The organism is Pseudoalteromonas sp. PS5, assembly GCF_004103255.1.
Lineage (GTDB): Bacteria > Pseudomonadota > Gammaproteobacteria > Enterobacterales > Alteromonadaceae > Pseudoalteromonas > Pseudoalteromonas peptidolytica.
Map to the genome: position 1 here is coordinate 1 of NZ_RCSQ01000036.1, position 51,557 is coordinate 51,557.

Sequence of the window (51,557 nt, forward strand, 5' to 3'; positions counted from 1 at the left end):
GGTTAGATGGATTTGCCTTAGGGGAGCCACACCTGTGTGATGCGTATCCACGTACTCGGCCACAAGAGGTTGGTGTGAGCGCATCACATCTGGCGTATGTGATTTATACCTCAGGCTCGACAGGACAGCCAAAAGGCGTGATGATTGAGCATAAAGCTATTGTGAACTATCAAAATCATATCACACATAGTTATAATATTTCGTACACAGATTGTGTGTTACAGTTTTCAAACACCTCGTTCGATATCTTTATTGAAGAATTTTTCGGGGCGCTTTGTCATGGTGCAAGGTTAGAGATTAGAAATGAAGACTGCATGTTGGGGCTGGCGCAATTTACTCAATTTTGCGATGAAAAAGGCGTAACAATAGCTAGTTTGCCAACGGCATTTTGGGCGCAACAACTTACTGAAGAAGTAGTAATTGAAGAAACAACGCTACGAATGGTTATTGTTGGTGGCGAGGAGCTTACCCATTCGACGGTTAAGCGGCATTACATGCAAATGCCACAAAGTACGATCTTGGTAAATACTTATGGCCCTACGGAAGCGACAATTACTGCTACGACTTATGTTACTTCAGCAGCTGATCTGGTGAATGAGGTTATACCGATAGGTAAGCCTAATAAAAACAATCAATTATACATACTGAATGCGCAGCTGGAGTTGTGCTCTGAGCACCATATTGGCGAGTTGTATATCGGCGGGGATGGTTTAGCACGCGGGTATCTAAATAAACCCGAGTTGACACAAAAAGTATTTATTAATAATCCATACTATGACCCGCATAAACAAATCGGCTCCCGTGTGATCTATCGTACTGGTGATCTAGTGAAGTACTCCGAGTCTGGGTGTATTGAGTTCTTAGGGAGAAAGGACTCGCAAGTTAAGATTAGGGGATATAGATTAGAGCTAGCTGAAGTTGAAAGCCATCTAATTGGACTTGAAGAGGTTGAGTCAGCTTTGGTATTAACTGAAAATCAACCTCATGGGCCACAACTCATCGCCTTTATCAAACTAGCTGATGCTAAGATTAGCGTGGATGGGATCAGAGAGAAGCTGAAAGCTGTGATGCCAAACTATATGCTGCCTCAATACCTTGAGGTTGTTACCGAATGGCCGCTAAATGCTAATGGGAAAATAGATAAAGCTGAGTTGTTAGCTGGCTATCACACACCTAGCGTGAGCAATTTTCAGCTTCCCAGTTCTAAAGCGGAGCAAGATCTAATCAACGTGTTTGCAAAAGTGCTAGACAAAGCGCCAAACCAATTAGATATGACGACTAACTTCTTCCACCTTGGAGGGCACTCATTATTGGTGCCCATGTTGACAAGAGAAATCAACAATAAGTTTGGTAGTAATCTGAAACTAAAAGATATATTTGAAAACCCAACAGCAAAAGAGTTGGTCGATGTGTTGGCATCAGAAAATATAAAAGGACATGATGAGAGTAACGTACACTTAATTACTTTGTCTGAGGGGTCTAAAGAGGCACCAGCGCTGGTGTTAATCCACCCTGTTGGTGGGTCAGTGGCATGTTATGCACCGTTATTATCTAAGTTAAACGTAAAAGGTTCAGTGTATGGGATTAGCACCTCGGAAATAGATGAAGCAAGTTTATCTTTGGTAGCTGAAAAATATAATAAACTTCTTAATAATCATGGTATTAATTGCTTCTCCTTGGCTGGTTGGTCAATTGGTGGCATGATAGCACTTGAAATGGCTTCCCAATTAGAACAGAATGTGTCAGTGGTGTTAATCGACAGTTATACACCAGAGACAATAAAAAGCCATACAGACTTTGAGCTATCACCCCAGCATAGAGCCTTACATTCTTTAGTATTGGAGCTAAATGTTGACTTGGGGATACTGCCTACAAATGTATTCGAAACAGAGGTTGAAGTCTTATGTGAAATGGTTGTGGCTCGAGGAATAGAACAAAATATATTCTCATCGGCAGTATCTGCCACAGATTTGCATGAGCGTATAAAGGTAATATCGGCACTTGAGTCACTTACTATGGCATATCAGCTGTCTAATTATCGAGGCCACACTCTATGGGTGAAGGCTTTATCTAGCGACGTGGATCAAGTGAGTGAAGAAGCTAAGTGGTTAGCGCATTGTGAGAGTTTACAAGTTGTCCCTGTTGTAGCCGATCACTTTAGTATATTGCGAGATCCGTCTGTTGACTCGTTAAGCCAAGCTATAGAGTCTTTTTTACTGGAATCAAAGGAAGGTAGTTAATTCAATATCATAGCCACCGTATGAAGGATGGCTTTTTAATAACAGAGCCATGTATTACAGGTCAGCTGATAATACTGTTTTTAATGCATACACAAAATAAATCGCCAGTAGCATTTAGGGCCTACTAACTAGGGCTTTAAATTGGTCAAGTTTGACATGTATGCACCTTATTGGGAGTCAATATTTTGAGTAATGCAAAGATAACACTAAAAAAAGTTACTAAAGTCTTTGAAATGGAAGATGTAGATACACATGCGCTAAGAGGTGTAGATCTCGTTATTGAACCAGGTGAATTTGTTTCAATATCAGGGCCTTCAGGGTGTGGTAAATCAACATTATTATCAATTTTAGGACTGCTTGACACCGCAACAGATGGTGAATACCTAATTGAAGGCGAAAATATAATAGGGTTATCTGATGATGCGTTAGCGGAAATTAGAAACGAAAAAATTGGGTTTATTTTTCAATCTTTTAATCTTATTGATGAATTGACAGTCTTTGATAATGTTGCACTTCCTTTGCGCTATGGCAACGCCCAGCTAGATAGTAAAGCTGTGGAACAGCGAGTAAACGAAGTGCTTGCGCTGGTAGATATGAGCCACAGGGTAAATCATAAGCCGAATTATTTGTCAGGTGGTCAACAGCAGCGTGTGGCAATCGCTCGCGCGTTGGTAAAAAAACCTGCCATATTATTGGTGGATGAGCCTACTGGTAACCTAGATTCGAAAAGTGGTGATCTTGTGATGGGACTGTTGGCTAACCTAAATAACAAAGGGACTACAATCTGTATGGTAACTCACGATCCTCGCTATGCTGATATGGCGAAAAGAAGATTGTATCTACTTGATGGTGTGATCCAACCAGCCCCTGCAGTAGCGGAGAAAGTCGCGTGAAAAATGGTTTACTCTTGATCAAAGATGCCGTGACGAGTCTAAGACATCGACTTGGCTTTGTGTTTACGGTTATCACGACAATGGGGATCACGCTCGGTGCGTTCCTCTGTATCGCTACGCTAAATTATCTACTTCTGGTTAAGCCTCTCAGTTACCCTGAGCAACAAAATATGTTTGTTGCTGAGCACAAGCTGCTAGATCCAGATAAACGCCCAAGAGCAAACGCGTTTACGTACCCAGGCCTAGTCTACTTATACGAAAACCAAAGTTACTTTGATAATGCGACTATCATTGCTTACAAACAAAATGTTATTTCATCAATTCCATCTCAACCTACGGTAAATACGGGGGCCGTTACCCCAGAATTTACAGGTATGTTTGATATGAATATGTATATGGGGCGGAGTTTTAGCGAAACAGAGGCACTGAATAATTATAATCCAGTAACGGTGATAAGCTATCAAACTTGGCAAGGGCTATTTGGTAGTGATCCAGAGATTCTGTCTAAAACCTTAATGTTAGCAGGCATTAAATATCGAATCATTGGTGTGGCTGCAAAGGACTTTAAAGAGCCACAATTGCTAAAAACAGGCCACGAAACGCAAGTATGGCTACCTTGGGATTTCAACTCTTTTGAGGACGCGCAAAGACAGTACTGGGGCAATGTAAGTGATGCGCTATTCTTTGTGGGTGCAATAAAGCCAAATACTGATATGAAGTTGGCAGAACAACAACTTTCAGCGCTTGTTGACTCGCGTTGGCAGCAGGAGGGGATAGCCACCGGGTGGAGTATCGAAATTGCTTTAGTTGCGCTTAAAGATGTCATTATGGGTGATAGTAGTGTTATGGCGATACTGTTGCTAGGCGGTGTAACTGGTTTGGTATTAATCTCATGTGTAAACCTACTTAATTTATTTATGTCTCGTACAGTTGAACGTCAAACTGTGTTGTCTATTCATGCAGCCATCGGAGCTAAAAAGTCTGATCTATTCAAGCTAATGTTCGCAGAGTCTGGTGTTCTCTTAGGGATATCTACGGTGATAGCCTTAGTTATAGCAAGTTTTGGCTTTATGTTGTTGGGACACTATTTGAATGAAGTATTGCCAAGAGCAAATGAACTTAGCTTATCGCTATTTACTTTCGTTATTGCAGTTGTCTCTGCGTTGAGCCTTGCATTATTTTTTGCCAAAGTTGGGATTAGTATCGTTAACTATAAAAAGTTAAAAGAAGGGTTACAGTCAAGTGGTAAAGGAACTGGGGTTCAGGTATCTAAAAGAAAAAGAAAGTTGTTGATCATTAGCCAAGTTGGGTTGGTGACTAGTTTAGTTCTGGCCAATATCACTTTATTTCAGCTTGCTATCGAAACAATCTATAAAGATAAGGGATTTAATGTAGAGAACAAAGCTCAGCTATCAGTAAAGACCATGACGTCAGAGCCGCTCAGTAAAGATGCCTCAGTCGCAGTCATGAGAGCATTAAGGGATAGACTTGAAGCACAACCGCAGATTGCATCTGTGAGCCAAGCAAAGTCACCTGTTAACCCGTTTAGTACTTGGGCAATGAAAGATGTTGAAAATAATGCAAGACTAACTCCGCTAGGTAAAAAAGTTGACCAAAACTATTTTGCAATGATAGAGCAAACACTTGTTGCGGGTCGCCTATTTGATAGTTCAGATATTCAGTCGGGTGCTCAGGTGATGATAGTGAATGAAGCTTTTGCTGAAATGTATGGCGGCAGCCAAGATGTGATCGGCAAGCGTTTCACTCGTGGAAGTACACCAATAGAGGTTGTTGGCGTTGTAGAGCCTATCTTTCTTCCTTCTGGTGATACGAATACCGCCAGAGTATATATGCCTGAATCTCAGTCTAGCTATTACCTGATGCTTCAGTTTAAAGCGGAACAACTGATGAGTCGTGCGCAAATTGCAAGTATTGTAAGTGCGGTAGATTCTCGGTTCACTGTATTCAACTTTGATATGTTATCAGAGTTGCATACAAAAATGCTCTTCGGAGATATTACAGCAGCGTTGACTTCAGGGCTCTTAACGATATTGATATTATTTCTAGCCGCAATAGGCTTGTATGGAACACTGAGTTATAACCTCCAACTTCGAAAGTTAGAGATTGGCACTCGCCGTGCGATTGGTGCAAAAAAGAAAGATTTGTACACCTTAATGATCGGTGACACTAGTCAACCTGTGTTTGTAGGTTTAGCTTTGGGTAGCCTGGGTCTTTTCATTCTCTGGCTTACCACTGAGGTTAACAGTATGATTTCGTTTGACTCAATGACGATAGGGATGCTTCTGATATCAGTCTTAATGATAATACTAATTTCATTATTTGCATGCTGTTACCCACTGAAACGACTCTTAGACAGCTCAATTATATATAAGCTGAAGGGAGAATAATCACAGATATAAGCTGAAATAAGAATGTCTCACACATGAGATGTTCTTTCAATTTCCTCGATAGAGCAAAGTGTGAGAGAAGAAGAGTATGATGAACATACCAAGCACAGAAGTGGTACAAAAAGCTTATGAAATGTGGCTGGGGGTAGGTGATAGTGTTTGTATCAGTCAGTCTGAGAACTTCATTTACTCCTTTACTCAGCATGATAAGGATTATGTACTTCGTCTGACGCCAAGCGAAAAGAAGCAGACATCACTATACGATGCAGAAATGAAAGTGCTAAATTATTTAGCTTCACATAATGTCAAAACTTGTCAGCCTGCAGAGTCAAAGTTTAACCGTTTACTTGAGCAAGTTTGCGTCAAAGCGGATGAGTCATGCTATATCGCAAGTGCATTTGTAAAGTTAGTTGGAGAACAGGTTGAGATAGCAGACGTTGATAGTGAGCTTCTGTTTCAGTGGGGGGAACTGTTAGGCAGCATTCATAAGGTTGGTTGTTCAATGAGTCCTGAGCAATTCAAAAGGCCAACGGAAGCGAGCGTAGTAACCGATGTGAAAAACTTGCTCAATGATTGTGCAGTGGATATTGATGATGAACTAAGGTTATTTATTCAAAGTGAAATAGAGTGGCTGAGTAATTTGCCAATGAATAGTCAGAATTATGGACTTAATCATGGTGATTTAGCTGTAAATAACTTAATAAAAACAAATAACCAACTATATGCAATCGACTTTGATAGCTGTCACTTCTGTCACTTTATCATTGATGTCGCGTTGGCTATACGGGCGAGTGTGGGAAGCATGAGTGACTTAAATAAAGTGCAAAGGGAGCGGTGCCATCAAGCAAATGCTAAGCATTTTCTGAGCGGGTACCATACTCAGCACCCCCTAGACAATATTGAAGTTGAGTCCATTGCAAGAGTAATAAATCTGATTGACTGTTTTGAGTATCTTATTTTGAGGTATAGATACTTTAAGCGGCAATCACAACAAGAAGCTCACTTTACTATGGGGTCTATCAGCAGCGAAAAGTTTGAACAGATAGCCAGTGACATTATTTCAAGTGAGCAATTACTTTGGCTTTAGTACCACTACGGTGGCTAAGCGATATAGGCAGTAATTTATCAGTATCAGGATCAGAGAAACTTAAGTATGCACCCTTTTAAAAGAAATATATATTTTCTAATTGTTTTACCTACAGCATTGGTGCTGTTTTTAACCGGTAGTTACATCTTTAAGAATATTGATGTTAAAGAAGCCTACTGGTTATCTGAAGGAATAACAGAACCTGTAAAAATAATAAAAGATAAGCAAGGTTACATTACAATAAATGCTAAATCTGACTATGACGCACTTTTTGCACTCGGCTTTAGTCATGCAAGAGACCGCCTCTGGCAATTAGAGTTGCAAAGACGTCTGGCACAAGGACGGTTAAGTGAAGTTTTGGGAGCCGAAGCATTACAGCGAGATATATGGATGCGGACCGTTGGGCTTAATAAAGCAGCAGAATTAGCTTTGCATAATTTAAGTAGTGAGGCACGCGCTGTGCTAGAGGCTTATGCCAATGGTATCAATGCCTACATTAAGACAGATATAGCACTCCCGCCAGAATTTCAATTGCTTGATATCACAATGTCCGAATGGCAGCCTCAAGATTCGTTGGTGATCATGAAGCTGTTGTCCCTTAATTTATCAGGCACGATGTGGAGTGAGGTTGTGAATATGACTGCCACTGAAACTTTGGAACCAAAATTAGCACAAGCAATTATTGAAAATTATCCAAACGATGCACCTGTGGTTGTGTCTAATCAGGAAATACTGAATCAAGCTGATGGGCTAATACAGACCAAAGCGGCACTTGAAGAAATAGGTGTTGGGGGAAAATATTTAGGTAGCAATGCATGGGTTGTCGCCGATCGTTTTACCGAAGGAACTGGGCCGATTTTAGCAAATGATCCTCACTTAAACTTACAAATTCCTGCCCCCTTCTACTTCACACATTTGAAAGGAAGTAAGCTGGATGTGCAGGGAATGACTTTAGTTGGTTTACCTGTCGTTGTATTTGGCCACAATGATGATATCACCTGGGGGGTGACAAATATGATGGCAGATACTCAGGATCTATTTTTGGAGCAGATTAATGGCGCAGATGCCAAAATGTACAAAGAGAATGGTGAGTGGAAAGCATTTGACGTAAGACGGGAAAAAATTTATGTGAAGCAGGCTTTTCCAGCGAGTCTAAATCCAGAATTTAAGCCAGTTGAGATTGATGTGCGCTCAACAGTAAGAGGGCCAATCATTTCAGATGCGACTAACTTCGTAGACAATGTAATTTCACTTCGGTGGACGGCGCTTGATGCAAATGATACTAGCTTCGACGGTTTTCTTAAGTTGAATTATGCCAAAAATTGGGAGCAGTTTAGAAGCTCATTAGCTATGGTTGGTAGTCCGAGTCTAAACTTTTTGTATGCCGATAAAAATAATAATATTGGTTATCAAGCGGTTGGGAAAATTCCACAACGTCAAAATGGAGAGGGACAATTTCCTTTATCAGGATGGAACTCAACCAATCAATGGCAAGGCTATATTCCTTTCCGTGAGTTACCCATGAGTTTTAACCCTGAAAAAGGGTATATTGTCTCTGCGAATAATAAAATAGTGGGTTCCGAATACCCGTACTTTATCTCCCATGATTGGGCTCCACCCTACAGGGCACAGCGGATCGAAGCACTTATTGCATCAAAGTCATCACCACTCACAATAGAAGATATGATTGATTTTCAAGGAGACACTCTAGATTTAAGTGCACAGAAGTTAGTGCAATTGCTCACTCAATATGAAGGCGATAGCGTTGTTCACAAGCAAGCTGTAAGTATACTTCGTTCTTGGGACTTAGACATGGGAGCTGATAGTGTCGGGGCAGCTATTTACTTTAGTTGGTTTCGTCATTTGAAACAAAAAGTGTTGGCTCCTCAATTAGAAGCTTCATGGCATCGCACGTCACAAGCCAATGTATTTGACCACTTTATTAACAACACCTCCGCAGATCAGCTAGCAAGCATGATAAGTTCAAAAACAGATAATTGGTGTGCTGCATCGCAGTCCTCTCGATGCCAGCAAGAGCTATCTAGTTCCTTATCTGATGCAATCGATGAATTGTCTCTGCTATTAGGTAGCGATATGGAACAGTGGCAATGGGGGAAAGTACACAAAGTAGTTTATCAACACGTCCCATTTAGTAACATGAATATGCTGGATTCTATTTTTGAGCGCCGCGTTGGTAATGGCGGATCTCCGAATACAGTAAACGTGGCAAGTGCTGATTTTGTTGAAACGGAAGGTTACATTCAGTCTTCAGGCGCATCATTTAGACAGATCACCCAAATAAATGAAAGTGAGATTAAGCACCTGCATATGAACTCTACAGGGCAGTCGGGCATTGTATTTAGTCCTGCGTATGATGATGTTGTTGAGCCTTTTTTGAATCTTGAATTCCATCGTTCTAGTCGAGACTCAACAGAAGTGTCTGAAACCATAATTAATCTAAAAAAGTGATTGAAGTATGAGTTTATTTAAAAAGTTTACCGATTTTGCACCTAACAAGTTGTTCATATCCATTGTTTTTGGAGCGCTGGCAGGCGTGGTGTATGCCATGTTGCTACCCATTTTTACTTACAGTCTTCCAGTAGAGGGTATTGGGCTTTCAATAGTTTCTGACGATGTAAAGAGAGTATGGTTTTTTGATGTTAGTAGGTATAGTTTTGCATTTCTTTTCTTCATGTCTTGCTTGTCAATTTTGGTGCTAAAGACCGTATCACAAATAATTCTGGTGCAGGTTGGTATGGACATGACAACACAGCAAAGAGTTGATATTTACAACCGAATTATCAAAGCACCAATTTCTTCACTGGATAATGTTGGCTCGGCAAAGTTAATGGCCACTATTACCACCGATGTTAGCCGTGTAGTGCAAGGTGCGAAGACCTTTCCCGACCTAGTCATCTCTAGTGTGAGTCTGATTTTCATATTGGGCTATCTATTTTATTTAAACACGACGGTTTTTGTTTATGCCACATTGGCTATCATCTTTGGCTCTATTTCGTATGTACTTCCTATGTATATTGGTAGTCTTTACTTTAAGAAAGGTCGAAACAACATTGATAGGTTGCACGTGGCAATTCGCAGCCTGTTATATGGAACGAAAGAGCTTAAGATGAATCATGATAAGCAGAAGTACTTTTTTGATAAGTTTCTACTAAAACATGAATATGAGGTGCTCAATAACGATAAAAAAGGAAGTGTTATTATTACGAGTGCAATTAATTACGGTGATTTAATCAGTTTTCTTGTTATCGGCTTCGTTGCTTTCGTTTTTATTAGTTATAACCCTATCACAAATGAAAGGCTAAGTGCTGTTATTATGGCGCTGTTGTTCATTGCATCTCCAGTTAGTAAACTCCTTAATGCATTACCGCAAATATCAATGGCAAATATATCTTTAAAAGCAATCAACGATATATTTGACAACTTACCAGAGGAGCAAGCGAGTCAAGAAATCATCTCACTGAAAAGTTGGGACACCTTGAAGTTACGAAACCTAGAATACAGTTATGGCTCAAGTGTTGATAGGTTTGCGTTAGGCCCGATTGATCTTGATATACATAAAAATGAAATTACCTTCATTGTGGGTGGTAATGGCTCAGGTAAGTCCACACTGAGCAAAGTTATTTCCCTTCATTATCCTTATGAAAAAGGGTCAATATCTTTTGGGAGCAATCAAGTCAATGATGAAAATTTAAATAGTTGCCGTCAATTCATTAGTGCCATTTTTACTGACTTTTATCTTTTTGATACCTTGTTGGGGAATTATTCTGATGATCAACTTAAAAAGTTTGAGGGCTACTTAAACCAGTTGGGACTGGGCGATAAAGTATCAATTAAGGATAAAGTCTTCTCAACAATATCGTTATCTGATGGTCAAAAAAAGCGTTTGGCATTAGCGGTGACGTTTCTTGAAAATAGAGAGTTGTATATTTTTGATGAATGGGCCGCAGACCAAGACCCTCACTTTAAAGAGCTGTTTTATACTCAAATCTTACCAGCTATCAAAAATGAAGGAAAAGCGATTATTGTGATCAGCCATGATGATCGATATTTCGATATTGCGGATCGAGTGGTGACGATGGAAGAGGGGAAGATAAAATCAATCAGTACAAAGACAAAGTCGGCGATGCAAACAGATGAAAGCTTATGTACATTAACTGTGGAGGCTTAACGTGGATATAAAAAAAGAGAAAAAGAAGTCATTCAATATCAATAATAAACTGGCTTTTGCTACGATTTTATTGATAGCAGTGGTGTGCTTTTTATATTCAACTGTGAATTCCGAGAGGGCTATAGAGAATCCAATTTTAAGTCAGGTTAAGCGTGGTGAGTTAATACAGGAGGTGAAAGGTTATGGAGTGTTACAATCTCGAACCTTTCAGCAAGTTAGTGCTCCTGTAGACTCAACCATTGAGCGAGTCATACTCAAGCCGGGCGCAAAAGTTGACGCTGACAGTATCATTATGGAGTTGTCGAGTCCGGAACTCTCGCGGCAAGTGGAGAAAGCCAAGTTAGATGTTTTTAAGCTAGCCTCTGAAAAGCAGAAGATGGCTAATAACCATAGAAGAGAAATGCTTGATGAAAAAGAGCGCAATCTTGAACTTGAAATGCAGTATCAACAAATAAAGCTCAAGAAGGTAGCAGAATCCAACCTCTATAAAGACGGAATTATTTCCTCTGTGGATTATAAGCAAACAGAACTCCAAGCTGAGCAACTCAAACAGCGACTGGTGTTTTCTGCTGAGAAAATAGAACAGTTGGCCTTGGTGCAAAAGGAAGAATTGAGCTTCATGGAAAAGAATATCTCCTTCATGGAAGCTGAATTGAAAGCACTAGAACAGAAGCAGAGACAATTGTTAGTTCGAGCAGGTCAAGATGGTGTGCTACAAGCTTTAAATGCTGAAGTTGGGCAGCGCCTTTCCATTGGACAAAATATTGCGTTAGTGGGGAGTACTTCAGATCTAGTTGCGATGATCAAGGTGCCGCAAGGGCAAGCTGATAAAGTTGCTATTGGTCAAGGCGTCAATGTAGGAATACGAAGTAATACTGTAATAGGGAAAGTGATCAGAATTGACCCAGTTGTTACTGATAATACAGTTTTGATCGAGGTCGCGCTGGAGCTTGATGAAAAGAGTGGTGCAAGGCCGCAGCTCAGCGTTGATGCTGCGATTATTATCAATAAGAAAGAGCAGGCTTACTTTATCGATAAGCCAAACTATTTAAAACATGCAAAAGCTTCACGTATGCTATATAAGCTAGATGAAGGCGGAAAGAGGGTGAGCAAAGAGCATGTTAATTTTGGCATTGAGAGCGATAATTATATTGAGCTTCTACCTCCAGTCAGTTTGGACGATCGATTCTTAATATCTGAAATTAGCTCTTTTGACTTTGAATCATTCGGGGTTAAATAACCTAAGGTTTATCTATGGCTTGTATTTTTTTAAATGGTGTTTCTAGCTCGGGTAAAAGTTCAATTGCAAGAGAGTTTCAAGCGCTTGCAAGTGAGCCTTACTTTCACTTTAGCATGGATGACTTCTTATTTAATTTTCCAGCAAAATACAGACAGGATGCGCTTTTGCTCGCGAAGATAGATGAAAATAGCTCAAATGATATATTACAGGGCTTTCATCGCAGTATTTTTGCTCTGACCGAAAGTAACATTGATATTATCGTTGATGCAGTGTTTAGTGAGGAGATTTTTTATCATGCTGCATGCCAAGACAACTTGTCTAAGTTCGATGCTTATATTGTTGGTGTGCATTGTGACCCAGCCGTATTAGCTAGCAGAGAGCAGCAAAGAGCAGATAGGCCGATAGGATTATCAATTCAGCAAATTCCAACTACACATAACTTTTTGGATTATGATTTAGAAGTTGATACGACTCGTAATAGCGCCTCGTTGTGTGCTCAGGAAATATTTGAATATGTACAACAGCACAAACCTAAGAGAAGGTGTAATACGATAGAAATCTAATGAATAGCGATTAAAAGTTAATATCAGCAAGCCCCGGCAGGCTCATTTATTATAATTTTTGTAGCTTGCCAGGCTTGTTGTGGTGATATGCTTTGGCTGAGTTTTATGTACCATTATAAGGATTAATCAAGGTCTGATACAAAATCTTGAGTATCAAACTTTTCCTGCAAATCTACACCTAGTAAGTCTTGGATTGCGCTGGAACTAATAAAAATACCATCTAAGCCATTTGTATGTCCCGAAGCATAACCGTGGCTATACGCCCACTTGATTAGCGCATACTCTTTGTTTGAAAGTGTATGGTTAAGTGTCTCTTCTATTTTTATCATTGTATTTTGTTTCATGAATAACCTACTTTTCTGTTGAGCTTTAACATGTTGTACAGGTCAATATTGAAGTGATGTGTCTGCACATTACCTTGTTTTTAAGGTTACAGAGGAAAAGCGCAGCTTGGTACTTATGAATTCTTATTTACCCTCGCAAACGTTCGAATTCAAATTATTGAATTTATTGCTTTTATTTTGTTTTTTGGGATTTTGGGAAGAATAAACCTTGCTCCAAAAGTGATGGCTAATGCTAATTTTCAACCTAGTAATTATTTTATTAAAAGGTACTAAACCATTTTGAGTTGCAATATAATAATGCCTCTTAATCTTATCTTTAGATAACATGAGAGCATTAACTTTATAGGATGTATGCTTCGTCAGCATATGACCTTTTTGTTGTAGCTAAATATCTTTACGGAGTCCTCAGAAACCATGGCCGAAAACCTAGAACAGCTTTTACTTGCGACAGTGAATAACAAAGAGTTTCTGCATAGCGAACCATTTGAGTATAAATCTCTTTTTCTCAGTTCGGTTACTCCGGATATTTCCAACGCTAGATTTATGCCATGTATTTTTATTGAAGATGAGCATGCGAAACAATTTATATCTAGAGCGATATCCAAGCGTAAATTATGTGATCTATACAACGGGGAGAACTATGTTCTTGTTGGTAAGTCTTGCATTGTAAATTGTCTTAAATATGGTTCAAGCGAATGGAAAAAGGCGAATACGACAATAGAGTCAATCGTTGAACTTGGAGAAAATATTGCTGTATCTGAAATGATACAAGTGCCTACGGTATACCCTACTGATGATGGTAAGTATCAGATACTCACTGGACACAGGCGCTTTTTTGCACTGGTTTTCGCTTATGGGTTTGGTCATGTTGCTCAGTTTAAAGTCTATGCACGCAAGCCAATACTCTCAAAAGTCAAACAGTTCCAAGAAAATGCCAGTAGAGAGGATCTCCCTCAATACGGTAAGCTACAAGCATTTTTAGCAGCGATGATGGAAGTTGACTACTTAGATCAAGCTCGCCTTAAAATTGGTGAAAAGCGAATTACTGTTAGAGAAAAGGCAAAGTATCTTGGTATTTCTTTAGGGGCTTTTGACAACTACAATGTTTTAACAAGGTACCCTGAGGTCATTCGAGCATACGAAAATGGATTAAGCTTTTCTTTTGTAAAAGTAAAAAAAGTTGTTTTGAAAATTGAAAATGATTACAAAATCCAACACGATAAAAAAGTATTGAATATTGGTGATCGAAAAGCAATTGGAGCAAAAATATCAGATGCACTAGAGGGAAAAAGTGCAACTAGTATTAAAAAGCAGAACTATAGTATTAAGAACATTGCTTCTAGTTCATTGTTGAAAAAGCTCTTGTTTACTGATATTTCAGAATTAGACCTTGGTATTGATTGGGAAGCTGTGGATTGGGAAGACCGAGCGCAAGTGACCAGCTTAATTGCGGAAGTAATTGCGCGTTTAGAGAAAGACTAAGTGCTGGTATATATTTGGTGCGCCTTTATCGAGCAGCTTTGGACGCTATCAAGGTGCTACCAAATATAGTCGTGAGGTTGCATAATTGCTCTAAGCCAGCCGTTTCTTGGTTAGGTTATCCATAAACATTCACACGTCAAGCGCTAGCCAATAGCGAGAATTTGGCTAGCTAATTATCCGAAGCTCAGGTTAATTAACTAAAGCTTAGAGTTACAATTTGCTTTGCAGTGTGTTGGCAGTAGTTGCCGCTATCTAGCGTGCTTTTGTTGGTCTTAGTGTGAGAGACTCCAAGGGTGAATACGATTGCTGCAACGGCATTGCGCGACCGACTCTTCCTGTTATTGGCTCTCTTGCCCTCAGTGCCCGCACAGTGCGCAATGAAGGAGAAAAGGGCAGCCACTGTCCATCGGCTTTTTGCGCTTCAATAACAAAGCCTGGAATGGTGGTAAACGCATCCAGCTTGCCAGAATGCAACGTGGTTGCGGCCACTGTTGGGATCCGAAAAGCGATATTAGCCTGCGCTAATTTGGGTATTTCTTGAAAGCCTAATATTGCTACAAACCGTTGCCAGTCAGCCTCTCGCTGTGCTTTTAACTTCGCAGTAAAATAACCGCTAGATTGGTTGTATATACGACCAGCTTGATAGGGTAATTCCCACTCTGCGTGGTGCCATGCCCGCTCTGCAAGCGCCAAGAGCCGTGGATAAAGCATGTATTGTGCTTGTGCATCACTGCGCAGCATTTCACTCCACAGATGCCCTTGAACTCCGAAAAATTTCACCCCTTGGTTTAGCGATGAGTCGCCGTCGTTGGCTACGTAGGCGTGGTTATTGGTATTTGTCCAGATCTCTGCATGGGCAGGAAGATTGTCTGGCATAAACTCAAATATCTTTTTGCTTTCGATAGCGCGACCCGCCCAGTGGTTGCCGCGCTCCTGTGGGTGTGACTGGTATGGAAAGTCAAAGTAGGTTACATCAGGGCTAGACAAGACAACCTGCCAGCCCTGATTGGCGAAGCGATGGGCGACCGCGTGCCCGTTTTCGCTTAATGTCGCCCAAGCATTACTCTGTACTTTAGCTGGCATATTCGCAGCCCGTACATCGCTTAAGCCATCGCTCCAACCCGCAACCTGTATTCCTTTTTTATCAAGTAACTTTGCGATCCGTTCAATGAAGTAACCGTTAAAGCTGGTAAAATCTTTCACACTTGAGCGCAATTTTTCACATGCGGGAGATTTTAGCCAAGCCCCTGCGGTTTCATCGGCACCGATATGATAGGTGTGAAGTGGTACTCCAGCGCGGTCATGTAGTGCTTTTACTTCACTCAATACTTTGTCAATAAAGGTGTAAGTATTTGCAATACAGACATTTAGCGTATTGTCGTAGTAATGTTGGATAGAGTGGTAACGCGTCTGATCAGCAGGCTCTATTAAACGGTATTGCTCAGCGTCAGCTTGCTTGCCTTGTGCCATCAGCTTTTTGTAGCGTGCTTCCATGGCGATGATTGCAGCGCGAGAGTGTCCCGGCATATCTAACGAGGGCAGTACCTCAATATGGTGGGCGTTGGCATAGCGTAGGATCTCGATATAGTCCGCTGCGGAGTAAAAGCCATTGATGTGCGAATTTTTATCATTGCCTGCGCCTAGTTGTGGCAACAAGCAACGCGTTTCGGTTAAATCAAAACAGCGGTAAGCGCCTACTGAGGTCAGTTCATCAAGACCGTCAATGGCTAAGCGCCAGCCTTCATCATCGGCTAAATGCAGGTGCAGCTTATTTAACTTATATGCTGCCATCTGTTCAATGGTTTGCATAATAAAGGCTTTGGAGCGAAAGTTGCGGGCAACGTCCACGTGTAAACCACGAAAGTCATATCTTGGTGCATCAACAACCTCCACCATAGGAATACTCAAGTCGCTAATATCTAGTAGTCCCGCAAGGCTTTGTAGCGCATAAAATGCGGCGGCGCTGTTATTGGCTTGGATTGAGATATTATTTTCGGCGACCGTCAGGTGATAATGTGGACTTGATTGCTTATTTGGCTTTACAGCGACATTCACTTTAAGCCCGTCTTTGGTGCTTTTTACCCCGAGAGTATTGAGTCGCTGTTGTGCCATGGCAATCGCATCAGCCGAAACGCCTGAAAGTTGCAAATTAATACCAGCTGCAAGGTTCAGTCGTTTGTCAGACAGTACCGTTATTTGCTTGGGCTTTGGGATCAGCCCTGTTGCGGCATCAAGCGTTGGCCTAACTTGATGCTGATGTAAGTATTCACTCCCCATCCATGGCGTCTTGTCTTTGCTGCTGGTTTGCAGTTGATTGAGCGTATCAAATGGCATTAGATAAGGTTGTAATTCAAGGCCGGTGTCGTTATCAAGTTGAGGTTGTGTGCTGAGGATGATTTGTGGGGTGAGCTGAAGCTGTGCGTCCGTTACAACATAGTTTGGCATAAACTCCGAGCGTGTAACTTGAGAGTCCTTAGTGTAGAAACGCACTGTAGTAGAAGCGCTGGAAAATCCAGTAAATTTTGAGGTCGGTGTGATTTTATGGATGTCACCATTGATATGGGTGATGGTAAAGGTATCGCCCTCAACATGGTAAATCGGCATTAGTTGGCTAAAAAAGATAGCAAAGTCTTGGTTTGCCTTTGTATTTTCTGTGGCTACGCTAAAGCTCAACTCTGAGTAATAACACTTTTGTTGTGCTTTTGGGCAGGTACTGGGCTTACTATCTAATAAGGTATAGTTAACATCCAGATTCTGGCTCAGCCAGTTTAATGTGGTTTGGTCGAGCGCATAAAGGGGTGACGACACCCCAAAAAGTAGCGCAATAAGCCGGTTAAACTTCATTGGCTAGTTCCTTGTTATTATGGTGAGTTTTATAGTGATGAAACAGTCCATATGCCCCTAGAAGTGGAGCATGGTTAAGGCCGCTTGGAATGACGCGAACGGATTGCGCCAGCGTATCGCCAAGTAACTGCTGCATGTTGGCATCGAGAGCCGCTTTAAAATAGTGGTATGAGTGCGTGACAGAGCCGCCAAGCACAATCACATCAGGGTTGAGCATCATGACGACTTGCGCGAGTGCATGACCAACATGACTGCCAAAAGTCTCAAATTGCTGTAGTGCAAATGGGTCGCCACGGTGTGCTTGTTCGGCCAACCATTTTCCTTCAATACCTTGTCGCTGAAAAAACTGTCCTGAAGCATAGTCTTCAATAATTCCATCGAGATAGCTTAAGTTGCCCAGCTCTCCAGCGGCACTATGGTTACCCGTATATAAATTACCGTTAAACACAAAACCGGCACCAATGCCTGTACCAAGGCAGAGGCCAATTAGATTGCTGGCATGGTGGCGACCATATAAGTATTCACCAAATGCAAAACAGTTAGCATCATTATGCACAACCACAGGTAACGAAAATCGGCGTTCTAACAACGACTTTAGCGGCACATGTTGCCAATTAGGGATATTTTGCGTTGTCAGCACGGTGCCGCTGTGTATATCTAGGGTACTTGGTACCCCAATGGCAATACCGGTTGTGTTGACCGTGAGGTTATCGGCGATTAAGCGCATAATAAAGGCGTTAACTTGGTCGACACCGGCTTGATTGGGTACCGTATATTGGCGTATCTGCTGGGCTTCATGGCGGGCAACCGAAGCCACAAGGGCTTTGGTGCCGCCTAAGTCGATACATAATAAAGAGTGATCCATCGTCATTTAACTATTTTCGCTTAGAGGGTGAGACAGCATCTTTTGACTATTGCCAAAAGTCTTATTTTTAATCAATGGATTAGCCCATACACCAACACTTAAAATATAGCTAAGCGGCAGTAATAGCAGTAGGGCTGCGAGCTGTAAGTTGTCACTCAGCTCCGCGGCTAAACCAATAATGGGAGACATAAAGGCGCCGCCAATGATCCCAGTGCATAAAATTCCCGTGATTGCACCGTGGCCAGTTTTGAATGAGTTTAATGCCAAGGCAAAGATAACCGACCACATGATAGAGAGAAAGAAACCAACCAGTGGAAAGGCAACGAGGGCAACAGCGGTGCTACCGAATAATGCACATAGTAGTGCGGTAGCAGCGCCAAGGCTGAATAAAACTAGTAGCTTTTGAGCATCAATAAATTTAAGCAGTGCTAGCCCAAATAGGCAGCCTAAGGTTAAACATAGCCAAAACTCGCTAACCACTTTTGCGCCCTGAGTGGTTGGCTCTAGGCCATGATATTGCTGCAAAAAGGCCGAAATAAGATTGGCCACGCCTTGCTCAAGGGCGACGTAAGCAGCGATGGCAGCAAAGAATTTTAATGCGGTTTTATTGTTAAAAAAAGCGACACTTTGTGACCAGCTTAGCTTTTGCTTCTTTTGCTCAGGCACCGCGCTAAATGGAGTAAGTTGTGAGAGTACTAACATGGCCACACTCAGTAGTGCAAATACCACATAGATGCTCAACCAGCTTTTATCGGCAGGAATAAAGTGAGTTAAAGCTGCACCAACCTGCTCTGCATTGGTGACTTGAGATTGTAGTTTGCTATACACCAGCGGGGCGAGAGTTGCCGCAGCGCCAAACATCAACTGTGCAAGCACCGAGAGCACGGCAAAATGCTCTGCGCCGCCGCTGGCTCTCAGCAAGGGGTTGATAGCGACTTGTAGTAATGCCATGGCACACCCGAGCATAAACAGCGCAACCATAGCGATAGCAAAAGAGGGAAGCAGCACAAAGGTTGTTGCGCCCATTGCCGCTAGCGTGAATGCCAGCTGCATCACGCTTTTTTCTCCCACGCGCTGCACCAGCAAACCTGCAGGAATAGACATCACACCATAAGCAATAAAAAAAGCGAATGGAAAAAAGCCTGCAAGCGTGAGGCCTATGTCATAGCTTTCTATTAATGCAGGAAAAATCGCGCCTAAAATATTGGTAATAAAAGACACCGTAAAAAAGGTTGCCAATACTAAGGCAATTACGAGGTAGCTTTTTTTCATATTGTATTTCCACCTTAAATAAACAGGGGTGATGGCGTGAAAATTTCGCTTGTGGGCAGACAAACAAAAAGATCAAGGGGAACCTCACCACCACCCACAATTGGGTTATGCACTGCGTTGATCGCTTAGCAGCAATTGCTGCAATGCCTTGGTATGAGCAATAAAATGCTTGTCGCTCAAGTGTGTTAGGTATGCTTTTGCGGCAAGCTCAATATGTGTTGGTGCTTGCTCAAAGGGCATTTGGCAGCAGCTGTCGCGATGATCCATTCCGCCAAGTAAGCAGTACCAGCTTGGACGAATATAAGGTGACTGAGATCTGTGTTGGTGCAGCCAAGCGTCAAAATCGCCGCCGTCACACCAGTGCGTGAGCAGCGCATCAAGCTCGCGTACATTCAACGCTGCGGCTTTGGCGTCTTGCCAATACTGAGTATCTGTACGCTTGCTGGTAGCGTAATGTGCCAGTACATATTCTTTAATACCGAGCACCAGATCAGATAGTTGTTGATTGATGGCTTGTGCCTCAAGCTGTTGCGAAAGCAGGCGATGTAATAATTCAATGCTATAGCCTGTGACCATCAGCGCGGTGGCTTCGAGTGGCTCGATAAAACTCTGTGCAAGGCCAATGGCAAACACATTGCCTTCAACACAACGTGCCATCATGCCCACTTTCATGGTGAGGTGCTTGGCGGGTCCGGTATCAAGTTGCGCGGCTTGACGCAGTTGAGCCTCAGCCTGTTGGGCGCTGATATGTGCGCTGCTATACACGTAACCATGCCCTGTTCTGCCTTGCAGTGGGATTTGCCAGCGCCAGCCACACGGCATAGCGATAGCCGCTGTGCTTGAGGGCAGTGGGGTTATTTTATCCCCAGCAATAGCGATGGCTGAATCATTGAGTAGTTGGTCAGAAAAGGAAATAAAAGGCACTTCGAGCGTTTTTTCTATCAATAGTCCGTTAAATCCTGAGGCATCGACGTAAAAATCACTCTTTATTTGCTCACCTGACTCCAGCGTCAGCGCGATAACTGTTTGGGAGTCATGCTGTACGCTAGTTACTGTGCTTTGTCTGTGCTTGACGCCTCGCGCTAGGCTAAATGCACTTAACCATTGTGCAAGCTTTTGCGCATCAAAGTGATAACCGAACTCAAGCGCTCTTGGTAGTGGTTGTTGTGGTATCGGTGCTTGCTGCTTGTCGGCAAGTACCGCCGCCAAAAAATAATGCTCAGGCTTATCAATATACTCACTACCACGGCGTCTTGCATTGGCGTTGACAAAGTAGACTTCTGCGGTTTTTGCATCCATTTCTGAAAAAAAGGGATGGAAATAGCCGCTATTGTCGCCATTCCAGTTATCAAAGTAGATCCCCGTTTTATAGCTTGCCTGACATGCAGGCATCCAATCGCATTCTTTTACTCCAAGGCTCTGCATAAAATGCTGTAAATGCGGCGTTGAGCCTTCACCGACACCGATGCTGGCAATGTGTGGCGACTCAATCACTGTGACGGATAAAGTAGGTTGATGCTTAGCAAGATAGGCTGCACACATCCAACCCGCAGTACCGCCACCAAGAATTGTTAGTGACTGTATTGTTTTTGTAGGCAAATGAGTTTTCATAGACAAATGACCCCAGCCGTCAACGACTGAGGCTCCAAGGTTAGAACTTATAGCTAACGCCAAGATAATAACGAGTACCAAATTCAATGGTATTTTGGGTTAAGTTATACTTAGTATCGTAAGACTGGATAACTTCATTGGTCAGGTTTACCCCCTCCAAGCTCACATCTAAGTTATCCAGTGCGTGCCATACCAAAGACGCATCCCATTGCTGGTAGCTGTCGTTGCGCACAGCTTGCGCCGCACCTAAACCAATCCATTCACTGCGCCAGTTATAAGCGATACGTGCACTAAATTGCTCGTTTTCGAAAAAGAGTGAGCCATTGAATGAGTTTTCAGATACACCCGGCACCATTTCTTTTGTATTATCTGGTGTAGTGGTTTCACTATCCACGTAGGTGTAGTTAGTAATAAAGCCAAAGCCATTATCAAAGCTATGTTGAAGTTGCAGTTCTATTCCAGTTACATCACCGTCTCCGTTACTACGCGGGCGCGTGACTCGGCATTGATCATATTTAGAAGGGTCGGTTCCGCATCCGTCTACATATTCAACGGCTTCTGTAGAAAAGACAACGTTGTCAATCTTTTTCACAAAAACGGCTGCTGAAAATAACGAAGCTGAGGTAAAGTAATATTCAACACCAATATCCGCTTGATCGGCTTCGTATGGTTTAAGGTTGGGGTTACCACCTTTGGCTGAACCAAAATTCGCATCAATCGCCAGACCTGGTTTTAAGTCGTTATAATTGACTCGAGACATCACGCTAGAGGCAGCCGCACGGATAATAATGTCGTCACTGAAGTCATAGGCGAAGTTGATGCTGGGCAGCCAGTTATCATAGTCTACCGTTTCATCAAAGGTTGTATTATCGACATAACCGGTGGACTGCTGTTCGGTGTCTATATAGCGTAAGCCGATATTACCGCGGAAGTTTTCACCGCTGAAGTCACTTTGCACATAGATGGCGAGCACATCTTCTTCAACATGATAGGTCTTACCAAGATCTTGCTGCTCGATCAGTTCACCCGCTTCATATTTTCCAGTAATGAAATCCCACCACTTGTCTTCATCAAGCTTGGCATATGAATTCAGAATGTGGCCACCCGTTTGTGAGTGCAGATCGGTAAAAACACCATCACTCCAATTGGCTAAACTATTTCCATCAGGCACAAAGCCGATAACATCAGCAGGGTTTCGTTGCAGCGCGATACGTGAAAATTCATTTTTGTTTACTTTGACGCCTGCTTTGATGTTCTTGAAGTAATCATGTTCTAGCATCCATTTAATATCTGCTTGTGCATAACTTACTTCATGCTCTTGAACCGTCGTTTGGAAGTTTGATTCATGAGCAAATTTGAGCTGGGAGGCATCGGTCGGATCTAGCGAATCAAACCAAATTTGATAAGGGCCTGTGGCATCATAAGTAAAGCCACCATCGGTACTATTTTGACCATTAGGGAAAGCAGGATCGCCAATTTTGTCTCCTTCATCGGTTGCTGGGATCCACCAACTTGAGGAGCCAAACTGCGTACCACCATCCGAAGTAGAGCGACCAATCACGCCACTAACCTCAAAGGTATCACCGACATATTTACCACTGAGGTTTAAGACATCAACTTCCATGTTGACAGCGTTACGTATCGTGGGGTTATAGATGATTGATGCGTAAGCAGGTAATACCCTTGCGCGTTCAGCGCCGCCTGCATCATTGGTAGTGACATCCGTCGTTCCTGCCCCACGACCGGTAACAGTAAGGAAGTTATGGTTAACATGTGGGTTGTCGAATTCAAAGTTAAAATAGTCTACTGTGAACTCGGTGTTTTCACTTGGTGCAAATTGTGCGGTGAGCTGTGCGCTGGTACGCTCCCGTTCGGCTCTAAATGCTTGGGAGCCAATTGCCCATGCCGAGATATGTGATACTTGATTGGTATCTGGATTGGCTTTAAATTGTTCGCCATAAGAGCCGATGGATTCTATGACATGGCGTCCAGAGGTTAACCGCTCTAATGAATATGCGGCTAAGACACCAAATTTTTCATCGTCGCTTTTCCAGCTACCCAAAAACGAGCCACTTAAATCATTTTCATCATACAAAGTGGAGCGACCAGCCTCGGCTGATACCATATAGGTGTGGGCCGCTAAGTCTAAAGGTTTGCGCGTGACAAGGTTTACTGTACCGCCTAAAGCACCTTCTTCAATGTTTGCTTCCGGTGTTTTGTAGACATTCACTGCGGCTACTTGCTCTGCTGATAACAGTTCCATGTTAAATGTTCGGGTAGATGGCCCCAAGTCATACCAATCGGTACTAGCAACGGACTGACCATTTAATAAAATACGTGATTGTTCGGGGGCAGTACCACGGATAGTAACGCCACTGACTTCGCCATATTGACGCTCAACTGTGACCCCTGAAATACGCTGAAGTGCATCACCAATGTTTTTGTCAGGGAACTTACCAATATCCTCCGAAGTGATGGCATCGACAATGCCATCGGCAAAGCGTTTGGTATTCATAGAGGCTTCAAGTGAGCGGCGTATACCTCGAACTTCAATCACTTCAACATTTTCTGTGGCGCCTTCTTCCGCAGCGAGTGTGGATGGCGATAAGGTGAGTAAAAAAGGCGATAGGGTACTTGCTGTCACTATGGTGGCAAGCTTGTTTAATTTAAATTGCTTCAACTTAGTTGTTTTCATTGTTCTGCCCATTGTTCCTATTTGTTGTTGGCAGAAACTAGGGTATCGTCTTGGATGTTTTTTGAGCGGTATCTTTCTATCTACTAATGATACTTTTCACGCTTAAATAGGAGGTATTTGACAAAAATACTTCACTGCACTTTGGGTTATCGCTATATTTCGATAGATTAATATTGTTTAGTGATTGAATTTGCATGATATGTAACTAGGTGTAATGAGTGGTGGTTATAAAAACTTATAACATGCAGATTTTTAATAGGTTTATTAAAGCTAGCAGGTGTTGAGTTTTATTAGCCCACAGTAAAAGGAAGTTGCTATGCGAGCGATGTACGAAAAAGTGCTGCCATCTCCCGGGTGTTCATGGCGTTATTGCCTATATCAATTGCCGGAAATTCCTTTTAATTGGCACTATCACCCAGAATATGAGATCTGTTTGACGCTCAACAGTGTCGGTGTATGTCATGTGGGCGATCACATTGCGCCTTATGAAGATTTAGATTTGGTTATCTTAGGTCCAGATCTGCCGCATACTTGGCAGTCAAAACCTAATCCTGATCACTCTGCTCATGTTGTTCACGTCGCGCAAATTCCCGCGCCTTGGTTAGAATCTCTAGTGGCGCAGCATCCAGAACTACATGGCTTATCTGAGTTATTAAATGCTGCACGACGTGGCGTTAAGTTTCCTGTGGAGGTCGCAAAACAAGCCAAAATCTGGTTTGAGCAAATAGCAAATGCTGAGCCGCTAATGCGCTTTGTATTACTACTTGAAATGCTCACCTTGATGACAACATCAAACTATCAACATTTGGCTAGTAGTGGTTTTCGCTTTGACCCTCGCCATGATCCTGCCAAGGATAAGTTCGATAGAGTAATTGCCTATATTTATGAGCATTATACAGACAAATTGAGTGCGAATGACCTTGCCCAGCAAGTGCACATGAGCACCAACCATTTCCATCGTTTTTTTAAAAAGCGTACGGAGCGCACTGTCACAGAATTTATTAATCAGCTTCGGATCGCCAAAGCATGTAAGCTTTTGATTAGTTCAGCTTCTCCCATCAGCGTTATTTCGGATCAGTGTGGCTTTAATAACATCTCTAACTTTAATCGCCGTTTTCAAGCACTAAAGGCGTGCACACCTAGCGAGTTTCGCGCGCGGCTGCATCAAAAAGCATTATATTAACCGCAACCTTGTAGATAAACGCACAAGCAATCGTGAAATTTACGTAATGTTATGATATTCATACTTATTCCTGAATATTCAACTTGGTATTTATCAAGGAATTGCCAAGAATGTGCCGGGTCGCAACAATAATAAACGAGGATGACCGTGATGACACTAGGACACTTTATTAAACAGATCCGTACACAAAAAGGTTTGAGCCAACCACAGCTAGCAGAGCAAATGTGCGTTGAGCAAAGCTATTTATCGAAACTAGAAAACGACAAGTCTGTACCTTCTAATGAGGTATTTAGAAAGTTACTGACAGCGCTTAATTTATCTTTAGATGAATGTATGCAAACCTTATCAGCACAAGGGAAGCGTGAAGAACTAAGCCAAATACCAGATATAGAGTATTGGTATAAGCAACATCAACAATCAAAACAAAAGCAATATAAGCAACTTGCAATGCTAGCAGTGTTGTTAGTGTCTCTCGGTGTAGGGCTATTTTGGAGTGGCTACAAACAGACTTTTTTTTAGTGAAAAACTGTTTGAATATCAATCTCAGGGAGTATTGCAAGCTGGCGAGCCCGTTGAGTTATACAACAAATGGCACGCATATCTCGTTCCTCATAGTAAGAATGGTGACCGTGAGTTTTTTGAGCAAGTTCAGCTTGCCATGGCAAAGCGCTTAGACAAAAAAACAGTATTTTTATCAGATTACAGAGGAAGTGCTTATACCGAATCGGTAACCGATGGTAGAAGGCATTATCGTTTTCAAGGGTCTACATTTAGTAAGCGAGCAGAGAATGCCTGGCTGCAATTTATTGGCTTATTGTGTTTCTCTGCTGGGATTATGCTAACTTTAGTAGGGAAACGGTTAGTTAAACCTTAAGGTAAAGGTGTGAGATGCAAAAGCGATTATTTTTTGGTATTGGCATGGATGACGACGCTCGCGCACATATCGGCCAGTGGCTAGTCGATAGCGTGAGTGCCAGCAAAGCCAATACACAACCGAATAATTGGCATCTTACACTGGCATTTCTGGCTATGGTGGAAGAGTCAAAAGTGGCCGAACTGTGTGATTTTGCCAGCACCCTAACGGTGCCTAAATTTATGCTGTCATTTAGCGAACATGGTTACTGGCAGCACAATGGTATTTTTTATTTAAAGCCGGAGCAAAAGCCACAAGCCTTGCTAGATTTAGCCAACCCGCTACGCGCTTTTGGAGAAAAGTGCGACTTGTATCATAACCCGCATCCATTCTCACCCCATATCACGTTATTTAGAAATTGTAAGCCAGAGCCGACTGTGGCAAAGCCAATAGCGCCCTTTTCGCTGACGGTAAAAAAATTTCACCTCTACCACTCTCACCGTAATACGCAGGGCTTGATTTACGACCCTATCGCGTCCTTTTTTCTCAGCTAAAGGTTAAAATAACCAGCGTTTAAGCTTTTCAAACAAGATGCTAAACCATCCCAGCTGATAGCGGTTGTATTTACGACAATTAAGGAACAAGCGTTTAGTTGCTTCATTTCGAGCAGGGCTAATATGGAGGCGGCTACACTCTTGGCTTGCCTGTTTCCAGTCTTGTGTGCTGATGGCATTAATCAACTTAGGAAACGCTAAAAACAGTTTGTTTGTCCCTAGGTTATAAGCCATATCAAGAAGTGCATGCTTCGCAGGTGTTGGGAGCTTGTGATAAGGAATACAGCCAACAGCTTGTTGCTCGAGAAAGTGTGCCAGTGCACTCTCAAAACCTTGAATGTGTTTGATCAGTAGCTGTTTTGAGGCGCTCGGAGGCAGTGTCAGTTCAGTATATTGTGCATACCAAGAAGCTTTGTAGCCTGTGGGTTTGCTTTTAATCCGGCGGTACTCATCGTGCTTTTGTTGCAAGGTTGCAGCACGCTTAGCGCGTCTGTCCTGCATCGGCAGCTGACAAAATTGCTCAATAGTTTGCATATGAAAACCAACGCCTATGGTTGGATTACCATTTACGTCTAAATAAAGGTGAAATACTTCACCTTCAAATTGCAGTAGGTGACGTATTACTTGTTGATAGAACTTGTCGGTATGGTCGAACAACTGGGTACCTCAGTGATCACCGCTTTCTCATTGGTGATATAGCATTCTTTAAGTATAGAGCAGTAACAGGCCTGTGCTTTGAAAACAGATTTATGATCATCAATTTTATCCCATAATCCACGATTAAAATTACTCTTTGGCATGGTGAAGATATTAAAACTATCACCATCGGCAAGGAGAATTTTTTGTGGCTCGCTAGAGACATACCAGCCAAACTTTTTTAGATAGTTGATGTTAGACTCTTCATCTTGTGCGTCTCTTAATGCCGCTTGATAAGCATGTAGATTGCAACAGGCATCCATTAACTCGGTGACATCATAATAGGTTTCACCGTCCAATTCGTATTTGATGTGATGGATCACTGCGGGGCCGGTGCCTGAGTTACGAATGTCGACTCGAATAGTGGCTTGTGTCGAGTCTAAATCAAAATTACTGTAGCTAAATTGCAACCAAGGCCAAGTTTCCGTTTTGAGCTGTTTTTCAGCAGCTGAAACCTGCTCTTGTGCCGCTTTGGCTTGCAAGTACGTGGCATAAAAAGAGGCCGCAGAAATAAACATCGCGCAAAGCGCTAAAATGGTGTTCATCTTTGAGCGAGATAGCTTGAACCGCCCATGCGTTTGCCTGTTCTTGTGAGGCTGTGGTGTTAATAGCGCACTCGTGGTCGTGTCGCTGTTGTGCTCAGAAGGTACATTATTATTATTATGTTCTGACATGTTCATCCTATGCGTATCTGGGATTATGGTGATAGGAATACTTGTAAAGTATCGCCAATATTCAGCGTGTCGGATGACAGCTGGTTCCAATGCTTGAGCTTGGCAACGCTCACATTAAATTGTTTTGCAATGCGCCATAAACTATCACCGCGTTTAACACGATAGTCCAGCTGTTTGTCAGCTAAGATAGGTAAAATCAGCGTTTTGCCAGCACGGATCCGGTCGCTTTTTAATTGATTGAAAACCTTTAACTCAGCCACCGTGACTGAGTAGCGTTTTGCGATGCTACTGAGGGAGTCACCACGACGAATGGTGTACTGCTGCCAAGTATCAGCTGGCACTTTTGGTAAACTGGCGAGCATGTTTTGCCACTCCGACACCCGTGCTGTTGGGATGACTATATGCTCAGGGCCTGCAAGCAATGCAGGAAAACGCGCATATCCTGGATTTAGTATCTCTACTTCTTTCCAGCCTTTAAGGTCTGATAAAACCGCCTGTTGCTCAAGTTTGATAACGCTGATTAACGAACGGTTGGGGATCTTAGGAAACTTCATCAAGTCATGCTTTAGCAGCTGTGAGGCTGCAAGTAATTTGGGTACGTAGTGTCTGGTTTGGCGCGGGAGCTTCAAATGAAAAAAGTCAGTTGGTTTACCTGCTTTTTTATTACGTTCAATGGCTGCGAGCACTCGGCCTTCACCGGTATTATAAGCGGCAATAGCATGATACCAATCACCATCAAAACGCTTGTGTAGGTACTGCAAAAAGTCCAATGCAACCCGGGTCGAATCGACAATATCTTGGCGACCATCATACCAAGCATTGATCTTGGCACCATAATGCTTGGCAATCAGGGGGGTGAGTTGCCACAACCCCGAGGCATGTTTATGGGAGTAGGCTTGGGTGTTAAAATCGCTCTCGATTAATGGCATCAAGGCAAGCTCTATGGGCAGACCGCGTTTTTCCACTTCTTCAACTAAATAATACAATAAAGGCGCTGCACGTTCGCTGATGGTATCCATATAGTTTGGGTGCTTGAGATACCAGTCAATTCGCTGCGTTACGCGTTTGTCGTTGGAATCAGCAAAGCTGAGCTGGTGTTTAATTCGAAGCCATAAATCATCCGTTTTGAGCGGATCATATGGTGCGTTATCTGTGGCCTTTACTTCCTTTTTCACAATATTTTTTGGCTTTTCAACGCTTGTTTTTACAGCGTTATCTGGCCTTGAATCATGCTGCTGAGGGTGTTGTATTTGACTACAGCCATTTAGCAGTAAAATCCCAACGAGTAGTGGAGTGATAAGGTTTTTCATAGCGCCTTTTTATTATCCTTTTATTATGCAGTCCATGTAGAGAGCCTGAACCACATAAGATTGTATATAAGTTCGGTGCAAATGCAAAAATAGACACCTTACTTGCTGCGGCTGTGTAGTGTAGAGCGGTGAAATGGATACAAAATGAACTTTAGCGTTACAGTATTTAGCATTGAGCAATAATATTGACGCAATCAACTTTAGTAGCGTGATGATTGCGTACTGTTCACTTATTCAAGACGTAGCTGTTGCTTAAATTGGGCTTTATAGGTTCGCGAAAGCGTTAAGACTTTCCCACTTTGCAATGTGATTTCGCTGTCACCGCTGGCGAGTGGCGTAATACTCACTACTTGAGAGACATTAATAGCAAAAGAGCGATGGATGCGAACAAAGCCTACAGGGTCTAAGCGCTGACATAATGCACAAAGCGTTGAGCGTAGGGGATAAATGCGACCATTTACGTGTAGATTGACGTAATTTCCAGACGATTGTAACCACTCAACCTCTTCAACTTTAACGATAAACTCTTTACCAAGTTTACGTACCAACAAATGATGAATTGGTTTTTGGAGTGCTTCATCGTCATCACTTTGCTGCTTTATCGGTGATGCTTCGCCGAGCATATGAGAGACACTAAATTGATAAGCTTTTATGAGTGCGATAAAGAACACAAAACTCCAAGCATCTTTTTGATATTCATAGATAAGTTCAAACCAAGAAAGGTGGAAGTTGTAATCTAGTTGCAAGCCAAAATAAATCGTTTCGCGTAATAACACCATGATGCCAACATGGCCACAACAAAATAACAGTGAGGCAATAAAAAAGCTAAAAGCGACGTTAACAGGTTTATGCCACTGCCAAGGAAACGCGTTTAAATACCAAGATATGGCAGGAATTAAGGTTAGACTGGCAATTGCACTGGTATATTCCCACACAAATGGTTCCCACAGCGCAAAATCGAGCATTGCATCTCGTTTGGCATCCATGATCTGAGTAATGGCGTTTAAGGTGTTATTAATCGCCAGAAAGAGGGCGAGAAGCACGATAGCCATCAACGGATGATATTGCTGAATAAAGGTACGTGAAAACATCATGGTTTAATTTTTTCTTTTACTCTAGCAACTGGACGCAAAGCGGTCACTTATTTTATCCCACTATTCCACGGCTTATCCCTAGTTGTTGTTATATAAGCAAATGTTTGCTTTTTTATATACTGTTTTGGCGCATCCTGGAGATAAGTTTACTTCTAAAAAGAAAGCAAGATGGAGCATTTAAACAGGCGAGTAGAGCTGGACTGGCTACGTGTTATTGCATTTACGATACTCATTTTTTATCACACCGCCATGTTATACATACCTAATTGGGGTTTTCACTACAAGAGTGCTTATTCATCGGTGTGGCTAGAATATTTAATGTTACTGATCTCGCCATGGCGAATGTTGCTGATCTGGTTTATCTCTGGTGTTGCGCTTAGATACATTTTTGATAAACAAGGGGCTGGTAACACGGTACTCTTTCGCACGCCTTTGTTATTACTGCCGCTGTTATTCGGTATATGGGTCGTTGTACCTGTGCAACTTTTCGCTGAAATGCAGCAAAATGCTGGATTAACATTTGGATATGTCGACTTCTACAAACACTTTATTGAGCTAGACAGCCCTTTGTTTAGTCAATATCAACGCGGTATTTGGCCTCATGTAGACGTTAACCATCTTTGGTATTTGCGAGCGCTATGGTGCTTTACTGTGCTTCTTGCTGTGCTGCATATTGTTTTGACCTCAAAGCTTCACGTAATGTTTCTGCATTTGAGTGCGTTACGTTGGTCAACTTACGCGTTGAGCATACTGGGCGGTGCAAGTTTACTTTGGGCTCAGTTAGCACTGGCGGGAGATAGCCAAAGAGAATTTCAAGGATTTGTGTTTTTGCTTGCCGGTTACCTGCTTGCCAAACGGCACATTTTTGGGCTTGGCTGACTTGCCACAGTAAAATGTTGATATGGATTTTTACACTTAATGCGATGATTATACTGCTTTTATATCACTTTTACTGGTTGCAAGACTCGCTAACTCCTTTCATTGTTTGGTGTGGTAGCATTATTTTGGTTTTACAGCGCGTGTGTGCTGTTTTGTTGGTATTAGCATTGGCAGCGCGTTATCTTACCCGTTCTCATCCACTGCTTACGAGACTCAATAAAGCGGTGTTTCCTATTTATCTCTGGCATCAAAGTGTGATCATTGCCTTAGCGCTTTGGCTTAGCCGATATCAGCTAGGTGGTTTGTTAGAGAGCTTGGTCGTGATCATAGGAACTCTGTTATTTTCGGGGTTGTTGTTTTGGCTGGTACCAAAGTTGGGTTCCTTTGCAGTGGTGATGGGGTATCGTGCTAATTCGCTAACAAGCAATAAGTTCATTTGGGGACTGGGCTGTTTGTTATTGCTACCACTTATCTTACGGATTATTTAATCTGAAGTTTGAATAAGTAGCAGCTTTGATAATGTCATTTAGCCTTGTGGTTTTGGCAAATCAATGACAGTCGGTAGGCGCTATGAGTACTTGCCTAGCCATCTGGTTCTTAAAGCGCGGTAGGCTGAGTATTGCCTGCTATGCTTTTCCCTTCTTTAATTTTGTTCAAATTACGCTTAAGCGCGAAGCTGAGTCCTGCGTATTAACCAAACACGCAGCGAAAACAGGCTCCTTGCTTACGTTGTATGTATACTAATTCGCCACCATGGTTGAGCATGATTTGTCGCGATAAGCTTAACCCGATCCCCGACCCTTGCTGCTTAGTGGTAAAAAATGGTACGAAAATCATATCTACGACATGCTCTGCGATACCTGGGCCGTTGTCGCTGATTTCAATGTAATGCTGACCTGTGCCATTGACGCCAGTTTTTAGCACAATAAATGGGGGTTGTTGAGGTGCTCGGGCTGATTGATGATGCAATACCTCCATCGCATTTTTAAGTAAGTTGATAAGTACTTGCTCTATTTGTGCTGGGTCCAGCATCACTAACTGATCATGGTGAACATCTAGTTTTATGCTAAGGCCTGCGGCGTCACAGCTGGGTTGATGTAGTTGATAAATCCCTTTCACCAAAGTTGCGAGTTGGCAAGGTTGTAATTCGGGGCTTGGTAGGCTGCTGACTTTTCTAAAGCGGGCGATGAATTCACCGAGGTACTCTGTCCGTTTTGCAAGAGTACGAAGCGCGAGTGCAAGATCCTGTTTATCTTCTTTGTCGTCAAAACTTAAGGATTCAGGCAATAAGCTTTCACAGGTTTGCGCAATGGAGGCTAATGGAGTAATAGAATTTGCCACTTCGTGGGTGAGCACTTTAGTCAGGCGCTTGTATGCTTGTTGCTCTTTATTTTGCAGTGCGTCTTTAATGGATTGTAGCGTTACTATTTTACGGATCTGGCCTTGGATCTGCGCCGATGTTATTTGTATAGACAAGTTGTCTTGTTGCTCGCCATACTGCCAATTCGCGATTGTTTTTAAGCGGTTATCACATTCATGGATCAGTGGTGCTATATGCGCTAAGTCCTCAATATGATTAATGGTTTTGCCGAGCAAGCGAGGTACTGCTGGGTTGGACTCAATGACATTCCCTTTGTTGTCAAAAACCAGCACCGCTAAGTCAATATGAACTAATAGCGTTTGTAAGAAATGTGCTTGCTGCTGGGCAATAAAGTGCGCGCTTTGGAGCCTATCTTTTATTTCTTCCAAGAGTGTTCGCATGGGATGATGTTGACTCAAACCTAGAGAGCTATCACCGTTAGCAAGAGACTTAAGCACAAAGTGCATATGCTTGTTTTGCTTATTAAATTGATAATATAAAGACAGCACAAAGGCACCAGCAATTAGGGTAACGAGGAGCCATGTTGCTGAGAATCCTACTTGTATATACAAATAAAGTGAAGCTCCGCTGCTCAGTAATAGCGCAAAAATAGTGAGCATGAAAATGACAGTTGGGTGCTGGGTTAAGCGAACCATATCGTGCACACCTACAAGTTATACTTATCTAATCGTCGATACATGGCACCGCGCGTTAACCCAAGTGCTTTTGCTGCACTTGATACGTTACCTTGATAGTGCTTTAACGCTGCCCGTACCGTGCGCTGTTCGATTTCCTCTAGGTTGAAGGTGTCAGTTATCTGGGTATCGTCTCTCCCTTTGGAGTCGGTTGAGGGCGACGGGCGCGCTGCGGTATTGATAACTGTGCTGATGTCCAAGTATTCACTTTCACTTAAGATCACCGCCCGCTCTATCGCATGTGCCAACTCTCTTACGTTACCCGGCCATGGATATGCTTGTAGGCTTTGCATATCCATCGGGTTTACCTCAAGTTGTCTTTTATATTTTTGGCAAAAGTGGGCTAAGTAATAATCCACCAACAGCGGAATATCTTCAGCGCGCTCACGAAGGGGCGGGAGGCGGATCTCTATGGTGTTGATCCGATATAATAAATCTTGTCTAAATCGACCTTCGTCAACGGCTTGTTGAAGATTGTCATTGGTGGCACAGATAAGCCGTATATCTACAGAAATGGGCTTACTGCCTCCTACCGGCGTCACTTGTCGATTTTGTAACGCTGCCAACAATGTCGCTTGTTGGGCTAGGGGGAGATTACCCAGCTCATCTAAAAATAAACTGCCTTGATGTGCCAACTCGAAACGACCAACCTTATCACTTTTGGCATCGGTAAATGCGCCTTTTTTATGCCCAAATAGCTCACTTTCGAACAAACTCTCGGAGACTGCGCCCATATCAAGACTAATAAAGGCATTGTGATGACGCATACTCGCCTGATGAATTGCATGTGCGGCGAGCTCTTTGCCAGTACCACTTTCACCAGTTATCAAAATATTAGCGTCAGTTTGCGCAGCGCGCTCAATAGTGCGAAACACCGCTTGCATCGCCGGACTTTGACCTAAAAAGGAAAATTGATGACCTCCAGATTGATTGAGCGCTTGGTTCAGCCCTTGGGTCTGGCGAGTTAATTTACCTACTTGTTGTTTATCTTTGGCGTGCGCGAAGGCAGCCGCAACAGCACCAAGAAGCTGATCGTTTTGCCATGGTTTAGCGATAAAATCTGCGGCACCGGCTTTAATAGCATCAACGGCAAGTTGTATATCGCCGTAGGCAGTCATTAGCAGCACTACAATGCTTGGGTCTTGTGCGACGATTTTCTGTAACCAGTAAAACCCTTCTTTGCCACTGATTGCGTCTTGACTAAAGTTCATATCCAGTAAGATCACGTCTATTTGTTGCGCGTTGATTTGCGCTTCAATATCAAACGGATTGTCTGTTGTGAGGACTTGTTGATAGTGCTTCTTCAGCAACAATTTTGCTGCAATGAGAATATCGGTGTTGTCATCAACGATTAATACGGTGCCTTCCTGCTTCATATCCTGAGTGCTTTGTTTTTCTTTTAGCGTACCGCATTCGCTCAAGTGGCGTCCACGAAAAGTGTTCATTTATGGACAGGCTAAGCAATTTAAAGTGTTCTATTTTCGGACACTCTTGGTATGGGGATATTCTTTTTTCTCTATTAAGTTATTGTTATTTAAGTTAATTCTTACTTTGGCACAGAGCTTGATAACAGTTACAGATATAACCAGAAATAAGCTAACCGACATAGAACAAGAGGTGTGATTATGGATAAGAAAATTGAACGTTCAGGATTACAAAAACATCTAAAAAAAGTGATTGCAGGGGGCGTGCTATTAGGCGTTGCTGCGGCTGCATTTGCCTTTACCAACACCGCTTCTTCCGGTCGTAGTCAAAACTTATCGCTCAGTAGCGTCACGGTCGCTACTGTCAACAAAGGTGCATTTATTGATGCCCTCAGTTTGCGTGGTCAAGTTGTACCAAAGACAACGATTTATCTCGATACCATTGCAGGTGGTCAAGTTGAAGAACGTTTAGTCGAGCAGGGCGAATATGTGGAAGCCGGTCAGCCGTTAGTAAGACTGAGCAATACCAGCTTGCAGCTAGATGTCATGAGCCGAGAAGCGCAGGTAACTGAACAGCTTAACTTCCTAAGAAACACCCAAATGACGATGGAAACCAGTCGCCTTAATTTACGCCGTGACTTGCTGGAAATTGACTTACAAATTAGCCATTTAGAACGTCGTTATAAACAGTCAAAGCCGCTTGTTGAAAAGGGCGTGTTGGCAACCGATAGGCTCTCTGAAATTGAAGATGATCTCACCTACTACAAAGCGCGCAAAGAGTTAACATTAGAGCGTCAAGCACAAGAAAACTCAATTCGTCAGGTACAAGTGGAGCAATTAGAAGACAGTGCTGACATGCTGCAAAAAAACCTACAGTTTGCGCGTAAAAATCTTGAGAATCTGCTGATTAAAGCCCCTGTTTCTGGATACTTGAGTGAGCTAGACGTTGAAATTGGTGAGTCCAAAGGCAAAGGGGCGCGTTTAGGTCAAATTGATATTCCAAATGAATACAAGCTGGTTGTCCGCCTCGATGAGTTTTACTTAAATCAAGTACAGCCTGAGATGGCAGTCAATGTGATGTTGGACAGTGGCTCGGTTCACGCCAAGGTCAGCAAAATTGATAGCCGAGTGTCGCAGTCACAGTTTCAAATCGAGGTCGCTTTACCGAGTGGCCAAAGTGATATTAAACGCGGGCAAAGTATAGACATTGAACTTATGCTCGGCGGCAATAAAGAAAATGCGGTACTGCTGAAGCGCGGTGCATTTTTTACCAGCTCGGGCGGTAATTGGGTGTATGTCTTGTCTCATGATGGCAAAACTGCACAGCGCCGTGACATTCGCCTAGGCAAAAAGAATCAAGATTATTACGAAGTGTTAGACGGCCTCACACCTGGTGAGCAAGTGATCACCTCAAGCTATAGCAACTTCGACAAAGCGCAACAACTACATTTCTAAGGATATAACAATGATAAAACTAACTAATCTAAACCGTGTATTTCGTACTCAAGACATTGAAACAACTGCGCTGAACAATATCAATTTAGTGGTTAATGAAGGTGAGTTTGTCGCTATCATGGGCCCATCTGGCTGCGGTAAATCAACATTGCTGTCTATCCTTGGTATGTTGGATTCTCCGACGTCGGTCAGTTTGAATTTGCTGGTACTGATATTGCCGGTTATAGCGAAAAGCAGCTTTCACAACTGCGCAAAGCATCCATAGGGTTTGTTTTTCAAAGCTTTAACTTAATTGATGAGCTGACGGTATTTGAAAATGTAGAGCTGCCGCTGCAATACCAAAACATCTCGAAAAAGGAACGTAAGCAGCGTGTAGAACAAATCTTGAAACGCGTTGCGATAGATCATCGTGCCGACCATTTACCACAGCAACTGTCTGGTGGTCAGCAGCAGCGTGTGGCCGTTGCAAGAGCACTGGTGATCAATCCAAAGCTTATCTTAGCGGATGAACCGACAGGTAACTTAGACTCAAAAAATGGTGAAGAAGTCATGGCGATGTTGCGCGAGTTAAATCGCGAAGGCACCACGGTGATCATGGTGACACACTCTGAAAAAGAAGGCGGTTATGCCGACCGGCTTGTGCGCTTACTTGATGGCCAAGTCATGCTAGACAAAGCGAATGCACAAGGGCAGCCCCCGAAAAGTGAGGTAGCATAATGATAGCGAACTATCTTGTTACAGCGCTGCGTGCTTTTAAGCAGCAAAAACAGCACTTTGTGTTGAATGTTTTAGGTTTGAGCGTAGGGTTAGCAGCGGCTATTTTAGTGGCTTTGTTTGCAAAAAATGAGCTTTCTTATGATAGCCAGCAGCCAAATGCGGATCGTGTCTATCGGATCAGCCAAGATTTTTCTGAATTAGGGTTGGCTGTTGTGCCTATTTTTAATTATTCCAATGCAAAACTAGCGCTTGAGTATAGCCAAGTTGAAGACGTGTTTGGTTTGACCATGGTAGAGCTTACCCGTGAGGCGATGGTGGATGTTCGAGTGGGAGAGCAGGGGTACAAGCTAAATGCGCTTTACGGTGCGACGCCAAATATTGAAAGCTTTATTGATATAAACACCTTATCAGGAGACATGAAAAATGCTTTGAGTACGCCTAACAGCATTGCGTTGAGCGAATCTGAAGCGCTAAGAATATTTGGTAGTGTTGGTGTCATTGGTAACACCTTACAACATCAAAGTGGTCAATACACGGTACGAGCTGTATTTGCAGATCTCCCTGATAACACCCACTTTGCATTTAAAAACCTTGTTCACGTAAAGCATGACCCTACTAAGCTTGGCATGAATAGTAGCTATGTGTATGTGCGTCTTGCACCCAATACCGATGTTGCTGCATTGGAAAAGACCCTCTCAGAGCGCTACTACTATGAAGAGATGGCGGGCAAAATCTCGATTAAACTACATCCGCTACTTGCACTGCACTTAACGGCTAAGTCACCGTTTGAAATGAAAGCCGGTGGTGCGAAGCAGGTGGTCATGATTTGTGTGGGGTTAAGTGTGCTGTTGATTTTGATTGCAAGCTTTAACTTTATCAATATGACCGTAGCCCAATCCGCAAAACGAGCTAAAGAAGTAGGGGTACGCAAGGCGCTGGGTGCGAGTAAAACGCAGTTAGTGATCCAGTTTTTATCTGAGTCGGTACTTGTTGCACTCTTCTCAACCATACTGGCCTGTGTGTTGGTAGAGCTATTATTACCGAGTTTTAATGGCTTGGTCGACCGTGCTTTGTTTATTGATTATGTTTCACCTTTTGGTGGTGCGATTTTTGTGGTAGCGATGAGTGTTGGGATTTTAGCTGGTCTATACCCTGCATTTTTTATGTCGTCATTTAGTGCCAAGCGAGTACTGAGTGGCGATCTTCAGCGTGGTAATACTGCTATTTTTGTACGTAAGAGCTTACTTACTCTGCAAGCCTCTCTATCTATCGGTTTGATCATTGCATCAGCAACGTTATTGCAGCAGCTCGCGCATTTACAAAGCTTACCTTTGGGCTATCAAACAAAGCAGCGTTTAGTCATCTCGGAACTGCCTGTCGAGGACGTATTCACCAAGCAACCAAACTCATTGGTAAATCGCATTACTGCCATCGAAGGAGTCGAATTAGCAACGGTACTGGATACCCGTCTGACCGTATCAATTAATAACACGCTACAGCCAACGTGGCCTAATGGAGAAGCGTCCCAAAGTTTAACCCCTGTGATTGGCTCAGGGTTCAATATTGTTAAAGGGTTGGGGTTAACGTTATTGGCAGGACGCGACTTTAGCCCTGAATATAGCAGTGATTGGGCGTATCGAGAAAATGGCGTCACGAAAGTCAGCACAATTATCAGTGAACAAGTGGCCAAACAGGCGGGTTATCACAATGTCGCCGATATCATAGGCAAAACCATCAAAGATACGGGTCGCAGTGTGGATATGTTGGTTGTTGGTGTGGTTGAGGATGTCAAAGTTGGTAATACTAAAGATGCCAGCAGTAATATCATGTTTTTATGTGGATTTAGCTATTTATCATCAGTTTCAGAGCTGATTTTAACGATAAACCCGCACCGTTTGCCTGAAATTACCACCCAGGTCACGGCGGCGTTAGCAGACGTTGCTGATCTTTACGAACCAAAAATCAATCTGTTGGAAGATAACTACAAAGCGGTACTAAAAGCAGATGAACGAGTCTCACAAGTGGTGCTGATTTTTACCACTTTGGCTGTGTTTTTAACGTGTTTGGGCACATTTGGTTTGGCTTCTTTTGCAACGGTACGTCGGCAAAAAGAAGTTGCGGTTCGTAAAGTGCTGGGAGCATCAAGAGTCAGTATCGTTAATATTCTAGCAAAAGAGTTTTTAATGCTAGTTGCGGTGAGTGTCGCTATTGCCTATCCGGTTACATATTGGTTAGTAGGAGATTGGCTTGCAAACTTTAATGACCGTATTACTCAAGACTTTTGGGTGTATGGCATTGCGGCATTCGCGGTCGCGGGGATCACCTGGCTAACGGTTGCGACGCTTGCATTTAAAGCCGCAAGTATGCGTCCGTCATTAATTTTACGTTATGAGTAAAAGGTGCTTAAGGGCTAAGGAAGAAAAATGATTATTGCCAATTTACACACTGCGTTGCGGGTTGCAAAAAAGCAAAAGTTACACTTTATACTCAATGTATTAGGGTTTTCTGTAGGGGTGTCTGCTGCACTCCTCATTTTACTTTACACTTTGCATGAGCTTTCTTTTGATACATTTCAGCCTAATGCCGAGCGGGTGGTTCGTGCCGAGGCCGACTTTTCGTCGTTGGGGCTCGGTACTGTGCCAACAATTAACTATCCGCGCTTGCTAAAAGCCAAAGATCTCACACAGGTTGAAGATATATTTGCGTTATTTAAAGCAAAAAATCATGATCCTGCATTGGGGTACGTGAGCGCTGGCGAAAATCAGTTTCAGCTTAATAATCTCTATGTTGCTTCAAGTAATATCTTAGATTTTATCGATCTCAAAGTGCTTGATGGTAATATCGAGCTTGCCTTGAGTACGCCAGAACAGCTGGTGCTGAGCCACTCAGAAGCGATGCGCTTATTTGGCCGTGTTGACGTTGTTGGACAGCGCTTACATTATCAATATGGTACATATACAGTGGCTGCGGTGTTTGAAGATCTTCCCCTAAACACCCATTTTGCTTTTGATAGCCTGATCCATTCCAAAAAAACGAGTGAAAACTTGTATATACACATGCACTATGTGTACTTGCGTCTTAATACGATGGCGGATATTGCCACTCTTGCAGACGAGATCACTGAACTGTTTGTGATGGAGGGGGAAAGGGGCATACTTTCTGTTAATTTAGCCCCACTTGCTGATCTACATTTATATCATGACGCCCTATCGGAGATGCGATCCGGCGGCAATCCACAAGCGATTATTGCCAGTATCATACTGAGTATCGCGCTTTTATGTGTAGCAGCTATCAATTTTATCAATCTCAGTATTGCACAAAGTGGTAGCCGCATTAAAGAAGTGGGGATCAGAAAGTCTCTGGGCGCTTCTAGCGGCCAACTCTTTTGGCAGTTTCTTTGTGAGTATCTGCTAATTGCGATTGTCACTTGTATTATAGGTGCTGCGGTTATTGAGTTGAGCTTACCTTGGTTCAACTATCTTGTGGATAGAACGCTGCAATTTGCTTTTTTTAGCTGGCAAGGTGGTTTATTAATGCTGCTCTCTCTGAGCGTGAGCTTATTGGCTGGGATTTATCCTGCTTTGTATCTTTCTCGCTTGAGCCCTAAAGTAATGTTGCAAGGTGACACGTCTGCATCGGGAGGAGCTGTGTGGCTGCGTAAGGTTTTACTGGTGTCACAGTTTGTCATTGCAACAGCTCTGATTGTTGGTGCCATCACGTTGCCACAACAATTAAGCTTTTTGCAGACCTTGTCACCAGGATATGATGCTGAAAACCGCCTATATATCAGGGCGCTACCTAAAAACGAAGTGTTGTCAGGCCCTCATTCACCTTTGCTAGATGCAATTGAAAAGATTGCAGGAGTTAAACAAGTTGGCCCCCTAGATACGGACTTAACCCATGACATTCAATATAGCTTTAAACCCACCCTACCAAACGGCGAAGTATCTCCTGAGTCAATTGCGGGCATTGGAGTGGGATTTAATGCAGTATCGCAACTGGGTTTGACCTTGGTAGCAGGCAGAGATTTTACCCCTCAATTTGCCTCAGACTGGTATGTGCGCAAAGACGGAGAGGCGTCTGTTAGTGTTATTGTCACCGAGTCTGTGACAAAACTAGCGGGGTTTGACACGCCCGATCAGATGATTGGGCAGTCTATGCAGCGTGGCACGATGACCATGACAGTCGTCGGGGTGGTGAAAGAGCTGCAAATAGGAAATGCAAAACGAAACAAAACCATGGCTATGTTTTTGCCTGGCTACAGTTTAGTACCCACTGCTGCCATTGTGGTCGAAGTAGAAAAGTCACAGCAACAGTTTGTTACCCAGCAACTTACACAGTTGTTAGCATCAAGGCTGGGCATATATGAGCCTGAAATTGAAGATATTGGCGCTAACTTTAGTGCAAATTTTAATGAAGATAGCCGTTTCATTCATATTATTCAGGCATTTAGTTTATTGGTTCTGGGGTTGGCAATGCTCGGTGTTGTTGGGCTAACTTCATTTACTATGCTAAAGCGACAAAAAGAAGTCGCAGTACGCAAAGTGCTAGGCGCATCACGAATTAGTATTGCGAACTTGTTGGCGAAGGAGTTTTTGTTATTGGTTGTGATTGGCATCTTGATTGCTTTTCCATTGGCATACTGGCTGGTGGGAGACTGGTTAGCAAACTTTAACGATCGGATTGAGCAAGCGCTGTGGGTATACGGCGTTGCTGCAATCTCGGTGGCCTTGGTTACTTGGCTGACGGTTGCGATACTTATCGTAAAAACGACCAGGACGCGACCTGCCTCAATCCTACGATATGAATAACAAGTAGGCAAAAATGAATTGGCGCATCAAAGCGCCAATTCACGCTGTTCCAAACCTATTACGCCATCCCATGTCATGAAGAAAAAACGCCAAAGGTGAACCAAATTTGTCAGTGAGCCGTTTAATTAATAGCCAGTTAAACGAGGAGAGCACTATGCTTGCTGCGACACTGAAAGAAAAAATTGCCAACAACGAATTACATGCCATTGTATTAAGCTATGCCGATTCAAATCACTACTTAGCTGGTGGTCAGGATGCCGATGGTAACTTGCACATTTTAATGTACGCTGAGGGCAAACTAACGCCATTTAATTCGCTTCGAGAAGCAGAAACAAAGCTGGTGGAGTTAGGTGCAACACAGGCATATCTCAGGGTGGAGTCAGCGTATGATGAAATTGGCCCTGAAGACTCTGCTGGAACACATATTAGCAATATGGAGCTGCGCCACTTAACTCCAAGTGCTGCTCCGATGTAATCGACCTTGCTTAAATATCACAAGTTATCTTGCTGTTTACCTGAGCGTTTAGGGTAATGAAAAGGCTTAAGTGCTCATGGTTGAACACGTAAGCCTAAAATATGGTCGTTTTACTCAACCGATAGCGTGACGACTTTAGTTGCAACTGTGGCAGATTTTTCATCTACAACGCTGAGTTTTACTTGGTGGTCGCCAGATACCGCTGGAGTGAAACGCAGTGTTGCATCGTTTACAGCCGTGCCTTCAATCACTTTTCCTGACGGCTCGGTGACCGTCCAAAAATAAGTCAAGTGTTGTGTGTGACTGTCGGTGTCGACGACTGCTGAGATGAGCTGCACCTCAGTGCCTACTTTCAGCATCCCTTGAGCGTCCAGTGCGGCAATGGTTGGGGCACCATTTTGAACTGCACGAACTTGGATAAATGCAGAAATATCAACATCGACCTTACCATCAGAAACAGTGCAGTTCAGTACATAATTACCCACTTCATTAAAGGTAATTGACGCGCGATTGTCACTGCCGTTAATTACTGCAGTGCTGATTTCTGGTTTGGCTGAAAATGACCATTGGTAAGTGAGTGGATCACCGTCTTTATCTTCAGCTGAGATCTCAAATACTTTTGTTTGCCCTTCTAGTGCGACCAAAATTCTTGGGCTAATCGATACCGTGGGTTCATTATTTTCTGGCGTTGCTTTCACCATACCTGTGGCGGTGTCACTTAGCTCGCCGTTACTTACCTTCACAGCATAACGGTAATAACCTTCTCCATGAGGTGTAAAGGTTACCGTGTCGGTATTCTCATTGCTAACAGAATAGGTTAAGCCCGGCTCTCTTGGCTCAAATGTCCAAGCGTAAGTAAGCGGTCTACCACTTGCGTCTATGCTACGTTTTGCGCTTAGCTCAATAGCCTCGTTGATTTTGGTTGACTCTGGCGCATCAACGAATATCAGCGGTGTGCGTGCCTCGCCATATTTTGCTGTTATTGTGTGGGTAGCTTCGCTCACACGGCCATACTCGTCTTTAAGACTAAAACGGATCTGATATTGCCCCGGTTTATCTAGTTGAGCAGAGGTAATAAAGCCACTTGGTGTTGCCATTTTTGCTTGGCTACCGCTTGGTTTGCTGTCAAAACTCCAAAGCGGTGTTACCGCGCGCGGATACTGACTACCCTCGCTTTTAAGCTCAACAAAGTTTACCGACCCTAATATGACCTCTGTTGGGGCGGAAATAACAGCTTTAAGCTCTGGCCTGTCGTCATACACTTCTATCTGTTTGGTGACGGTTTCTGAATAGGCTTTGCCGTCATGCACTGTTAAGCTAATCGTGAATACGCCATAATCTCTTCCTGCAAAAACGGCATATTCCCCTTCTGGGTTGATAAGGTGAAAGTCTAACGCATTGTTAGCGCTGCTCACTTGCCATTTATAAGAAAGGCGGTCGCCATCGGGATCTGAGCTGTCTTTCGCGCTTAGTGTGACTTGTTCACTTTTTACCGCGCGTTCTTTAAAAGGAGTAATTACCGCTGTTGGGGCGCGATTAGTGGGCTCAACAGGTTTATCGGTCACCTTGACTGACGCTTTAGCCGTTGACTCTTGTGAGTCAGACTTTATGGTCAGTTGAACTTCATAATTACCTGCTACATCGGCAACAAACTCGTTCAATAGACTGCTTTTGTCAGCTATTTGTACCGTACTGTTTTGCGGCTTTGCTGTGATTGACCATGCCACCGTGGCGTTAGCAGAAACCACGCTGCTGGTTCCTATTAGCTTAACCGTAGAGCCGGTATAAACCGACTGAATTGGGCTTATCTTTGCCTCAAGCTGGGTGTTATCTGTGTTGGAGTTATTGTTGTCGGTTGAGTTATCCGTACCAGTATTATTATTGCTATCACTGCTGTTATTGTTGTTAGCGGTAGCGCTTGACCCCCCTGAACCGCCACATGCTGTTAATGTCGCGCCAAGGAATAAAGCTAATAATATTAATCGTTTGTTCACTTAAATGTCCCTTTATACAATCCAAGAGAAGAAAAATACACGGTTTTTTTTGTTTTATCTAGTTAAAATTTGTGCAGTGCAAAAATTAACTTGTTTACCTTAGAAAGTTTCGACTATAATTCAGTTAAATTTCGAAACGAAACTTAACTGATGACAAAACGAAACACTCAACAGCGCAGACATACCATCCTTGCATGGGTAAATGAGTATGGTGAAGTCAGCGTAGAATCACTCGCGGCTGAGTTTGAAACATCAGAAGTTACGATTCGTAAGGATTTAACGGCACTAGAAAAAAGTGGCTTATTATTGCGCCGTTACGGCGGTGCTATTGCCCTCCCTAAAGAGATCACGGCATCGGGTAAAGACGAGCAAGATTCAGCTCGTAAAACAGCCATCGCTAAAGCTGCCGCAGCGCTTATTAAAGATCACAATCGCATTATTATTGATAGTGGCAGAACCACTGAAACCTTGATCCCAGAGCTTGCGCAAAAGCGTGGCTTAGTTGTCATGACGAATGCGATGAATATAGCCAACCGTTTGTTATCACTTGAAAATGAGCCAACTTTATTGATGACCGGCGGGACGTGGGATCCACATTCTGAATCATTTCAGGGGCAAGTTGCTGAACAAGTACTACAATCCTATGACTTTGATCAGCTTTTTATTGGTGCCGATGGCATTGATGTAGCGCGTGGCACTACGACCTTTAACGAGTTAATCGGGCTTAGCCGGGTAATGGCAAAATCTGCCCGTGAAGTCATTGTGATGGTCGAGTCTGACAAGATAGGCCGTAAAATTCCGAATTTAGAAATACCTTGGGCACAGATCACTACTTTGATCACCGACAACAACTTGGCAGATGACCTTCGCCAAGCGATCAAAGCACGTGGCATACAGCTGATCTGTGCTGAATTACACACAACGTGCAAATAAAATGGAGAGATTATGTGTGGAATCGTAGGCGCCGTTGCTGAGCGTCCAGTAAACAAAATTCTTATCGAAGGCCTAAAGCGCCTTGAGTATCGTGGTTATGACTCTGCGGGTGTTGCACTTTGCGAAGGCGGTGCGCTAAATAGTGTAAAAGCGGTAGGTAAAGTAGTAAACCTAGAGTCAGCCCTTGAAAACGCTGAAGTAAAAGGTACTACCGGTATCGCGCACACGCGCTGGGCAACTCACGGTGGCGTAACTGAGGCTAACGCGCATCCGCATATCTCTAACAGCGAAATCGTGCTGGTACACAACGGCATTATTGAAAATCATGAAGGCTTACGTAGTGCACTCAAAGAAGACGGCTATGAGTTCTTGTCTGACACTGACACCGAAGTAATGGTGCACCTGATCCATCAGCTTAGACAACAGCACACTACATTACTTGCTGCTGTGCAAGCCGCGGTAAAACAGCTTGAGGGTGCATACGGGACGGTATTATTTGATAAAGCCAATCAAGATGAAATCATCGTGGCACGCTCAGGCAGCCCACTGGTGATCGGCCTCGGTCTTGGCGAAAACTTTATCGCCTCTGATCAGCTTGCGCTATTACCAGTAACCCGCAGCTTTATCTTCCTAGAAGAAGGCGATGTAGCACGCATTACTCGCGAAACGGTAGAAATCTTCGACATAAACGGCAACCCTGTAGAGCGCGAAGTGGTTGAGTCTAACATTACTCAAGATGCGTCGGGCAAAGGCGAATACCGCCACTACATGCTAAAAGAAATCTACGAGCAGCCTATGGCTGTACGTAATACACTTGAAGGCCGTTTAGACAACGATCGCGTTAGTATCGACGCATTTGGCGACAAAGCCAATGAAATTTTTAAAGATGTAAAACACGTACAGATCATCGCATGTGGTACGTCTTACCACTCAGGCATGGTGGCGCGCTACTGGCTAGAGCAATTTGCAGGCGTAAGCTGTAACGTTGAAATTGCCTCAGAGTTTCGCTACCGCGACTCATTCGTTCACGAAAACAGCCTATTGGTAACCATTTCACAATCGGGTGAAACCGCAGACACGCTTGCGGCACTGCGTCTTGCCAAAGAGCAAGGCTATATGGCGTCAATGACCATCTGTAACGTACCAGGCTCATCGCTAGTACGTGAGTCAGATCTTGCCTTTATGACCAAAGCAGGTGCAGAAATCGGTGTGGCATCAACTAAAGCCTTTACGACTCAATTAGTTGGCTTATTGATGCTAACGGCATCGATTGCGCAGGAAAAAGGCCGTGATCAAAGTGCAATCGTCAACGCCATCAAAACCCTGCCAACCAAGCTTGAAGAAACCCTAACGATGGCCGATGGTATTGAACTTCTTGCAGAAGAATTTGCCGACAAACATCACTCATTGTTCCTTGGCCGTGGTTCACAATACCCAATCGCTATGGAAGGTGCACTTAAGCTTAAAGAAATCTCTTACATCCACGCCGAAGCTTATGCGGCGGGCGAGCTAAAACACGGCCCTCTTGCGCTTATCGACGCAGATATGCCTATCATCGTCGTTGCACCAAACAACGAACTGCTTGAAAAGCTAAAATCAAACGTTGAAGAAGTACGTGCACGCGGTGGTATCATCTATGTATTTGCAGACAAAGACTCAAACTTTGCCTCAGACGACACCATGCGAGTAATGAACGTCAACCACGTAGAAAACATCATCGCCCCGGTGGTTTACACCATCCCACTACAGCTACTTTCATACTATGTAGCCGTGATCAAAGGCACCGATGTTGACCAACCGAGAAACCTCGCAAAGAGTGTAACGGTAGAATAAGAAAAGGCGCGCAAGCGCCTTTTCTTGTGACTTAGGAATATAGTTTCTAACCTTGGAGTTTTAATATGAACTATATTGCGGGGCGACATTTCTGTGGGTGAACACTTTATAAGTGCGCATTAAAAGCATAATCAAAATAAAATAACTTATAAAATTCATTCTATTAATTTGATTACACTGTGAAAAAGCTCTTTGCGTTAAATATCTGGCTCATCCTCAGTGATCTTATCTAGTTTTTCCATAAAAAATTCTATGCTACATACTTTGATATACCATTTTTTGTCAATTCTATTGCCCATGTATAGGATTGAGCTTGAGGATCAAAATTATGAACTACCCAATTTTGATGTGTCCCCTCTTGATACCGTCGGCCAATTTCGATAGCAAAAGCAGATTGAACTGAAAGAAATAAGTGTATTTTTCGACAGCTGGGTTGTGCCGAAAGTTGATCAATACACCTTCCTAATTTTTCAGACAACTCATGTAAATTCTCTTGATTCTTAATTAAATTCCTTGCATTCCCTCTATTAGAAGACATTATTGTGGTGAACTCTCGCAACTCCATGGGGAGTTGTCTTTTTGAAATAGGCGTAGTAAAACCTACAGCAATTCCCGCATCACCAAATTGATTAACGTTCTTCTGTTGTTTAGTTTCGGTAAAGTCGATGCATTCATGTTCATCAGAGAGTAAACTGTAATTACCATCTCGATGAAACTTATCAAAGTAAGCGATTTCAGCTGTAAGATTTCTTAGCATTGCGCCATATGAAACCAGGAAAGGGATTCTAGCAAGCCCACCAATATATAACTTTTGACCTTTTTCATGAAGTATATATTGTTTAAAAACATCTATTTCTAATTCAGCATTATAACGTCGAATTTGCGCATAAATATTCTCAGTAGCAGGTTGCTGTAGCCCGATGAACACAGATTCTCTACAAAAAGCTTTCTCCGTTGGATCTAAAATTTCCTCAGGGAAATGCGTAGGGGTACCGGGTAAAGCTGAAATCATGACCTTCGCAGTATGTCTTAACTTTTGGTTCCACTCTGTAAATATTAATGCGCAACCGACAACAAACAATAGAATACTTAGGTACATCGAATAGAGCGATGGTTCTTTATAGTCTAAATCAAGCGTATTAACTATAAACTCACTTTCAAACTGGACATTTACCGAACCCACTGAAAACATACCAGCACCAACAGCTAGCAGACAGAGCTTGGTCCCCCAAAGAGTTCTTGGGTATGCTGTTCTTTTAAATTTAAAAGTTGTGATTAGTAACCATTTGACGCGTTCCCACATGTTTTTAATTACTCTCCTTCAATAAATTTTGAAAGCTCTATTGCACGAGAGTTTTCAATAAAGTACACAGAAACCTTCTTTAGCCCAACAATAATAAAAAATAACAAACGCTCAGAGTTCTCCTTCGCATGATTCTGCCAGTCAACTTTATCAGGGAAAGAAGGAGTTGGTATTCTCTGGGGATGTGTATGCCAAGTACCAATGTACCCAACTAGGCGATCGGAAGCTGCATAGGCATCATCAACCTCAGCCTGATGTGCTTTCGCATCTAATTTAAATGACGTCCTCGTTCTATAATCCGTATCTTTAGGCTTAGTTACTCTTTCTATCAGAACATCTCCGTTATCTTTATAGCAGCCCATCAACAAACCTGCGGATTCTAAACTTTCAGGCTCTGTTTGCCTGTAACTAATAAGCTCTTGATATATATCATTTGGTAACCATACCCGTTTACCACAACGGCTTGTGAATAACGCAATATCTTGTGAATTACAGATATCACATAACGGATTCTTTAGTGGTTGCATCACAAGAGAGTGATTAAAGTTATAGTATCTCTCCGTAAGCTTGAGCCCAGCATTCTCCGCATCATCACAACGACCTTTCCAACTGACTTTAGTAGAGTTCTTAAGCCTTCCTAATAAATAATCTATTGCCAAATTAGAAGCTATAAGAGCTGTCTGTGCAGAGCTATTTGCATTATATGGAATAAACATTTCGCCACATCCGGCATAGTTTTTTACAATATCTTGATCTGGCTGAAGAAAGTTTAGATTAGAGGCTAGTCCCCTTACACCAGTATTAGACTCGACATAAGCACATTTTAGACAGCCATTTTTCTTTTGGACATCTAGTATGGCATGTCCCCCTACACCATACCCTTCTAACCAACAATTAATGGTTGCTACTCTAGATGTAGATTTGGCAATAAAGTCATGGAATATTCTTTCATGTGTAGGCGAGCCGACTGCAATGACAATGAGATCATATTGACCAATAATTTTAGGATCTCTTAACTCAAGTAGGCTAGTTCGATACCCTCCAACTCTTATCCAAGGGTATTTATCTAGTAATTGGTGCGCGACAGCTGTCGCTTTTGGCCAGTCAATCATATACCTATCTAAAGTATGTCGATACAAATTTGAAGTTTGAAATCTATCTGGGTCTGTAATATCTAGCCGGCCGACTCCTGCTGCACCTAGTTTATGCGCAATTTCACTACCTACTGAGCCACAACCAACCAAAAGTACTTTCTTGCTATCCAGAGAAGTCATGGCTCCACTGCGAGGAAGGATGAGTTCTTTGTTAAAAGTTTCAACGAAAAATGGTTTTATATGCCAATTGGCAATTTTGTCTATATTTGTCGGAAATGCAGCTTTTTTCTTTGAACTGAGCTTCATTCCAACCCATGTTTTTCCTGAAGGCGTCTCTGTTCTCAACACCAGCCAAAACTCTTTAGCACGATAGGGGAAAACCTTTTTCTCTACTTTAGCTCTTATATCAAGTTCGAGATTTTTTAAGGTTTCAAGGAGCCACTCTTTAAGTGCCTTTGCTCCTCGCGGTACAATAGGGTTAATGTTTTTTATTGATAAGAAGAAGCCGATAGCGCTTTCGTGCTTTTGCCGCTCTTTAACCCTTAAATAACGCGTCACACAAGGGTCACTGAATTCTTGTGCTACTCCTGCAAAAGATGCCGGAATACTCATTACGCTACCAGAAAGCGTTGGTCTATATATATCTAATTGAGTGAAATCAACTTCCTCTAGGCCACAAAATAAGGTGATTGGAGATGATTTAACTAAGCTACTCGTATTTTTATACCAATTAGTATTGAACTCTCTTAGCAATTCACTTTTGTTAAACTCGGTATCTTTTATGAGCGAAAGAAGCAACTTTTCATGGCGCTTTAATGACTCCTCAAAAGCTAATTCCGGTCGCTCATAATTAACTGACACAGAATCTAAATGATTAACACATATGAAACCAAGCTCCGTAAACTCAGGAGAGACTTGCACATGTGCCAATGTACCTAAAGAGTCGGGGTTTCTGATAAAGAAAAGAGGAAGCTCTTTGAATTCATCAACACAAAAATGTATCAATGTGACGAGCTTACCATCGACATCAACTGTGACCGTAATTGTATCGCTTCCCTGATACTCAGATGGCTCTACTTCATAATCACTATCAAGAAAATATTTAAGTATTAATTCATAATCCACTTTAAGCACCCTGAGAAGTACCTGAAGCACCAGCTGTGCTTAGTGGAGCTATGCCTATAGCAGCTGAAGCGGCTACTTTTGAGGATGACTTTTTTTCTTTTTTGGGTACTTCAAAGTCATCACCAAATAGTTTGTTCAGTATCTCACACTGTTTGACTTCATCAGGTTCATCTATTGCTCTTTGGAGTTCACTCTGTAAAGTCATCAATTTATTTCTTAGCTGAGTACCTGTATTCAAATCACTGCCATCAATACTTTCACCGTCTACCTTATGCTGAAAGATATCTCTGTAAGGTATTTTTGGTAACTTTGTATATACACGGTAATCTTGTGTACCCCTAGGCGCATCAATATAATTAGAGTTTAAGATTCCATCTATCGTATTCTTAAGAGCAATTAAGTCATCATCAACTTCACTTGAAAGTGTTGAAGGGCTGTATTGCTCTTTAATCATCACAGTTAAACCGATAGAAAATACTTTTTTTCTGACACTTTCAGAAACAAAATTCACATCACGCCAGCGTTTTATATAGCGTATTAAACGCTTCAATTGGCGACGTTTAACTGTTGCTCCAAATAGATACTCATCAACACTGTCAATCCATTCAAGTAGCCCTTTTTGATCAGACTCTGACCACTCTTTGCGTTCATCACTGGAGCCGTTTTTTCCAACAGCTAAATAATAGGTTTTGCCGCCAATAAAAGAGGTTTTTCTTTTATATACGGTATAATCAATATGCAGGTTGGTTGCCTTATAATCAGCCGTAACACATGGCTTCTTTATTTTTGGATCCTTAAAATTTCTTTTTGCTAAAACATCCTTAATAAGCCTCTTTGGTTCAACTGGATCTTCAGGCGCATTTTCAGCATCAATTACTATTGCACGATCAATGTCATAATCACCATCTAAGCTGTTAATCGCCGTATTGACAGCAAAGGAGCCTTGCTTAAACGATTCTATCACGGGGTACCCTGCATCTTTGAAGGCCGTTTTAATTTCTTCAAAAATACTATCATCTTTTTCTTTGGCTTTTTTATAACCCGCAGAGTGGCTTGTGAGATAAATTTTCTTGTCAAACTTGTCAAAATGAGTTTGTATCGGCATTGATGAGAGTCTCCTGATCGACGTAGGTTCAATCTATTATATGGATATTCATACAGCAGATCTCAAGTATTTTGTCTAAAAAAAGATCAGGATTTATCGCTAGCCATTAGAGTAACGCCTTATTCAACGTGGGCCGACTGACCCTAAAATGCTTAGCAACTTCGGCTTTAGTGATATTTGGATCTAATAGCATGGCCTTTGCTTTGCGGAAAAAACAAGTGACGGAAAAAACAAGAGAAAAAACAAGTGACACCCAT

Annotated in this window: 37 protein-coding genes and 1 pseudogene; 22 read left to right on the top strand and 16 right to left on the bottom strand. The window is 42.7% G+C overall.

Annotation, left to right across the window (positions count from 1 at the left end; genetic code table 11):
• From D9603_RS04645 to D9603_RS04680, 8 genes are all read left to right on the top strand, one after another.
• The coding region (locus D9603_RS04645) for an amino acid adenylation domain-containing protein (protein ID WP_153188194.1) at positions 1–2,240 on the top strand (2,240 nt) is incomplete at its 5' end.
• 233 nt (positions 2,241–2,473) lie between these two features.
• Positions 2,474–3,133 (top strand): ABC transporter ATP-binding protein, encoded by a 660-nt coding sequence (locus tag D9603_RS04650; protein WP_128730477.1) that lies wholly within the window; start codon positions 2,474–2,476, stop codon positions 3,131–3,133.
• Positions 3,130–5,541, top strand: a complete 2,412-nt coding sequence (locus D9603_RS04655) for an ABC transporter permease (protein WP_128730450.1) — start codon at positions 3,130–3,132, stop codon at positions 5,539–5,541. The genes D9603_RS04650 and D9603_RS04655 overlap by 4 nt, the downstream gene beginning before the upstream one ends.
• A gap of 88 nt (positions 5,542–5,629) precedes the next feature.
• Positions 5,630–6,628, top strand: coding sequence for a phosphotransferase (locus D9603_RS04660; RefSeq protein ID WP_128730451.1), 999 nt, complete (start codon positions 5,630–5,632; stop codon positions 6,626–6,628).
• Between the two features lie 66 nt (positions 6,629–6,694).
• Positions 6,695–9,097, top strand: a complete 2,403-nt coding sequence (locus tag D9603_RS04665; RefSeq protein ID WP_128730452.1) for a penicillin acylase family protein — start codon at positions 6,695–6,697, stop codon at positions 9,095–9,097.
• A 7-nt stretch (positions 9,098–9,104) separates the two neighbouring features.
• On the top strand, positions 9,105–10,817 hold the full coding sequence (locus D9603_RS04670) for a cyclic peptide export ABC transporter (protein WP_128730453.1): 1,713 nt from the start codon (positions 9,105–9,107) through the stop codon (positions 10,815–10,817).
• Position 10,818: 1 nt separating this feature from the next.
• The gene (locus D9603_RS04675) at positions 10,819–12,057 is read left to right on the top strand and encodes an HlyD family secretion protein (protein WP_161972719.1); all 1,239 of its coding nucleotides are present in this window, start codon (positions 10,819–10,821) and stop codon (positions 12,055–12,057) included.
• A 14-nt stretch (positions 12,058–12,071) separates the two neighbouring features.
• Positions 12,072–12,620: an AAA family ATPase gene (locus D9603_RS04680; protein WP_088532147.1), complete on the top strand. Its 549-nt coding sequence runs from the start codon at positions 12,072–12,074 to the stop codon at positions 12,618–12,620.
• A 122-nt stretch (positions 12,621–12,742) separates the two neighbouring features.
• Here the strand turns inward: D9603_RS04680 and D9603_RS04685 are convergent, their stop codons facing one another.
• The gene (locus D9603_RS04685; protein WP_128730455.1) at positions 12,743–12,964 is read right to left on the bottom strand and encodes a hypothetical protein; all 222 of its coding nucleotides are present in this window, start codon (positions 12,962–12,964) and stop codon (positions 12,743–12,745) included.
• A gap of 414 nt (positions 12,965–13,378) precedes the next feature.
• On the opposite strand from D9603_RS04685, the gene D9603_RS04690 reads away from it, so the two are divergent.
• Positions 13,379–14,446: a hypothetical protein gene (locus tag D9603_RS04690; RefSeq protein WP_128730456.1), complete on the top strand. Its 1,068-nt coding sequence runs from the start codon at positions 13,379–13,381 to the stop codon at positions 14,444–14,446.
• Positions 14,447–14,698: 252 nt separating this feature from the next.
• Here D9603_RS04690 and D9603_RS04695 read toward each other — a convergent pair whose 3' ends face one another.
• The 5 genes from D9603_RS04695 to D9603_RS04715 form a co-directional block, all read right to left on the bottom strand.
• The gene (locus tag D9603_RS04695; RefSeq protein WP_128730457.1) at positions 14,699–17,290 is read right to left on the bottom strand and encodes a family 20 glycosylhydrolase; all 2,592 of its coding nucleotides are present in this window, start codon (positions 17,288–17,290) and stop codon (positions 14,699–14,701) included.
• The gene (locus tag D9603_RS04700) at positions 17,280–18,155 is read right to left on the bottom strand and encodes an ROK family protein (RefSeq protein ID WP_128730458.1); all 876 of its coding nucleotides are present in this window, start codon (positions 18,153–18,155) and stop codon (positions 17,280–17,282) included. Before D9603_RS04700 ends, D9603_RS04695 begins: the two co-directional genes overlap by 11 nt.
• A 6-nt stretch (positions 18,156–18,161) precedes the next feature.
• Positions 18,162–19,427, bottom strand: coding sequence for an MFS transporter (locus D9603_RS04705; RefSeq protein ID WP_128730459.1), 1,266 nt, complete (start codon positions 19,425–19,427; stop codon positions 18,162–18,164).
• Positions 19,428–19,532: 105 nt separating this feature from the next.
• Positions 19,533–21,038, bottom strand: a complete 1,506-nt coding sequence (locus D9603_RS04710) for a tryptophan halogenase family protein (RefSeq protein WP_128730460.1) — start codon at positions 21,036–21,038, stop codon at positions 19,533–19,535.
• A gap of 40 nt (positions 21,039–21,078) precedes the next feature.
• Entirely contained in the window at positions 21,079–23,733 is a 2,655-nt protein-coding gene (locus D9603_RS04715) for a TonB-dependent receptor (RefSeq protein ID WP_128730461.1), read from the bottom strand.
• Positions 23,734–24,049: 316 nt separating this feature from the next.
• Between D9603_RS04715 and D9603_RS04720 the strand changes: the two genes are divergently transcribed.
• The 4 genes from D9603_RS04720 to thpR all read left to right on the top strand — a co-directional run bounded on the left by D9603_RS04720 (position 24,050) and on the right by thpR (position 26,323).
• Positions 24,050–24,916, top strand: coding sequence for an AraC family transcriptional regulator (locus D9603_RS04720; RefSeq protein WP_128730462.1), 867 nt, complete (start codon positions 24,050–24,052; stop codon positions 24,914–24,916).
• A gap of 150 nt (positions 24,917–25,066) precedes the next feature.
• Positions 25,067–25,435 carry a helix-turn-helix domain-containing protein gene (locus tag D9603_RS22050; protein WP_241651581.1) on the top strand — a complete coding sequence of 123 codons (369 nt, stop codon included), beginning with the start codon at positions 25,067–25,069 and terminating at the stop codon, positions 25,433–25,435.
• The gene (locus D9603_RS22055) at positions 25,410–25,790 is read left to right on the top strand and encodes a hypothetical protein (RefSeq protein WP_241651582.1); all 381 of its coding nucleotides are present in this window, start codon (positions 25,410–25,412) and stop codon (positions 25,788–25,790) included. Before D9603_RS22050 ends, D9603_RS22055 begins: the two co-directional genes overlap by 26 nt.
• A gap of 14 nt (positions 25,791–25,804) precedes the next feature.
• Entirely contained in the window at positions 25,805–26,323 is a 519-nt protein-coding gene (gene thpR / locus D9603_RS04730) for an RNA 2',3'-cyclic phosphodiesterase (RefSeq protein WP_128730463.1), read from the top strand.
• Positions 26,324–26,326: 3 nt separating this feature from the next.
• Here the strand turns inward: thpR and D9603_RS04735 are convergent, their stop codons facing one another.
• The 4 genes from D9603_RS04735 to D9603_RS04750 form a co-directional block, all read right to left on the bottom strand.
• The gene (locus D9603_RS04735) at positions 26,327–26,980 is read right to left on the bottom strand and encodes a hypothetical protein (RefSeq protein ID WP_194086949.1); all 654 of its coding nucleotides are present in this window, start codon (positions 26,978–26,980) and stop codon (positions 26,327–26,329) included.
• Positions 26,944–27,693 (bottom strand): hypothetical protein, encoded by a 750-nt coding sequence (locus D9603_RS04740; protein WP_128730464.1) that lies wholly within the window; start codon positions 27,691–27,693, stop codon positions 26,944–26,946. The genes D9603_RS04735 and D9603_RS04740 overlap by 37 nt, the downstream gene beginning before the upstream one ends.
• Before the next feature lie 23 nt (positions 27,694–27,716).
• The gene (locus tag D9603_RS04745; protein WP_128730465.1) at positions 27,717–29,003 is read right to left on the bottom strand and encodes a LysM peptidoglycan-binding domain-containing protein; all 1,287 of its coding nucleotides are present in this window, start codon (positions 29,001–29,003) and stop codon (positions 27,717–27,719) included.
• Positions 29,004–29,233: 230 nt separating this feature from the next.
• On the bottom strand, positions 29,234–30,097 hold the full coding sequence (locus D9603_RS04750; protein ID WP_128730466.1) for a LytTR family DNA-binding domain-containing protein: 864 nt from the start codon (positions 30,095–30,097) through the stop codon (positions 29,234–29,236).
• A 168-nt stretch (positions 30,098–30,265) separates the two neighbouring features.
• On the opposite strand from D9603_RS04750, the gene D9603_RS22060 reads away from it, so the two are divergent.
• On the top strand, positions 30,266–30,976 hold the full coding sequence (locus D9603_RS22060) for an acyltransferase family protein (RefSeq protein ID WP_241651583.1): 711 nt from the start codon (positions 30,266–30,268) through the stop codon (positions 30,974–30,976).
• Positions 30,977–30,990: 14 nt separating this feature from the next.
• A complete protein-coding gene (locus tag D9603_RS22065; RefSeq protein ID WP_241651584.1) occupies positions 30,991–31,464 on the top strand; it encodes a hypothetical protein in 474 nt (157 codons plus the stop codon).
• A gap of 202 nt (positions 31,465–31,666) precedes the next feature.
• Here the strand turns inward: D9603_RS22065 and D9603_RS04760 are convergent, their stop codons facing one another.
• Together D9603_RS04760 and D9603_RS04765 are read right to left on the bottom strand one after the other, a co-directional pair.
• Entirely contained in the window at positions 31,667–32,992 is a 1,326-nt protein-coding gene (locus tag D9603_RS04760) for an ATP-binding protein (RefSeq protein ID WP_128730467.1), read from the bottom strand.
• Positions 32,993–33,003: 11 nt separating this feature from the next.
• Complete coding sequence (locus tag D9603_RS04765; protein WP_125250835.1) at positions 33,004–34,407, bottom strand: sigma-54 dependent transcriptional regulator; 1,404 nt, start codon at positions 34,405–34,407, stop codon at positions 33,004–33,006.
• A 249-nt stretch (positions 34,408–34,656) separates the two neighbouring features.
• Here D9603_RS04765 and D9603_RS04770 point away from each other — a divergent pair, with 249 nt between their 5' ends.
• From D9603_RS04770 to D9603_RS04790, 5 genes and pseudogenes are all read left to right on the top strand, one after another.
• Positions 34,657–35,910: an efflux RND transporter periplasmic adaptor subunit gene (locus tag D9603_RS04770; protein WP_125250790.1), complete on the top strand. Its 1,254-nt coding sequence runs from the start codon at positions 34,657–34,659 to the stop codon at positions 35,908–35,910.
• 10 nt (positions 35,911–35,920) lie between these two features.
• A pseudogene (locus D9603_RS04775) lies at positions 35,921–36,627 on the top strand (ABC transporter ATP-binding protein).
• The gene (locus D9603_RS04780; protein WP_128730468.1) at positions 36,627–39,023 is read left to right on the top strand and encodes an ABC transporter permease; all 2,397 of its coding nucleotides are present in this window, start codon (positions 36,627–36,629) and stop codon (positions 39,021–39,023) included. Before D9603_RS04775 ends, D9603_RS04780 begins: the two are co-directional and overlap by 1 nt.
• Before the next feature lie 27 nt (positions 39,024–39,050).
• Positions 39,051–41,438: an ABC transporter permease gene (locus D9603_RS04785; protein ID WP_128730469.1), complete on the top strand. Its 2,388-nt coding sequence runs from the start codon at positions 39,051–39,053 to the stop codon at positions 41,436–41,438.
• A gap of 154 nt (positions 41,439–41,592) precedes the next feature.
• A complete protein-coding gene (locus tag D9603_RS04790; RefSeq protein ID WP_128730470.1) occupies positions 41,593–41,913 on the top strand; it encodes a DUF6482 family protein in 321 nt (106 codons plus the stop codon).
• Positions 41,914–42,023: 110 nt separating this feature from the next.
• On the opposite strand, the gene D9603_RS04795 is transcribed toward D9603_RS04790, so the two are convergent.
• Complete coding sequence (locus D9603_RS04795) at positions 42,024–43,907, bottom strand: PKD domain-containing protein (protein ID WP_128730471.1); 1,884 nt, start codon at positions 43,905–43,907, stop codon at positions 42,024–42,026.
• A 150-nt stretch (positions 43,908–44,057) separates the two neighbouring features.
• Between D9603_RS04795 and D9603_RS04800 the strand changes: the two genes are divergently transcribed.
• Together D9603_RS04800 and glmS are read left to right on the top strand one after the other, a co-directional pair.
• Positions 44,058–44,840 (top strand): DeoR family transcriptional regulator, encoded by a 783-nt coding sequence (locus D9603_RS04800; protein ID WP_128730472.1) that lies wholly within the window; start codon positions 44,058–44,060, stop codon positions 44,838–44,840.
• A 12-nt stretch (positions 44,841–44,852) separates the two neighbouring features.
• Complete coding sequence (gene glmS, locus D9603_RS04805; protein WP_128730473.1) at positions 44,853–46,673, top strand: glutamine--fructose-6-phosphate transaminase (isomerizing); 1,821 nt, start codon at positions 44,853–44,855, stop codon at positions 46,671–46,673.
• A 250-nt stretch (positions 46,674–46,923) separates the two neighbouring features.
• Here glmS and D9603_RS04810 read toward each other — a convergent pair whose 3' ends face one another.
• Genes D9603_RS04810 through D9603_RS04820 form a run of 3 tightly spaced genes read right to left on the bottom strand, consistent with a single transcriptional unit; the run spans position 46,924 to position 51,300 of the window.
• Complete coding sequence (locus D9603_RS04810; RefSeq protein WP_128730474.1) at positions 46,924–47,976, bottom strand: SAVED domain-containing protein; 1,053 nt, start codon at positions 47,974–47,976, stop codon at positions 46,924–46,926.
• Positions 47,977–47,984: 8 nt separating this feature from the next.
• Complete coding sequence (locus tag D9603_RS04815; RefSeq protein ID WP_128730475.1) at positions 47,985–50,195, bottom strand: ThiF family adenylyltransferase; 2,211 nt, start codon at positions 50,193–50,195, stop codon at positions 47,985–47,987.
• Between the two features lies 1 nt (position 50,196).
• Positions 50,197–51,300, bottom strand: a complete 1,104-nt coding sequence (locus D9603_RS04820; RefSeq protein WP_128730476.1) for a nucleotidyltransferase — start codon at positions 51,298–51,300, stop codon at positions 50,197–50,199.
• Between the last annotated feature and the right edge of the window lie 257 nt (positions 51,301–51,557).

What these genes read in the sequence shown, in the direction of transcription:
- D9603_RS04710 (WP_128730460.1), bottom strand. Translation starts at nt 21,038, where the DNA reads ATGAAAACTCATTTGCCTACAAAAACAATACAGTCACTAACAATTCTT.
- D9603_RS04745 (WP_128730465.1), bottom strand. Translation starts at nt 29,003, where the DNA reads ATGAAAAACCTTATCACTCCACTACTCGTTGGGATTTTACTGCTAAAT.
- thpR (WP_128730463.1), top strand. Translation starts at nt 25,805, where the DNA reads ATGCAAAAGCGATTATTTTTTGGTATTGGCATGGATGACGACGCTCGC.
- D9603_RS04670 (WP_128730453.1), top strand. Translation starts at nt 9,105, where the DNA reads ATGAGTTTATTTAAAAAGTTTACCGATTTTGCACCTAACAAGTTGTTC.
- D9603_RS04715 (WP_128730461.1), bottom strand. Translation starts at nt 23,733, where the DNA reads ATGAAAACAACTAAGTTGAAGCAATTTAAATTAAACAAGCTTGCCACC.
- D9603_RS04695 (WP_128730457.1), bottom strand. Translation starts at nt 17,290, where the DNA reads ATGAAGTTTAACCGGCTTATTGCGCTACTTTTTGGGGTGTCGTCACCC.
- D9603_RS04700 (WP_128730458.1), bottom strand. Translation starts at nt 18,155, where the DNA reads ATGGATCACTCTTTATTATGTATCGACTTAGGCGGCACCAAAGCCCTT.
- D9603_RS04750 (WP_128730466.1), bottom strand. Translation starts at nt 30,097, where the DNA reads ATGATGTTTTCACGTACCTTTATTCAGCAATATCATCCGTTGATGGCT.
- D9603_RS04760 (WP_128730467.1), bottom strand. Translation starts at nt 32,992, where the DNA reads ATGGTTCGCTTAACCCAGCACCCAACTGTCATTTTCATGCTCACTATT.
- D9603_RS04705 (WP_128730459.1), bottom strand. Translation starts at nt 19,427, where the DNA reads ATGAAAAAAAGCTACCTCGTAATTGCCTTAGTATTGGCAACCTTTTTT.
- D9603_RS04780 (WP_128730468.1), top strand. Translation starts at nt 36,627, where the DNA reads ATGATAGCGAACTATCTTGTTACAGCGCTGCGTGCTTTTAAGCAGCAA.
- D9603_RS04785 (WP_128730469.1), top strand. Translation starts at nt 39,051, where the DNA reads ATGATTATTGCCAATTTACACACTGCGTTGCGGGTTGCAAAAAAGCAA.
- D9603_RS04650 (WP_128730477.1), top strand. Translation starts at nt 2,474, where the DNA reads ATGGAAGATGTAGATACACATGCGCTAAGAGGTGTAGATCTCGTTATT.
- D9603_RS04770 (WP_125250790.1), top strand. Translation starts at nt 34,657, where the DNA reads ATGGATAAGAAAATTGAACGTTCAGGATTACAAAAACATCTAAAAAAA.
- D9603_RS04820 (WP_128730476.1), bottom strand. Translation starts at nt 51,300, where the DNA reads ATGCCGATACAAACTCATTTTGACAAGTTTGACAAGAAAATTTATCTC.
- D9603_RS22050 (WP_241651581.1), top strand. Translation starts at nt 25,067, where the DNA reads ATGACACTAGGACACTTTATTAAACAGATCCGTACACAAAAAGGTTTG.
- D9603_RS22065 (WP_241651584.1), top strand. Translation starts at nt 30,991, where the DNA reads ATGTTGATATGGATTTTTACACTTAATGCGATGATTATACTGCTTTTA.
- D9603_RS04810 (WP_128730474.1), bottom strand. Translation starts at nt 47,976, where the DNA reads ATGTGGGAACGCGTCAAATGGTTACTAATCACAACTTTTAAATTTAAA.
- D9603_RS04680 (WP_088532147.1), top strand. Translation starts at nt 12,072, where the DNA reads ATGGCTTGTATTTTTTTAAATGGTGTTTCTAGCTCGGGTAAAAGTTCA.
- D9603_RS04720 (WP_128730462.1), top strand. Translation starts at nt 24,050, where the DNA reads ATGCGAGCGATGTACGAAAAAGTGCTGCCATCTCCCGGGTGTTCATGG.
- D9603_RS04660 (WP_128730451.1), top strand. Translation starts at nt 5,630, where the DNA reads ATGATGAACATACCAAGCACAGAAGTGGTACAAAAAGCTTATGAAATG.
- D9603_RS04685 (WP_128730455.1), bottom strand. Translation starts at nt 12,964, where the DNA reads ATGAAACAAAATACAATGATAAAAATAGAAGAGACACTTAACCATACA.
- D9603_RS04765 (WP_125250835.1), bottom strand. Translation starts at nt 34,407, where the DNA reads ATGAAGCAGGAAGGCACCGTATTAATCGTTGATGACAACACCGATATT.
- D9603_RS04665 (WP_128730452.1), top strand. Translation starts at nt 6,695, where the DNA reads ATGCACCCTTTTAAAAGAAATATATATTTTCTAATTGTTTTACCTACA.
- D9603_RS04800 (WP_128730472.1), top strand. Translation starts at nt 44,058, where the DNA reads ATGACAAAACGAAACACTCAACAGCGCAGACATACCATCCTTGCATGG.
- D9603_RS04740 (WP_128730464.1), bottom strand. Translation starts at nt 27,693, where the DNA reads ATGTCAGAACATAATAATAATAATGTACCTTCTGAGCACAACAGCGAC.
- D9603_RS04790 (WP_128730470.1), top strand. Translation starts at nt 41,593, where the DNA reads ATGCTTGCTGCGACACTGAAAGAAAAAATTGCCAACAACGAATTACAT.
- glmS (WP_128730473.1), top strand. Translation starts at nt 44,853, where the DNA reads ATGTGTGGAATCGTAGGCGCCGTTGCTGAGCGTCCAGTAAACAAAATT.
- D9603_RS22060 (WP_241651583.1), top strand. Translation starts at nt 30,266, where the DNA reads ATGGAGCATTTAAACAGGCGAGTAGAGCTGGACTGGCTACGTGTTATT.
- D9603_RS04690 (WP_128730456.1), top strand. Translation starts at nt 13,379, where the DNA reads ATGGCCGAAAACCTAGAACAGCTTTTACTTGCGACAGTGAATAACAAA.